We start from the raw sequence: 57,671 nt of genomic DNA, 5'->3' as shown, positions 1-57,671 counted from the left end.
AGCGATTAACCGTAATAAGGCAGCTGGCTTACCAACTGATTATTGGTCATTAAAATTGCCACAAGAAACAATGAACTATGTACCTCGTTTCTTAGCAGTTGCTCAAATTATCAAAAATCCAAGTGCTTATGGCGTGGCTTTACCTCCAATTGCCAATCGTCCTCACTTCCGTGAAGTCAGTTTGTCAGCACCTTTAGATCTGAATCAAATTTCATCTATTACAGGTCTAAGTCGTGCAGAGTTATATGCACTCAACCCTGCATATCGTGGTGAAACGGTTGATCCAACAAGTCCGATGCGTATTTTGATTCCTGCAGATTTGAGCCCATCGATTGATGCAAAACTTCGTTCGGGTAAATCAAGTTCTGGTGGCTTCTGGGCGAGCAATCAGACTCCACCTGCTATGAATAATACATTGAGTACTTCAACGACAACGCGCACAAGTACTGGACAGGCAATTAGTCCTTCGACAAAAACACCTCCGCCATTAACGGCAAGCACTACAACGCGTCCAACATCTACCACAACGACGAAGATGAGTACGCCTAAAGGTGCTGATGCATTGGCATCTTTTGCTGCTGCTGCTGATGTACCAAGTGCACCTCGTATTCCAGTGGCGATTACACCTGCGCCTAATGTCAAACCTGTGAATATTGAACCACCAATTTCACTAAAAGAGCGTGAGCAAATCGTTGCAGCGGTAAAAGACGAAGGTGAGAAGAAAACTGTTGCTCAAGTTTTAGAGCCTCAACCTACGCAGGCTGAAAAAGACCAAGTTGTTGCTGAAATTAAAGCAATTGCACCGAAAGGAACTGAAATTGTTGATCCTTTTGATGGCAAGATTAAGCTCACTGCGATCCAAACTAGCCAATCAGTTGCTGATGAAAAAGGTCAAGAAGTCACAAAAGGATTCGCTTATCCAAAAAACTTGGTTGAAGACGAAACGACTGCGAACAGTGATGATGCTAAACGAAACCAAGGTAAACCTTATATTAAAACGGACACCGATGTTGTTGTTGTAGCACCAAAAGGCAAACGTAGTACTTATGTCGTATTACCTGGCGACACATTGGCTGTGATTGCACAGAAAAATGGAGTGAACTGGCGTGATATCGCGCAGTGGAACCAAATTGATCCAAATGGAACCTTGTTTGTAGGCACTAGCTTGTATCTCTATGATGCAAAACCACAAGCTGAAGTTGTGAAAGCAACAGAGAATAAGCCTGATAGCTATGTCGTTCAATCAGGTGATAGTCTTACCAATCTTGCTGCTCGTTTTGATTTGAGTATCAAACAACTAGCCGATTTTAATAATTTATCAGTTAATGATGGATTATTTGTAGGGCAAAAACTGAGCTTAAAAGAGCCAAAAAATTCAATACGTAGTTCTCAACAAAGTAGTCGTGAGATTGATAAAGTTTCCACTAATAAAAAAGTGGCAACAAAATCATATACTGTGAAACGCGGTGAATATCTCAAATTAATTGCTGATCGTTATGCATTATCAAATCAAGAGTTGGCTGACCTAACTTCAGGTTTAACGGCTACGAGCGATTTGATGGTTGGTCAAAAAATCAATGTACCTCTACATGAGGTATCTAAAGTAGATGAGCCTACTGAATCAAATGCTAAGGTTAACTATAGCAATGTGACAGCTTCAACAAGTTATAAAACTGAAAATTATACGGTTCAACGTGGTGATACCTTATCCAGTATTGCCAGTAAATCGAAAATAACATTGAGTGAACTGGCTGATCTAAATAACTTGAAGTCCAACAGTGGTGTGCGTTTAGGTCAAACCCTGAAAATACCAGCAGGTTCATCTGTTCCAGAACAGTACGTCGTTCAATCAGGCGATAGTTTAAATGCAATCGCTGGCAAATATGATTTAAGTGTTAATTATATTGCTGATTTGAATGGATTAGAGCGTACTGCTGGATTACGTGTAGGACAACGTTTAAAACTTGCTGGAGTTACACCTTCCAAGTCATCAAATGTCACAGCGACAAAAGTCAAAGATAAAGATGAAACGGCACCTGATATTTACACCGTAAAATCAGGAGATACTTTAAGTAATATCGCTAGCCGTTATTATCTACAGCTCGATTATGTAGCTGCATTAAATGGCTTGTCACGTAATAGTACAGTTCGGATTGGTCAGAAACTCAAACTTTCTGGTGATGTACCAAAAGTAGAAACAGCAAAAGTTGAGTCAAGTAAAACGAGCTCAAAATCTGTTTCTAGTAAAAATACGGAAAAATATACCGTAAAAGCAGGTGAGTCCCTCAACAGTATTGCAAATCGTTTTGGTATGTCGAGTCGTGAGTTAGCTGATCTTAATGACTTGAAAGCAAATGCTGGCTTACAGCGAGGTCAAACGATTTCTGTTCCTAAAGTTGTCACTGAATATAAGGTGAAGCGCGGTGATACCTTAATTGGTTTAGCAAGTAAATATGGTATGGAAACTAGTGCTTTGGCTGAGATGAATGATTTAACGCCAAGTACACAATTGCGTATAGGCGATGTAATTAAAGTGCCAAACCTGTAAGTACTGATGCTTTCATTATCTACAACTCAAAAGCTTAGTCTGTTCGGACTAAGCTTTTTTGCTCAAACCACATTTGCAGCCCTTCAAACTACACCATACTTAGGGATGCATGTGCAGCCTAAATATGCCAATTTTTCAGTCATGCCATATGCGGATGTTAAAGCACCTAAAGGTGGTTTATTTAGCCAATCCACATTAGGCACTTTCGATAATTTAAATAGTATGAATGGAAAAGGGAGTGCAACAGAGGGCGTGAACTATCTTTTTGATAGTTTAATGGATCGTTCTTTGGATGAGCCACGAGTGATGTATCCACTGCTGGCTGAAAAAGTAACTTACGATCCTGACAATCTGAAGTCCGTAATTTTTCACCTGAATCCTCAAGCACGATTTAATAACGGGCAGGCATTAACATCGGATGATGTGAAATTTACTTTTGATACATATCAAACCAAAGCAAATTTTGGTTTGCAGATGTATTTATCAGATTTGGAAAAAACCGAAATTCTATCAAAGCACCAAATCAAATTTATATTTAAATCCAACAAAAATGTTGAAATGCCATTAATTGTGGCGAGTCTTCCAATTTATTCAAAAGCAGATTGGAAAAACAGAGATTTTACTCGTATTACGCTGCAACCTATTATTGGCTCAGGGCCTTATATAGTTGATCGTATCGATGCGGGTCGTAGTATTACTTATAAACGCAGTCCAAATTACTGGGCGAAAGACCTCGCTGTTAACCGAGGGCGTTATAATTTTGATAGACTAAAATATGTGTATTATCGAAACTTAGAAGTGAGTTTCGAGGGATTTAAATCTCAACAATTTTATTTCTATGAAGAAAAAAATATCCGTAATTGGGTGATGGGGTATAATTTTCCATCTTACCGATCAGGATGGGTTAAAAAGTATAAGGCTCAATTAAGCACCCCACTGGATATACAAAGTTTAGTTTTTAATACACGACGTTCACCATTTCAAGATATTTATTTCAGACAGGCATTAACTTATGCCTATGATTTTGAATGGCAAAATAAAGCACTTTTTTTTAATCAAAATAGACGACTACAGAGTTTTTTTGATAATACTGACTTAGCCGCAGTTTCTAAACCGAGTTCTGCTGAGCTGAAGATTTTAAAACCTTATCTGGAAAAGCTTCACCCGATCATCCAACAAGGTGTAGTCACAGATTGGCGTTATCCTAAGTCCGATGCCAGTGGATTTAATCGTAATAACTTACTACAAGCACAAACAATCCTTAAACAAGCAGGATATAAGATCGTTAATGGTAAATTGCATGATCCGCAAGGTCGATTGATTCAAATAGAATTATTACTTCAACAAGAGAATCCACAACGTGAGCTGATGCCATTCGTGCGTAATTTAAAGCGACTTGGAATACAGGTCAATTTGCGTCAAGTGGATGTCCCGCAGTATATGGAGCGGATACGTCGTCAAGATTTCGATATGATGGTTTTTAAAATGCCGCAGACTTTGACCCCTGGAAAAGAGCAGGCACAATTTTGGGGAAGTAAGGCTGCAAATGAAGCAAATAATTATAACTATGCAGGAATACAATCTCCTGTAATTGATCAAATTATTGGAAAAATAATTGCAGCTAAAAGTCGAGATGAAGTTGTACTCTATACTCGAATTCTAGATCGCTTACTGCGTGCGGGCTATTACCATATTTTGACATATGGTAAACCAGATCGTTGGTTTGCTTATTGGGATATTTATCAGCAACCAAAAACTAAACCAAAACTTTCTGTCGGGTGGGAATATTGGTGGGTTGATGCAAAGAAAGCCAAGATGCTCAATCAATCTTCGATTAAACATTAAATCAAATAATGAAGGATTAAGTTTATGCTTCACTATATTCTGAAAAGAATGATTTTGATGATTCCGACATTATTTTTAATTCTGTTAATCAATTTTATCATCGTACAAATCGCACCTGGTGGTCCAGTTGAGCAAGCCATACAACAAATACAAAATGCTCAAGGATTGGGTGTAAATGTAAATAATTCAAATACGCTGGGTGAATTGGCTCAGTATGAAGGCGCTCGCGGCTTAAGCCCTGAGATGATCGAAAAAATTAAAGCGCAATATGGGTTTGATCAGCCTGCTTATGAACGGTTTTGGATCATGCTCAAAGGATATTTAACCCTTGATTTTGGAACAAGCTTTTTCAAGGATAAAACCGTTGTACAATTACTGTATGAAAAACTTCCAGTTACCTTGTCCTTAGGTATATGGAGTACTTTCCTGATCTATATGATTGCAATTTCGTTAGGGATCAGCAAAGCCAAACAGAATGGTTTGCTTTTTGACCGTGCGACCTCATTGTTATTGGCAATTAGTTACGCCGTCCCATCATTTGTATTTGCTATTGTACTTGTGGTTTTTTTTGCAGGTGGAAGTTATTGGCAGTGGTTTCCTTTACAAGGATTAGTGTCGGAAAATTTCGAGCATTTAAGCTTTATAGCAAAAGTTAAAGATTATCTTTGGCATATGTGCTTGCCGATTATCAGTATGGTATTGGGAAGTTTTGCTGCTTTGACGTATTTGACGAAATATTCTTTTGTTGAAGAACTTAATAAGCCTTATGTGCTGACAGCAAGATCAAAGGGATTGAATGAAAATCAGGTACTTTTTCGACATGTATTCCGCAATGCGATATTGATTGTTGTTGCTGCTTTACCTGAAACCTTGGTTGGTATTTTCTTTGTTGGTAATTTATTTATCGAAATCATTTTTAATTTGGATGGCGTAGGATTATTGGGTTTTGAAGCGATTACGCAACGTGATTATCCTGTGATTTTTGGTACTTTATTTTTATTTACATTCTTCGGTTTAACTCTTCGCCTTATAGGGGACGTACTTTATCACTGGATAGACCCTCGCATTGATTTTGAATCACGAGGTGGGCGTTGATGTCACCTTTAATGAGAAATCGACTATATCGTTTTAAGCAAAATAAATTGGGATTTTTCAGTTTAATCTTATTTTTGATTATTTTTAGTCTTTCTATCTGCGCTGAGTTTATAGCAAATGATAAACCTCTGCTTGTTAGTTATAAGCAGTCACTCTATTTTCCCATATTCAAAGATTATCCTGAAACAACATTTGGTGGCGTATTTGAAACTTCGACTGATTATCAGGATCCTGCTGTAAAACAATTGATCCAACATCATGGCTGGATGATTTCACCAACTGTAGCTTTTTCATATCAAACTCCAAATTTATCTCTCACTGTTCCTGTACCATCTCAGCCGACATTACAAAACTGGTTAGGGACAGATGATCAAGGTCGTGACGTATTTGCTCGCATCTTGTATGGTCTAAGGGTTTCACTTTTATTTGGAATCGGGCTGACTATAGCTGCAGCTTGCATCGGAATAGTTGTAGGTGCAGTACAAGGATATTATGGTGGTTGGATTGATCTAATTGGACAGCGGCTCTTGGAGGTATGGGGGGGCTTACCCATGCTGTTTATTGTGATGATATTGGTCAGTATGTTTAGCCCAAATGTGTATTGGCTCTTTTTAATTATGCTGTTATTTGGATGGACTGAATTAGTTGGATTAGTAAGAGCTGAGTTTTTGAGAGCACGAAATTTAGATTATGTACGCGCTGCTCAGGCTTTAGGTGTCAAAGACCATAATATTATTTTTAAACATATTTTACCAAATGCAATCAGTTCAAGTTTGTCGCAAATACCATTTATGCTTACAGCAAATATTATTGCTTTAACGGCATTAGATTTTCTTGGTTACGGATTACCTGCGGATGCAGCATCGTTAGGCGAACTGCTGTTGCAAGGGAAAAATAATTTAGATGCACCATGGCTAGTATTGTCTGGCTTTTTTACTTTGGCAATTGTGCTTTCACTTTTGATCTTTATTGGGGAGGCTGCTCGTGAAGCATTTGACCCAAAACAATAATACTGCCTTGTTGAAAGTTCAGAAATTAAGTATTGAAAACCAATTAGGCACTAAGCTTGTTGATAATTTCAACTTTGAACTTCATCATTCACAGACTTTGGCGATCGTTGGTGAAAGTGGTTCAGGAAAATCAATAACTTGCCTTGCAATATTAGGATTGTTATCTGATAGCCTTAAAGTAAAAGGTGAGATCCTATTTGATGGTGTGGATTTGCTTAAAATGAATCAGCATCAATGGCAGCAAATTCGTGGAAAAAAAATCGGGATGATTTTTCAGGAACCGATGACAGCACTTAATCCATTGCATCGTGTCGAAAAAATCGTTGGAGAGAATTTGTTGTTGCAAGGATTCTCTAAATCTAAAGTCAAAGAAAAGACCCTCGACTTATTAAATGAAGTCGGTTTAGAAGATGCAACTCACCTCTTGAAACGATTTCCACACGAGCTTTCTGGTGGTCAACGGCAGAGAGTCATGATTGCTATGGCATTGGCATTGGAACCTGAAATTTTAATCGCTGATGAACCGACTACAGCTTTGGATGTTGTTTTACAAAGACAAATTCTTGATTTGCTCAAACAATTACAACACCATCATAAAATGGCAATTCTCTTAATTAGTCATGATTTAAGTGTTGTTAAACAGTATGCAGATCAAGTGTTAATTGTTAATCAAGGACGAATTGAACAACAGGGTGATATAAATGAAATTTTTCAACATCTCAAAACTGAATATACCAAAAGCCTGTTGCACCATGATTTTGGGATTGCACTAGAACAAAATAGTGGAAAAACATTGCTTGAAATTCAAAATCTGTCAGTACGTTATCCGATTAGAAAAGGATTATTCAATCAAATAAAACAATATAAAACAGCTGTTAGTAATATTAGTTTCTTATTAATGTCAGGTGAGGCGTTAGGTATTGTGGGGCAAAGTGCCTCAGGTAAAACATCGCTAGCACTAGCAATTGCTCGACTTATTCCTAGTGAGGGAGAAATAAATTTTGAGACACAGAATTTAAATCAACTAAATCAAGAACAGTTAAGACCTTTGCGTCAGCAATTTCAAATTGTCTTTCAAGATCCTCTAAGCAGTTTGAATCCTCGATTATCAGTTTTTCAAATTATCGCAGAAGGGCTTGAACTGAGTGCAGTAAAATCAAACCTGATCGAAAATATGATCGATGAGGTGTTAATGAAAGTTGAATTAACTCCTTCTGAAAAATTTAAATACCCACATGAGCTTTCTGGTGGGCAAAGGCAACGAGTTGCTCTAGCGAGAGCCTTAGTTTTGAAACCAAAGTTGTTGATCTTAGATGAACCGACCTCAGCTCTTGACCGTATTACACAACAAGCAATTATTTTGCTTCTGCGACGGTTGCAACACCAAGAGCAGATCAGCTATTTAGTGATCAGTCATGACTTACAAGTCATAAAATCCCTCTGCCAAAATGTTTTGGTGATGCATGAAGGTAAAGCTTTGGAATATCAAGCTTCACAAGATTTATTTCTTGATCCTCAAAATGGATACACAAAATTATTGATTGAGGCGAGTTGTATATAGCATTGTAATTAAACTGACATATGTTATTGTCAATTTATCGGAAGATATCTTGACATCAACAATAATCAGATTAAATTAGAGCAATTACTCTAATTTGTAGCAGAGGATGACCATGAGTCAGATTGCAGACAGTATCCAAATTCGCAACACAACATTCAAAAATCGTATTATCAAAGGTGCTATGAGTGAAGCTTTAGCTAATCACGAAGGTCAGCCGAATGATTTACATATTGGATTGTATGAAGCTTGGGCTAAAGGTGGCTTGGGTTGTGCAATCACAGGAAATGTAATGGTTAACATTGCGGCTAAAAATGAGCCAGGTGTCGTTGCGATCGAAACTGAACGTGATTTGGCGAAGTTGCAACAATGGGCTGCGGTAGGCAAAAAATACGGTATGGTACAATTAATTCAGTTGTCACATCCGGGTCGTCAATGTCCAAAAGGATTAAACAAAGAAACAGTAGCACCGTCTGCTGTACCTTTTAGCCCGATGTTAGCAACGATGTTTGGTACTCCACGTGAGTTACGACATGAAGAAATTCTAGATATCATCCAACGTTTCGCTACAGCTGCAGCAGTCTGTGAGAAGGCTGGATTTGAAGGTGTACAGTTACATGGTGCTCATGGTTATTTGATTAGCCAATTTTTATCACCACTAACCAATAAGCGTACTGATGAATGGGGTGGTTCAATTGAGAACCGTATGCGCTTCTTAATTGAAATTTATAAAACCGTTCGCGCTGCGACTTCGGAAAACTTTATTATTTCGGTAAAACTCAATTCAGCTGATTTCCAACGTGGTGGTATTACTGAAGATGATGTGATTGCAGTATTTAAAGCAATTGATGCTGCAGGAATTGATATCATCGAGATTTCTGGTGGTACTTATGAAGCACCTGCAATGGCTGGTGCAAAAGCAGAATCACGCAAAGCAAGCACTATTGCACGTGAAGCATATTTCTTAGAGTTCGCTGAAAAGATTCGTCAGCATGTCACATGTAAGTTAATGGTGACAGGTGGTTTCCGTACAGTCGCAGGTATGAATGCTGCACTGGAAAGTGGTGCATGTGATTTTATCGGGATTGCACGACCATTAGCGGTTGAAACAGATTTAACAGATAGCCTAATTGCAGGTAATGATGTGCGTTATGCTGTAAACCAAATTAAAACAGGCATTCCTTTTGTTGATAAAATGGCAATTATGGAAATCATTTGGTATGCGGCACAATTCAAAGCAATTGGTCAGGGTAAAAAACCAAATCCTAAATTATCACCATTACTTGTTTTCTTGAATTATGCCAAAGGCAATATTAAAGCGGTTGTTAAAGGTCGAGTGAATTCGCGTAAATCGGCATAACTGAATTACCACGCAATCGTCCAATAGGACTGAAACGTAGAAGCAGACCATTGTCCTTTGATTAAAGATTTTTTAAAGGCGGGTCTGTTTTCTATTTGGGCTAAATAACGCTGTATATGTTTAAATTGATGGTCATTTGCCGAGCAAGCCAATAATGGAAACCACATCAAAATATCTGCAACCGTAAATTGATCCCCAGCAAACCATAAATGATCTTTTAAATGCTTATCAATCATGGTCATTTGTTGCTGTAACGATGGATTTAAATAGCTTTGATCAAATCCATATTTTAAAAACTTTGAAACGAAGCGAACAGGAAATGGTGTACGTTGTACAAGCTGGTGAAAAATTTGTTTGAGTAATAGGTCTGGAATAAATGTGGCTTCACAATAATTTTTCCAATAATAAAAACTTTGAAGTTGCGATCCTAATAATTTACTTTGCCCTAATTGAGGGTATAGATAAGATAAGTAATCAATAATCGCTGAAGTTCGGCTAAGATAAAAATTTGTTCTTGATTTATTATTTCAACGGCAGGAAATTTCGATAATTGATGCGGTGAATTTTTCTTTTCATCTAAGTCTGAATGATGGTTGATGACTAATTCGTAGGGAAGTCCTAATTCTTCTAAAAACCAAACGATGCGTTGAGAACGTGAATTTTGTAAGTGGAATAAACGGATTTGCATATTAGGTTTAAATTTATAGTTTTGATCAGTTTTCAGTATAGGGTAGAAAATATTCTAAGGATAATAAAATAGATTTTTCAAAATAATTATTTTTTAGCAGCTCTACGTATAAAAAACTAATAAAAAAGCCACTGTCTAAATGATGCAGTGGCTTTTTTGAATTTGGCGTCCCTACGGGGATTCGAACCCCGGTTACCGCCGTGAAAGGGCGATGTCCTAGGCCTCTAGACGATAGGGACTTCTTGAGGTGGGTGTATATTAGGGCTCTGTCACCAAACTGTCAAGAAGGTGGGGTGATAGTTTGTTCAAAATATAGCAAAACAGTTCTGCTGTCTTTTGCGTATCGTATAAAGCAGAATGAGCTTCTTTACCATCAAACTCAATTCCAGCTTGAATACATGCTCTTGCCAATACAGTTTGTCCAAACATCACCGCGCTAAGCGTGACCGTGTCAAAAACTGAAAAACTATGAAAAGGATTTTGGTTTTTAGTTCCTGAACGTGCGATAGCAGCTTGTAAAAAACCTAAATCAAAGTGTGCATTGTGTCCAACCAGTACAGCATGTGTGCAATGCTGTGCTTTTCGGACTTCATTCAATGATTTAAAAATACGGCGTAAAGCACCGCGTTCATCTTCAGCCATTGCAACACGCATAGGATTGAAAGGATCAATTCCAATAAAGTCTAAAGAACGACGATCGAGATTAGCACCTTCAAATGGATTAATGTGTGCATGAAAAGCAGGACCAGGTATAAATTGTCCCTGTTGATCATAGACAATTGGGATACATGCTATTTCAAGCAAAGCATCCGTTTGTGAGTTAAAACCTGCTGTCTCAACATCGACTACAACAGGTAAGAATCCACGGAAACGTTGACCAATGACAGGAGCTTGATTTTCTTCGTGTGTCACACTTTTCTCCATTGCAGTGTCTTACCTGCATGAAGTGGGATAATTTTTTGACCATCAAGATAATCAAATGATTCTGCAACGGTATTTTCTTCTTTCACCAACGTAATGGTTGATGTATTTCTTGGCAAGCCATAGAAATCAGCACCGAACATACTTGCAAAACCTTCCAAGCGCTCTAACTTACCAACTTGATCAAATGCTTGTGCGTAAAGCTCAATCGCATTTGGTGCACTATAGCAGCCTGCACAACCACAAGCATTTTCCTTGGCATTTTGAGCGTGTGGCGCACTATCAGTACCTAAGAAGAATTTTGGACTACCGCTTGTTGCCACTTCTAATAAAGTTGTTTGGTGTGTTTGACGTTTTAAAATCGGCAAGCAATAGAAATGAGGCTTCACACCACCAACCAACATATCATTTCGATTAAAGAGTAAATGTTGGGGTGTAATTGTTGCAGCTACATTACGATCTTGTTCAAGAACAAAATTTGCTGCATCACTGGTCGTGATATGTTCAAGTACGACTTTGAGCTTAGGGAATTGTTTCAATAATGGAGAAAGAATTTCATCCAAGAAACGTTTTTCGCGGTCGAAAATATCTACATGGTTATGAGTTACTTCACCGTGAAGTAATAAAGGGACTTGGTGTTCTTCAAGTTGTTCAATGACAGCATAAACTTTGCGAATATCACTAACGCCATTATCAGAGTTTGTCGTTGCACCAGCAGGGTAAAGCTTGATTGCATTTACAAATTCTGATTCTTTGATTTTTCTAACTTCATCAGGCGCTGTAAAGTCAGTAAAATAAAGCACCATGCGAGGATCAAAATTTAAGCCTTCAGGTACATGAGCAAGAATACGTTCACGATACGCTACAGCTTCTTCTACAGTTTTGACGGGTGGAACAAGGTTCGGCATACAAATCGCACGTGCGAATTGTTTAGCCAAATCGGGTACTGTGCGTTTTAATGCTAAGCCATCACGTAAATGAGCATGCCAATCATCGGGTTGTAAAAGCGTAATAGTATTCAAGGTGAACTTCAAACTTAAAAATAATACAAATAATAATGCATAAAGTGTGAAAATGGTAACTACAATTACGGATAAGTGGTTAAGCAAAGTGCATGACAAAATGAGAAATTGTGTTATTTTTATCCAGCACAAAAATACATCACCATAAGAAGAGTAAAAAGGATGGAAAATCAATATGATCTTGATGAATTAAGGAGGTCTAAAGAGGATCTAGAGCAGCTTGTTGCTCGACACTATAAAGGTCAAAAAACACAAAAAACTTTACCAGCAAAACTAGAAGAAGATTTCTGGAAATTTAACATTGATCGCACACGTATTAATGCAATTCAATTTTTTGGGCAAGGTGTCATTACTTACACGATTTTTGTCTTATTAATCTTACCTTCTAACTATTTGGTTATTCGTTCCAGTCCTCATTTTATTGTTGATTTTGTTTATAGCATTTTAAGTTTACTCATCGTTGGTGCAGCATTATTTTTATTTTGGACTTTTTCTAGATTTAGAAAATTGAGCCGACTTTTTTATCCAGTTGCTTGCGTTATTGTCTTTTGCACAATTTTCTTTCCATCTTTATTGATGATGAGTGTGTCTAACGTTGTATTACAGAATCAGGCAATGGTACTGATTGCATTTTTGTATATGTTAGGCTTCATTCTGAGTGGAATAAAACCCAATCATATGCTGTGGATTGGAACACTGGCTGCAGTATGTATTTTATTATCCCTCTATTATTTTAATATACCGTGTGATTTTTTGATGCTTGGGCGCACGTTTATAGGGAGCTTGCTCTTAGGTTTTTCTATCAGCATCATGTTGACCTCAAAAGAAAGAAAACTATTTTTAAAAACTAAAATCTCGGAAATAGATGAGAGAATTCTCCGTTTACAAGCATCAGAACTTTTACATTTAAGCCAGCATGATGAATTAACAAAGGTTTCCAATCGACGAACTTTTGAGGAAATGTTTAGTTATTACTATGACATGGCTTGTAAAGAAAATAAGTCGATGTCAGTTCTGTTTATCGATATTGATTATTTTAAAAATTATAATGACTTTTATGGTCACCAAATGGGAGATCAGGTTATTTCATCTATAGCTAAGACCATTAAAAGTTCAATTCGGCACATGGACTTTATTGCGCGCTATGGGGGGGAGGAATTTGTTGTATTACTTCCTGAAACATCGGCTCAAGGTGCTTATGCCGTCGCAACGAATATTTATAAAGCAATTGATCGGCAAATGATTCCTCATGAAAAATCATTAGTTTCAAATCATGTCACGATCAGCTTAGGAATTACGGTATTTAATGGTAATCCTAAAATTAGCCAAGAATTATTGATTCATACTGCTGATAAAGCACTTTATAGAGCCAAACAATTAGGTCGAAATCAAATCTATTATCAGCCACTACCTGTTGTTGAATAATTATAGAATCAAAAAAAGCCGAATCATAAAATTCGGCTTTTTCAATTATGATGATTGGAATTATTCAAGGAATTTTACAGTAACGCCTGAGCGAACTTTGTTACCCAAATCATTTGCATCCCAGTTCGTTAAACGAATACAGCCATGTGAAGCTGTTTTAGAGATTAATGAAGGGCTTGGAGTACCATGAATACCAAATGATTTTTTACTTAAACCAATCCAAATATTACCCACTGGCGCGTTAGGACCTGGTGGTAAAGAAAGAGGTTTAAGGTTATTACCTTGAACAAAGTTAGACGGTGAATAGCTATACCAAGGATTTTTTGCAACGCCGACTACTTTATACGTACCAGTCGGAGAAGGCGTGTCAGTACTACCAATTGTTGCAGGAAATGAAGCAATCATTTGGTTGCGACTGTTGAAAAGATAAAGCTGACGAGCACCTTTATGTGCAACGATTAAGTGAATATCTTCTGGTAAATCATTACGCACATTGGCAACAATAATTTTTTCACCAGCTTTTTTGAAAGTTGCTGTTGGGTTGATCTTTTTCAAGAAGTTTTCATCCATATGAAACTTCTCACCCAACATTTCTGTTACACGTGTGTAATACAAACCTTTCATTTTTGCTTGTAAAGCATAATCAGAAGGAATTGATTCGGCATATGGACCTTTCAAATCTGCTTCTGTAATTGTGTATTCTACATAAGCTGGTTTAGTTTGTTTCGCAACTAATGCATCCCAAGTTTCCTTGGTAAGTTCACCTGTCGGTGTTAAACCATTCATCTGTTGGAAAGATGCAATTGCTTTTAAAGTGTTTTTACCATTTGAGCCATCAATTGCACCAGGAGAAGCATGTGCATTGTTTAGCATTACATGAGCACGCGCATATACCGGAAATTGACCCTTACCAATATTTTCATACCATTCTGAATTGTTCAGACTATCTAAAGTCCAAGTAACTTTTGGTGCTGGAGTTGTATTGGTTGTATCAGGAGTATTTTCTAGTTTTGAAGAAACTGCTGAAGCAACACCTGTGTTTACTTGAGGATCAGAAACTGCATTATCAGCGACACTAGATGCTGGTTGAGCAACAACGCTTGAAGCAGCTGAACGTTCTACTGCTAAAGGATCAATCGGATCTTGAACAGGTGCCGAGATTTTTTTTGGATTTAAAGGTTGCTCAGTTGTTGGGGCAGCAAAAGCAACATTGGCAATAATACAACTTAAACTCATAGCGAGTAATGAGCGAACGAACATGTAATTCAACCTTAAGAATTATTCATATTGAGATATAAGATGTTGCAAGTATTACAGAAAATCAGTGAGCTTGCAGTAGCAGTTTTGTGTCTAAGTAAAAAAATAATGTAGGAAGTCTGAATTTTTGTATGGATTTGGAATTATAAAAATTGGGTTAACTTTGTTATCATGCGTTTCACATGAAAAAATTTAGAGATTGGTAATGACAACGTTGAAAAATGATCGTTTTTTACGAGCTTTGCTACGTGAGCCTGTAGACACCACACCAGTGTGGATGATGCGTCAAGCAGGGCGTTATTTGCCAGAATATAGAGCAACTCGTTCACAAGCGGGTGATTTCTTATCTCTTTGTAAAAACACTGAATTTGCTTGTGAAGTTACTTTGCAACCGTTGCGCCGCTATGATTTGGATGCTGCGATTTTATTTTCTGATATTTTGACGGTTCCAGATGCGCTTGGATTGGGTTTGTATTTTGAAACAGGTGAAGGTCCAAAGTTTCATAAAACAGTACGGACAGAGCAAGATGTTGCTAACTTGCCGAAATTAAATTCAAAGTCTGATTTAGCCTATGTGATGAATGCTGTGTCCACGATTCGATCTGCATTAGGTGGTCAGGTCCCTTTAATTGGGTTCTCTGGAAGTCCTTGGACTTTAGCAACTTATATGGTTGAAGGAGGCTCAAGTAAAGAGTTTCGTTTCACTAAAAATATGATGTACGCGCAACCAGAAGTGTTACATGCATTACTTGATCATCTTGCAGATTCAGTAATTGATTATTTGAATGCACAGATCGATGCAGGTGCGCAAGCGATTCAAATCTTTGATAGTTGGGGCGGAGCACTTGCACATCGAGAATATGTGGAATTCTCATTGAATTATATGACAAAGATTATTGCAGGGCTTCAACGAGAAAAAGATGGTCGCCGAATTCCGATTATTGTCTTTACCAAAGGTGGTGGGCAATGGTTAGAGACGATGCTAACTACAGGTGCAGATGCATTTGGCTTAGATTGGACCACACCTCTTTATACTGCACGTGAAGTTGTAAATGGTCGTGCAGCATTACAAGGAAATCTAGATCCAGCTGTGCTTTATGGATCAGCAGCATCAATTGAAAAATCTGTAAAAGCGATGCTCGATGACGCTTATAAAAATGGTGAAAAAACAGGATATATTGCAAATCTTGGTCATGGTATTACTCAATGGGTTGATCCAGCTCAGCCGAAGATCTTTGTAGATACTGTCCATGCGTACAGCCAGAAATATTTAGGTTAATCCCTTCGAATTTTTAATGATTAAATTGATTAGGATCATTTCGTGCATTTGATTGGATTAGCTTTAAATTTTGGGACTAAGGCAGCTTCGGCTGCCTTATTTGGGTTGTTACTTTTAATCGCTTTTGCAGTAACAGCACCGATGGGAAGCCAAGAATATTATGGTTTCTTCCGTTATGATTATCTATTTTTTTATGCATTGAGCATTCAAGTCTGCCTAATCTATTTAAAGTTAGAGTCTTGGGCAGAGGCAAAAGTGATTGCTTTGTTTCATATCATGGCAATGGGGATGGAAATTTTCCTAACCCATCCAGCAATTGCCTCTTGGCAATATCCACAACCTGCAGTATTCAAACTATTAACTGTGCCTCTATTTGCGGGTTTTATGTATTCAGCTGTAGGTAGTTTTTTTGCTCGTTCATTGAGATTATATAAAGTTTCTTTTGAGAACTTGCCAAGATTTTCAAATATGCTGTGTTTGGCAGTTTTATCCTATTTAAACTTTATGACTAAGTTTTTTATTCCAGATTATCGGTTGGTTCTATTTGCATGGAGTATCATTATTTTCTGGAAAACAAAATTATATTTTCAGTTAAGCGATTCGCGGTTCAAAGTGCCGATGCTTCCAATATTACTTTTACTTGCATTTTTGATTTGGATTGCTGAAAACATTAGTACATTTTATAAAATTTGGCTGTATCCAAGCCAAGTTGATGCTTGGCATATGGTCGGATGGGGGAAATTGGGGTCTTGGTATTTATTATTACTCTTAAGTTTGGTTTTGGTATTAAAAATCTTAGGAAAACGAGATAAAAAAGGAACTTGGCAGTTAAACTAGCTCAAGAGTTAAGTTTAAAATGAAGTGATTATTAACTTCTATATAAATATTTCAACTTTATTTCAAATTTTATTTGCTAAAAAAAGCTAACCTCGTTATTTTAATTCACGTGCGTATAGATTTAATGCTAAGCACGATAGTGATAACAAATACCAATAAATAATTGATACTGGAGATCTTTCCTATGTTAAAAAAAATTGCATTAGCAGCTTTGTTAGCAGCTGGTTCAAGTGTAGCTATGGCAGACAATGATGTTGGTTGTGGTGCTGGTACACAAATTTGGGCAGGACAAAAAGGTATTGCACCTAAAATCCTTGCTGCAACTACAAATGGTATTTTTACTAACCAGTTATTAGGTATTACTTTCGGTACTTTAGGATGCCGTCAAGGTGGAACTGTTACGGCTCAAGTCGTTACATTTACAAATGAAAATGCTGAATCTTTAGCGCGTGATATGGCTGTAGGTCAAGGTGAAAGCTTAAACGTACTTGCTGAACTTATGCAGATCAAAGCAACAGATAAAGCGCGTTTCTTTGCTGTTTCTAAAGCAAATTTTGCTGAAATTTACTCAAGCAAAAATAAAAATACGCTTCAAGTTTTAGATTCTTTACAAAGTGTAATGGCGAAAGACGCTGTACTCAAAGCTTACGTTTAATACGTTTGAATATAAAACCCTGTCTTAATGGCAGGGTTTTCTTATAGATAAATTATTCTTAATAATCTTAAAATTTGCGACTGAATGAAATTAATAACTTGCACCATTACTACTTTAATGTGCCATTTTGCACATGCTTCAGTTGAAACCGATATACAAAATTATTTGAAGATTGCTGAGCAGAAACAACTGCACCAAGACATCACATGGCAACGCCTAATGTATGCTGATCAATCGCAAAAAAGTGAGGTTTCATATGATGGATATTTTTATGCAAAAGATGGAAAAAATAATTTAAAAAATGAATTACAAGCTGATGTAAAAGCTTTATTTATTAATTCAGCTGAGAATCAATCGATTCGTTGTAAATTTCCTGCTCGTAGTCGTTGGTTGATCAAACAACTCAATATTGATACCGAAAAGCTTCCAATCGTCAAGTGTCCTGAGTTTGATCAATGGATTAATCAAATTAAACCTTATAGAGCCACGTTGATTTATGCAACTGACTTTATGGGGAATCCAAGTTCGATGTTTGGGCATACCTTACTACGTTTAGATCCTAAAGATCAGAAACAGCTGAATTTAGTTTCATACGCAGTAAACTATGCAGCGACAGTCAGTGGTGAAGATAATTGGTCATATGCTTGGAAAGGTCTAACAGGGCAGTATCCTGGTGAATATTCTTTAATGCCTTACTATCGTAAAGTAAAAGAGTATGGTGACTTTGAAAGTCGTGATTTGTGGGAGTACGAGTTAAATTTAACTCCTGAAGAGACTCGTTTCTTAGTCGAACATATTTGGGAAATGCAACATGTGAGTTTTCCTTATTATTTCGTAAGTGATAATTGTGCATATCGTTTGCTTGGATTAATTGATTTAGTTCGTCCGAACTTAGACTTAAAAAAACAATTTAATTATGCTGCAATTCCGATTGAAACGTTAAAAGCAGTTGATCAACAAGACTTAGTCAAAGAGGTGGTCTATCGTCCAGCCTTGGAAACTCAATTATTATCACAAGCAAAACAACATGGTACACCACTGGCTAAAGTTGCCCATCAAATTGCATTTCAAGATGTGGAAAAAGCTCAACCTTTATTAGAGAAATTTAATCAACACGATCAAGCAAAAATCTTAGAAATGGCATATGACGATTTGTATCTGCAATATATCAGTCGTCAGGTTGATGCAGACTTTGCACAGCCGCAGCTAAGACAACTTCTTGCTGAGAGAAGCCAAATTGATGTTGAAAAGCAACGTCAAGAGCCTGAGCGTCCTAAAAAGCAACCTGTTGAAGGACACCATGCGCGAAATCTATCTGTAAATGTCGGTGAACTACAAGGAAAGAAGTTTATCGAGTTAGGACATCGTCAAGCTTACCATGATCTGATTGATCCTCAAGGTGGTTATCGTTTAGGTACTCAATTATTGTTTTTAGACGGCAATATTCAATATCGTGATGATCAACTCAAGCTCGAACATTTAGATTTATTGACTGTAAATTCGTATAACCCTATTCAGCCATTTAAATCACCCATTACTTGGGGATTTAATTTAGGTTGGAAACAAGAAGCTCTAGATCAAGGAAATTTTAGTGATGATCAGCAGCATGGTGTTATGAACCTAAATATGCAGGTCGGCTACAGCTTAGCCGATTATGATCGTCGACATTTGTGTTATGCCCAAATGCAAAGCCATATTCAAGGTGGTCGTTCGCTCGATAAAGGTTGGCGAGTTGGTGTAGGACCAACAGTTGGGTGTATGAATATCTGGACGGATACGATTAATAGTGTTGTGCAAATTGAATTGCCGTATTGGGAAGATCAAAGTCAGTGGAATCTAAGAGTAGGCTCTCAATTCCAATATAGTTTAAATTCAAATAATGCTTTAAGGTTGAATTGGAACTTCGAACAGCAAGATCATAAAGACTGGAGTAAAGTTGGGTTGGGCTATGTTTGGTTCTTCTAATATTAAATTTTAAAGAGTTTGATAGATTAAAAATCTATCAAACTTCAACAATAACAAAGTATTTTTTTACAGTTTCAATCACTTCAAATGTACCCACAAATGCAGGTGGGATAATACCTGCTTGACCCGCAGAAACTTCAATATATGAATCTGTTTTGGCATCATGAATACGAACAACGCCCTCAATGACTTGAAAGAACTCTTGTTTATTATCGGCAAACTGAATGTTCCAAGCACCCACTTCACATTGCCAAATTCCACATCCCATATGTGGGTGTGTATATAAGTCATAGGTAAGACGTTGTGGATTGCCCTTAACCAAACGGTCAGGCCGAGGATAATCAATGCTGGCTTCAGATTGAATTAACTCACCAAAGCCTGCTAATTGGATTGAAGACATGACAATGCTCTGATTAATAACTTTCAGGGACAGCGCTTAAAAACTCACGACGTGCATCTTTGTCCGTTTTAAAATCACCCACAAAAGAAACAGTACGAGTGGTAGATTCTTGCTTACCAACACCGCGCATCATCATACACATATGTGCAGAATCGATCACTACAGCCACACCACGTGCTTGTGTCACCTCGGCAACAGCTTCAGCAATTTGTTGTGTTAAGTTCTCTTGAATTTGCAAACGGCGCGCAAACATTTCTGTAATGCGTGCAAACTTAGATAAACCTAAAACCTGACCTTCAGGTAAATATGCAATGTGGACACGACCGTAAAAAGGGAGCAGATGATGTTCGCAAAGTGAATAAAACTCAATATTTTTAACCAATACCATTTCATGGTTATCGGATGGAAAAACCGCACTATTTGTAACTTCTTCAAGTGTTTTACTATAACCAGAAGTTAAAAAAGAAAAAGCTTTAGCCGCACGCATAGGCGTATCTTTGAGGCCAGGACGATTCAAATCTTCGCCAACGGCAGTTAAGATATTTGCGTACGATTGCTGCATAGACATAACAATGTTCACTTAGGTGGGTTGAACAAAACGGGAATTGTATCAGAAAACGATTCAAAAACTTAATTTTGAGTCAAATGCCGATTATTGTTTGTACTTTGGATTCTTTTCTGCACGTTTTAGTAGCACGAGAACAGCACCCGTACCACCTTGATTTTCAGGTGCACTGACAAAGGCAAGTACATCACGATGTTGTCTAAGCCAGCCATTTACATAGGTTTTTAAAATCGCTTCAGGACCTTTACCATGAACAATTTTGATGACATTTTGATTTTCGCCTTTAGCCATCTGAATGATTTGTAAAACTGCGGCGCGTGCTTGCTCGACAGTACAACCATGTAAATCTACAGCTTCAAACCAACGAATTTTACCTGCTTTTAAGTCTTCAAATACTTTGTGCTGTAAAGTTGCAATTCGATAGCTTAATGCAGCTTGGCTTGCCACAGGATTTAAAATCGCTTGAGTATCTGAAATCTCAGTGAGTTCCTGTTCGGCGCTACCTTCAGCTGCTGCACGTTTTGCAAGAGTTTGCGCATCAATTTTTTTTACGCGTTTTGGTTTGATTTGTGCAATGTTACCATTATCAATTGGCTTTACGCCTGTTAAGGCTTTTTTAAAAAGCTCAGTATCTTCCATTTCTTCTTCAACAGCTTGAGATTTTTTCATCTCTGCTTGTTTAGCAAGATTGCTGGATTGAGGATTTGAGATTTGCTTTTTAAAAGCTTTCAGTAAATTAAACTGATCTTTAGAAAGCGAAGAATCATTTTTACTCATAATTTTAAGAAAATATGTAAGATACGAGAGGGATGGAAAATTATAGTCTGAAACTGTGTTGATTTGAACTGAATCAGATTTACATAATTTTTTTGATCAATGAAAGCTTGGTAGTGGTCTATTCTAAAAACAATGATTGATTATCTAAATCATCTTATTTCATATTGATGGTTTATATAGCCTATATTTTATAAAAAGTTCACCACTAAGCATAATTTCACTTTCCAGCTCAAATCCTAATAAATAAACCCCTTTAAATTTATTTCTTGTAGGGGGTAATAAGATCGTGATTGATTCCATCCCCATTTCATTAAATGCTATTCTTATAATTTCATTAAAGATTTTCTTGCCGAATCCCCAGTATTGAGGGTGTAACACTAGTGCTAAATCAGCATCTCAATCTTCATATTGTAAGCCACCCCAACCTGCAAATTTATTGTCGACTAGAAATGCCCAGGGACCATAACCATGGTCTTGCCATTGTTTTTCTTTTCCTTTAACCCAAGCGAGACATTGTTTTTCATCAAATAGGCTATCTTTAGCCAAAGGCATATGTTTGAGCACTCGGTCGTTAGTTAGTAACGAAATAATGTCAGCGATTTCAATATTACTTAGATGACAAAACTCAATATTCAATGTTTATTCCTAAAAATATGAATGGTTCTTTATTATAAAATTTAAATGATTATTCATAATTATTCTTTTTCAAAATAAGATTGAGATATGAAAAAAGCCCAATCATAAGAATTGGGCTTTGCATTGAGCTATAAATTTAAATTTGCTCAGGCTTTCCAAACAATGCTGCAAATGCTTGATCTGGTTTAGGCTGTTTCATAAAGCTCTCACCAACTAGGAAAGTATGAATATCATTTTCCTGCATCATTTGGACATCAGCAGGAGTGGCGATACCACTTTCAGTGACTAAAACACGAGAAGCAGGCAATAATTTCTTTAAACGCAATGATGTATTTAAATCGACATCAAATGTTTTAAGGTTGCGGTTGTTCACACCCAAAATACATTGCTCAGAAAGTTTTAGCGCACGTTCCAATTCATATTCATCATGTACTTCAACCAAAACATCCAACTGCTGTTCAAATGCTGTTTTAGACATTTCCTCAAGCTGTTGATCCGATAAACATGCCACGATTAATAAAATACAATCGGCATGTAAAGCTCTTGCTTCAACGACATTATAGGGATCAATCAAGAAATCTTTGCGTAATGCAGGCAGGGCACAGTGATTGCGTGCAATCGCAATATTTTCATCTGCACCTTGGAAGAAATCTACATCGGTCAGAACAGATAGACAGGCTGCGCCAGCTTGTTCATATTGTTGAGCAATTTCAGCGGGACTAAAATCTGCACGAATCACGCCTTTTGACGGTGATGCTTTCTTGATTTCAGCAATTACAGCGGGACGTTTGTGTTGTAAAGCATTCGCAAAACCACGAACAGGTGTTGCTTCTTTTGCCCACTGTTCTACATCATGCAAACTACGTTGTTTTAAACGTGCAGTAAGCTCCTCATGTTTGCGGTCAACAATTTTACCTAAAATGGTATTTTGAATATCGATCATGAGAAGTCCTTAGTCAGCCTGATATTGTTTCAATGTTTTAGTAAATTCAGCCAAGATACTCATTTTTTCCAAGGCTTGACCGCCATAAAGAATATCTTGAGCGAGTTCAACTGCTTGTTTATATGTTTTAGTCATGCCAGCCACGTAAATACCAGCACCAGCGTTCAAAGCAATCATATTTGCTGCTTTTTCACCAATTTCAGATTTATCTCGACTCAAGGCATCCTTGATCAACTTTAAGCTTTCTTCTGAGCTATTTACCACTAAACCTGTAAGGGTTTGCGATGGGATACCTACTTCATCAGGTGTAAGTGTCCATTCAGTGATTTCACCATCTTTAAGTTCAGCTACAGTAGTTGGCGCAGCAAGACTGATTTCATCTAAACCATCTTTAGAATGTACAACCATTACATGTACTGCACCGAGTTGTTTTAAAACTTCTGCGATTGGTCGGCAAAGTTCATCTGAGAACACACCTATGACGAAACGATTGACACCAGCTGGATTGGTAAGAGGACCGAGTAAATTAAAAATACTGCGAATACCTAGCTCACGACGTGGAGCAACCGCATAACGCATTGCTTTATGATGATTTGGCGCAAATAGAAAACCTACACCAATTTCACGGATGCAACGTTCAGTTTGCTGCATATCCAAATCAAGTTGGATACCCATCTGTTCAAGTACATCAGAGGAACCAGATTTACTCGATACACCACGATTGCCATGTTTCGCAATGGTTGCACCAGCGGCAGCAATTACAAAACTAGATGCTGTAGAGACGTTAAATAAATTTTGACCATCGCCACCTGTACCAACAATATCAACCAAATGTGGAATATCACTGACATCAATTTTAATCGCAAACTCACGCATGATACGCGCAGCCGCAGTTATTTCATCAATACTTTCACCCTTCATACGCAAGCCCATCATCAATGCGCCAATTTGTGCATCAGTTGCTTCACCTTGCATGATACTGCGCATTACATCTTCCATTTGAGGTTGGGTAAGATGAATATTTTTAGTAATGTGATTCAGTGCCTGTTGGATATTCATAGTCATGAGTTACAGCATTAGGATTGATTAAAATTTGAAAATAACCTGATTTGGTCGCAATTGGTTCGGTATGACGAAAGAGTAATACTTGAGCTAAAAGCTAGAGAGTTATGTTATCAGAAAATAAAGTGGATTTTATATGCTTTGAATAAAAAGCTGATGTGCTCTAAATTTAGACATATTGCTATAATTTTCCACTATTATACTTGGTTAATAAAAATTGAATTAATTAATATTTTGATGAGAATGTCGATATGTACGTCAGTCAACTTTTAAATTATCCAGTGAAATCTTGTAAAGGAAATCAACTATCTGAAATGGAGATTGATAGTTTTGGACCAAAGTGGGATCGTAGGTGGATGCTAGTTGATGGCGATGGTCGTTTTGTGACTCAGCGACAAATTGCTGAAATGGGGCAAATAGGAGTTATTGTTTCATCAGACATCATTCGCTTTGATTATCACGCTGAACATATGGAACTCAGTTTAATTGAGGCTCAGGGGTATAAAGACGAACGCCTTGTAACTGTGTGGCAAGATCAGGTAAAAGGAAATCGTATTGATCATCCTGTGAACGATTGGATCAGTGATAAATTAGGCAAAAAAGTACAGTTGGTTTATATGCCACAGGAAACGATTCGCCAAGTCGATCTTGAATACGCACAATTTGGAGATCGTGTAGGTTTTGCAGATGGTTTTCCCTTTTTGATTTTAAGTGAGGCATCTGTCCAATTTCTTTCCGAAAAAGTTGGATATTCATTGGATGTACGACGTTTTAGACCCAATATTGTCATCTCTGGTTGTGAGGCTTTTGCAGAAGACACATGGCAGCAGATACAGATTGATGAAATTGTATTTGATCTAGTTAAACCATGCTCACGCTGTGTCATTCCAACAATTGATCTTAATACTAGTCAAAAGCAACCTGAAGTCATGCAGGCGATGTTGGCTTATCGAAAACAAGGTAATAAGGTCATGATGGGGCAAAATGCATTACATCGTGGAGTAGGTAGTATCCGAGTAGGAGAAGAGGTTAAAATTCTCTGATAAAAATGATTAAATTAAAAAATAATTTGTAATAAAAAAGCCAATCACAAATAGCATGATTGGCTTTTATGACCTGACAAATCTTAATCCTTAGTCACGGTATCTCTAACACCTAGTAGTTGACTTGTTGCTACACCAGCTGTCATAGATCCATTTACGTTTAGCGCAGTGCGTCCCATATCAATTAATGGTTCAATTGAGATAAGTAAAGCGACTAATGTTACGGGTAAACCCATAGCTGGCAATACGATTAAAGCTGCGAAGGTTGCACCACCACCGACACCTGCAACCCCAATCGAGCTTAAAGTCACAATTACGATAAGTTGAGCAATCCATAAGGGGTCTAAAGGGTTGATACCAACTGTTGGTGCCACCATGACTGCAAGCATTGCAGGATATAGTCCCGCACATCCATTTTGACCAATGGTCGCTCCGAAAGAAGCTGAAAAACTAGCAATACCTTCTGGTACGCCCAGTTGTTTTGTTTGAGCTTCAATATTCAGAGGAATACTTGCAGCACTGGATCGGCTGGTAAAAGCAAACGTTAAAACAGGAAAAACCTTTTTGAAAAACTCGATGGGATTGACACGGACAAATAGCAAAATCAACGCATGGACGATGAACATAATCGCAAGACCCAGATAGGATGCGACAAGAAATTCACCTAGTTTCACGATATCAGCAACATTTGCCGTAGCAACCATTTTTGCCATTAATGCGAATACACCATACGGTGTAAATTGCATGACTAAACGAACTAAGCTAATGATTAATGCTTGTAGAGCTTCAATTCCATTTCTAATTCTCTCACCATTGATTGGATCTTTATCCATCAGCTTAAGTGCTGCAACCCCTAAAAAAGCAGAGAAAATTACAACACTAATAATTGCGGTTGGACGAACTCCAGTCAGATCAGCAAAAGGATTTTGCGGAAGTAGCGAAAGTAATAACTTGGGAATATCAAGGTTGGTGACTTGACCGATATAATCAGTTTGAATTGCAGCAAGTCGGGCTGTTTCTTGAGTGCCTTGAACTAAGCCCTCGGCAGTTAAACCAAATAAATTGGTCACACTAATTCCGACAAAAGCAGCAATCGCCGTGGTAAACAATAAAATACCGATAACGAAACTACTTATTTTACCGAGCGAAGTCGTTTGATGTAGTTTGACAACAGCACTCAAAATCGAGATGAAAATAAGTGGCATGATCACCATTTGTAACAGTTGAACATAACCATTACCAACTAAATTAAACCATGTCACCGACTCTGCAATAATCGGACTGTCTGCATAAACCGCTTTTAATACTAGACCATAAATGATACCGACACCCATACCGATGAGCACTTTTTTTGCAAGGCTCCAATCTGGTCGATAAGTAAAAAACAATCCTGCCATGAGCAAGAAAAATACAATAATATTCAATAAAACCAAGGTATTCACAATAAGGCTATCCTGATTGGTATTTCAGGGGGAGATAAATAAAAAATAATATTCAGATTCTATCATCCAGTTACCCTGAAGCTTAATCATTCCTATGACTATAGTTAATCTAAAAAATTAAAAAGGAGTCTAAATTGTCAGAAACCTATGTTTTAATTTTCTTTTGAAAATGCATGAAAAGTTGATTAATTATTGAAAAAGAATGAGTTGTTCTAAATAAATGTTTCTTGTTTGATTTTAATGCTGAAAATTTAACCAGTGTGTATAAGTTATATATTGATTTTATATGTGCAAAATAAAAACAGCCTATTCATAAAATAGGCTGTTTAAAGAATGAGAATTTGTTAATTCTTGCGATTATGCATAAATATCCAAGAAGTTTTTAAAAATCTGATGCCCATGTTCGCTTAAAATTGACTCAGGATGGAATTGGACGCCTTCAACAGGTAAGGTTTTATGCTTCACACCCATAATTTCTTCAATCGTGCCATCTGGTTGATTAGTCCAGCAGGTAACTTCTAAGCAATCAGGCAGTGTTTCTTGTTCAATCACTAGAGAGTGGTAGCGAGTAGCAGCAAAAGGAGAGGGTAAATTACTAAAAATACCTTTATCACTATGGTGCATATCAGATAAACGACCATGCATGACTGTTTTAGCACGGATAATATTGCCACCAAAAGCTTGTCCAATCGCTTGATGCCCTAAACAAACGCCTAGTAATGGAATTTTTCCAGCAAAATGATTGATCGCAGGTATCGAAATCCCAGCTTCAGTCGGTGAACAAGGACCAGGGCCAATCACTAGGTATTTAGGCTGCCATCGTTCGATGTCCTCTAATGTCACTTGATCATTACGAACAACTTTTACTTCTTGATTCAACTCGCCAAAGTATTGAACGATGTTGTAAGTAAAACTGTCATAATTGTCAATCATTAGAAGCATGATTATAACCTTTTGAAAATATGCACTTTATTGTGCTTTTTGGATTCAATTGACCGACCAAAACAATTCAATATCCGTTACTAAGAATATATAAAAATATGTTCAAGATCGTTAGGGTAAATAATCATAGCAAAAACAGAAGCTCAATGTTCAATATTTCTAATTTGGTCGAGTAAGTCGTCAGTTCAAAATGAGCTTATGACACACAAATAATTATCAATATTATTTTAAAATTTAAAGGTTTGATAAAAAAACATGTCGGTGAATCGAAAGTCCAGTGGAATTGATTGGAATGTACTCCAAAAGAATGATATAAAAAGCCAATTTATGCTAATAAATGATGGCGTAATTTAGCACTACAATAGTTCTTTGTTTCATATACTGCACTATTTTGGTTCATTATGTCTTTTTTGGGGACGGGCTGGAATGGAAATGTGTGAATATGGTGCATTTGCGATTGCAAACATTATAGAAGACATAGGACATGGAGCTTAAAGCATTTTTTCTGCAAAGAATTTCAATGTTTTAGGTATGCTTTAAAATTGTTGGTATGATAATTGCTAATTGTACACCAACAACTAACACGCACTTAACAAGTGCATATAAATTTCATTGGAGCAAATGAGCATGGCGAACAAGGTCCTTCAACTCATCAAAGAAAGTGGCGCAAAATGGGTCGATTTTCGCTTTACTGATACTAAGGGTAAAGAGCAACACGTAACTTACCCAGCTGACACGATTGATGAAGATACATTTGAAGATGGTAAAATGTTCGATGGTTCTTCAATCGCTGGTTGGAAAGGCATTGAAGCTTCTGACATGATCTTACGTCCAGATGCTGAAACAGGTTTTCTTGACCCGTTCTTTGCTGAGCCAACTGTTGTTGTGACTTGTGACGTTATTGAGCCATCTACTGGTCAAGGTTATGAGCGTGACCCACGTTCGATTGCTCGTCGTGCTGAAGAATATTTAAAATCTACAGGTATCGGTGATACAGCATTCTTTGGTCCAGAACCAGAATTCTTCGTTTTCGACGAAGTTAAATGGGATATCGATATGTCTGGCGCTCGCCATACACTAATCGCTGAAGAAGCTGCATGGTCTACTGGTAAAGATTACGAAGCTGGTAATTCAGGTCACCGTCCACGTGTGAAAGGTGGTTATTTCCCAGTTCCTCCAGTTGACTCTCACCAAGATATGCGCGCTGAAATGTGTGCACGTATTGAAGACATCATGGGTCCAGGTCGTGTAGAAGTACATCACCACGAAGTTGCTTCTTGCCAATTAGAAATTGGTGTGAGCTTCAATACATTAGTTCGTAAAGCGGACGAAGTTCAACAGTTCAAATATGCAGTTTGGAACGTTGCTCACCAATATGGCAAAACTGCAACTTTCATGCCTAAGCCTATGGTAGGTGATAACGGTTCTGGTATGCACGTTCACATGTCTATCTCTAAAGATGGCAAGAACTTATTTGCTGGTGATGAATATGCTGGTCTATCAGAAATGGCATTGTTCTTCATCGGTGGTGTAATCAAACACGCTCGTGCATTGAACGCAATTACTAACCCTGGTACAAACTCGTACAAGCGTTTAGTTCCACACTACGAAGCTCCGATTATGCTTGCTTACTCAGCACGTAACCGTTCTGCTTCTATCCGTATTCCTTACGTTTCTAGTCCTAAAGGCAAGCGTATCGAAGCACGTTTCCCAGATCCATTAATGAACCCATACTTAGGTTTTGCGGCATTGTTAATGGCTGGTCTTGATGGTATCCAAAACAAGATTCATCCAGGTGAAGCTGCTGACAAGAACTTGTATGACCTTCCTCCTGAAGAAGAAGCAAAAATCCCTACAGTTGCTCACAACTTAGAAATGGCGATTGATGCTCTTAAAGCGGACCACGAGTTCTTATTAAAAGGCGGTGTATTCACTAAAGAAATGTTAGATGCTTACATCGAACTTAAAACTGAAGATGTACGTCGTCTTAACACGACTACTCACCCAGTTGAATTTGATATGTACTACAGCTTGTAATACATCCCAAATAAAAAAAGCTCGCTTCGGCGAGCTTTTTTTATGCTTTTGATTCAATTGAAAGTCATACGCTTTTTATTAAAAAATTCATGTAAACTAGATGCGATGTTTTTAGTGAGCCAAGCATGCGAAATTTACGACCAAACACAATAAATTCAAAGCAGATTCCTAAAGAATTAAAAAAATGGTTGTACGCATCAGGTTCATTAACTCAACAACTTACTGATCTTGCTAGTGGTGATTTTCATGTTGAACGGATTAAAGAGCATTATCAACGTTTAACATTTGCTGACAGTAAATGGATGTTAATGCCTTACCATCATGTTGCTTGGGTACGTGAAACTCATTTATACGGTAGCGAGCGAGAGCCTTGGGTGAAGGCAAAAAGTATTTTCCCGATTCTTAGTCTACAAAAAAAAGCAAGAATATTTAAATATATACGCAATAAGCCAATCGGTTGGTTCTTATTTCAAAGAACTGATCCTCAGTGTGAGCGACGTGTTATTCAACTTGATGACGGCTGGACTAGGCAAAGTTGTTATACATGGCATGGGTGTAAATTTATTGTGCAGGAAACTTTTTTGCCTGCTTTTGAACAGTTTATTCGACAGCATTGACTCTCAGGATTACTCATGGAAACAGTGCAACATATAACATGGCGACAACGTTTAGAAGCCTATTATTATCTATGTAGATTTGATAAACCGATTGGTACGGAATTGGTTTTTTGGCCAACCATGTGGGCGTTATGGATTGCATCTAAGGGCATACCTGATCTTAAGATATTACTAATCATGGCTTTGGGATGCTTATTTATGCGTGCTGCAGGTTGTGCAATTAATGATTTTGCTGATCGTAAAGTAGATGCACATGTAGAACGAACGAAAAATCGTCCTTTAGCCACAGGTGTGATCAAAGCAAAGGAAGCAGTGTTTGTTTTTTTAGCCTTGGTAGTGCTTAGTGCAAGTTTGTTGTTGTTCTTGCCTATAGAAGCATTTTATTGGTCATTTGGAGCGTTATTGTTAGCGTTCATATATCCATTTATGAAACGTTATACGCATCTACCACAAGTTTTTCTCGGTGCTGCATTTTCTTGGTCAATTCCAATAGCATATGCCGCTGTTGGGCAGACCCCAGATTTGACTTGTTGGTTGCTTTATTTTGGCAATTTGGCATGGACTGTAGCATATGACACCCAGTACGCGATCACAGATCGTGAATATGATTTAAAAATTGGGGTCAAATCGACGGCTATTCTATTTGGTCGCTACGATATACAAATTATTGGTGTGTTGCAGCTTGTGAGTTTGGTATTGATCGGCATTGCATTGTATATCGAAAGTCTGCTTGTACCTTTTGGAATAGCTGGATTGATTGTCGTTGCTGGAGATTTTATTTATCAAACAATTAAGACCCTAGATAAGGATCCGCAACTTTGTTTTTGGGCATTTCGTCACAATAGATGGGTTGGAATGATAATTTTTCTAGGAATCTTTTTACAATTAGTGGTTTAAAATGACCAATTAGTTGAAAAGTGTTCTATGCAGAGCACTTTTTTTATGCCTTAATAAAGTCGCATGTAGTTTCGTGCACACAAAAACAAGACTAAAAGGAAATTTTATGAAACGGTCTAAAATTGGATTAGCAATTAGCTTTTCAATCTCTGCTTTATTTCTATCTGCGTGTAATGACAGTAATGATGGTTATTCAAGCAGCAATAAAGATAAAACATATATTTCAGAAAGTAGCTATTCAAAAGATAATTTGACTTTTGCAGCATCGATCAAAGTTATGACCTATAACATGACTAATGTTCAGGGTAAAACAGCAAAAGCGACTGCGATGGTTATGTTTCCTAAAGTTGCTGCACCAAGCGATGGTTATCGTGTAGTGGTATGGGAACATGGAACAGTGGGAGTCGCAGATAGCTGTGCTCCTAGTAATAATGTGCTTAATCCGCGTTTTAGAATTTTAGCTGAGACCCTACTTGCTGCTGGTTATGTGGTGGTTGCACCTGATTACGAGGGTTTGGGTACGGCTGGTATCCATCCTTATCTTAATTTAGCAAGTGAAGCAAAATCTGCTATCTCAGCGATGCAAGCGGTTAAAGATCGTTATGGCACCCAATTAAATGGTGCATGGATGTCAGTAGGGCAATCACAAGGTGGGCAAGCTTCTATTGGTACGGCTGAATATGCAAATGCTGATGTATCTTATAAAGGGGCAGTTGCTGGAGCACCAGCTTCAAGTTTAGGTAAGATTATTCTTGAAGTCGCTCCAGCTGCATTGGCAAACATCGAGCAGGCAGAAGTAGCCAATAATGTTCCGTTAGTAAATCGTGTATCTGTAGATTCTTACGCAACGCTACTGGCATACGCTGCTTTAACGGGTGTTGGTATCAAAGCATATGAACCAAGATTTGATTATCGAGATATTTTCCAAGATCGTGCTAAATCATTAGCAGAGTTTGCTGAAGGTACAACTGGTGAAAATGGTTTATGTCTTGATAATGAAAGTGACCCAAGTGTAAGTCTCATCGAGAAGTTTAAAGCAGATATCATCAAATTTATGACAGATAATCCAGATAAAAAAGTGATGGATTACCCTGGATTAGATACAAACAATTTTAAAACCAATCCAACCGTTCAGAAGTTTTTGGTAGATAACCAGCCTGGAACTAAGCGAATTGATAAGCCTGTCTTAGTTGTACAAGGTACAGCTGACACTAACGTTCCTTTCCCAGTGACTCAGGCATTGGTAGCTAATTTACAGGCATTAGGTTCTGATGAGGTGGAATTAAAACCTGTGCTTAATGCAACACATACCCAAGCGATTGTATGTAAAAACTTAGATATTTATAACTTTATTCAAGCGAAAATGCCTGCTAAGACAAATGTGGTAATTGATCCTGCGAAAATTGATGCAAGCAAAGACCCGCAGTGTACAGGCGTGAGTTCTTAATTATTCAACGATATTGTGATTAGATTTTAGAACTTGTAAATCAAAAAAGAGTCTCATCAGTGAGGCTCTTTTTTGTTATATTGTTGCATCGATTTTGATAGCGCATTTTGAATACTATGAGTCAGAATTCAGTTGAAAAAAAGCAAATCCCATGGGGTTTAATGGCTTTAGGTTTATTGATACCAATATTTATTGTTGGTATGGCTTTTATTGCAGCAAGAAGTGATGCAGAAACAAAACGTAAATATGATCAACAACGTGCTGAGATTGCAAAGAAGTTTGAAGATCAAAAAAATGCTGAACAAGCTAAGAATGCTGAATAAATGCTTATACTATTGTTTTTAAAAACGAATATCCATCTGTAATTGTTTTATGGATGGAATTTCAGTATAGCGAATGACATCATAGCCTGCCTCTTGTAACATTTGATCTCTTTGTTTGTCTTCCTGCTCTTTTCCGAGATGACTCGGATCATCTAATTCAATAATCACAACAACTTTCATATCTTTATTGAGTAGCACGAAGTCGGTAACTTTACGATTAAATTTGCTTCGAATTTTATAATGATCACTAGTAATTAATGCACTAAAAGCCACTTGAGTCAGAACGTGGTAGTGGGGGAAGGCTTGTTTTAATCGAAGGAACATTTGAGTTTCAAATGAACTAATGACTGATCGAGGAAAGAATTTTTGTTTAGTTAGAAAAAAAGGAACAAAGCTAACAAGAAGAATAATACTACTTATGCATCCAATAACTAGGAAAATAGTTTGAAGTAAGTCCAGCATATTCAAATCAATTAGTTAATAAAAAACCCACTCAAAGTGAGCGGGTTTTTAGAATTTGGCTCTCCCACCTGGGCTCGAACCAGGGACCTGCGGATTAACAGTCCGTCGCTCTACCGACTGAGCTATGGGAGAATCTAGGTAGGCATTCTATGCATGAAGCAGATGTAGGTCAAGTGAGTTTAAGCTAAAAAATTTAAATATTGATTTAATTGTATTTTTTATCATCATTTTCTAGATTTTAGCGATAAGGAAATGAAAACTGATTTTATTTGACAGAATTGGGGGGAATAAAAAAGCCTATATCAATGATATAGGCTTTTTTGAATCTTGGCTCTCCCACCTGGGCTCGAACCAGGGACCTGCGGATTAACAGTCCGTCGCTCTACCGACTGAGCTATGGGAGATTAGTAGATGGCTCTCCAACCTGGGCTCGAACCAGGGACCTGCGGATTAACAGTCCGTCGCTCTACCGACTGAGCTATTGGAGAATCTGATGCGCATTTTAGGGATGAATTTCAGATGCGTCAACAAGAATAGTAAATAAAATGAATTGTTTGCTTGATAATTATTCTTTTATGATTGGATAAATAAAAAAACTGCCCGAGATGGGCAGTTTTTACGCAAGAAATAAAAAATTATTTCTCTACACCAGCTGGCTGACCAGCTAATTTAGCGTTAGCGTAGTCCCAGTTCACTAAGCTTTCTAAGAAAGTAGCAATGTATTTTGGACGTAAGTTACGGAAATCGATGTAGTAAGCATGTTCCCATACGTCAATTGTTAATACTGCAACTTGACCGTGTGCAAGTGGAGTATCTGCGTTTGAAGTTTTAGTAATTGATAATTTACCGTTAACTTCATCAGCAACTAACCAAGCCCAACCTGAACCGAATTGAGTTGTTGCAGCAGCAGTGAATTCTTCTGCAAATTTTTCATAGCTACCAAAAGCTTCTTCGATTTTCGCAGCGATCGCGCCAGTTGGTTTACCACCACCGTTTGGCTTCATGCTGTTCCAGTAGAATGTATGGTTCCATACTTGAGCAGCATTGTTGAAGATACCTGCTTTAGAAGCATCACCAGCAGATGCTTTGATGATCTCTTCTAAAGATTTACCTTCAAGGTCTGTGCCTTTGATCAAGTTGTTTAAGTTAACAACATAAGTATTGTGATGTTTATCGTGATGGTATTCTAAAGTTTCGCGAGTAATATGCGGAGCTAAATCATCATAGCCATATGGAAGTGCAGGTAAAGTAATGGTTGTCATGTTCCAATCCTTGCAATTGCTTGGTTTTACGTTAAGTGGCTCTATTGTAAATGATTCCAAACACAATAGGGCAGTCTTTTAAAGAACGATATACAATAAAGGTTCAATTAAAAACGATAAATGAAATCGGATTATTCAATTTAATTAAATCGGGTTGTTTAACTCAAAATAATGTGTTTCTACTGAAAATTGTGTTGCGATTGCCTTAGCTAAACGTTGAACGCCATAACGTTCTGTTGCATGGTGACCGCATGCAAAATAATGGACGTTTTGCTCTTTTGCTTCGTAGAAAGTACGTTCGCTGACTTCACCAGATATGTATGCATCACAATTGGCTTCAGCTGCTTTTGCAATGAAGTCTTGAGCGCCTCCAGTACAAAAACCTACCTTGTGAATAGTGTTCTTGCTGCAAGGTAAATGGAGAATATTAAAATCAAAAATATTTTTTAACTTTTCTTGGAACTGTTCAGTGCTTAATGGACTTTCTAGGTAGCCAATATTGCCAATTGGATGCTTTTCAAATGGATCCAAAGCTTCCAAATGGTTTAAACCAATTAAATCTGCAATTGCGGCATTATTACCAAGCGTGGGATGTGAATCCAAAGGTAAATGGTAAGCCACTAAAGAGATATTATTTTGGATTAATTTTTTAATTCGATTTCCACGCATTCCTGTGATTGGATATGGTTCGCCCTTCCAAAAGTAACCATGATGTACGAGCAAAACATCTGCATTTTGCTCAATTGCTGCATCAATTGCGTCTTCAGATGCTGTGACAGCGCAAAGAATTTTATTAACTTCAGTTCGACCTTCAATTTGTAAGCCGTTAGGAGCATAGTCTTTAAATTCGTTGGTTTTTAAAGTTTGATTACACCATTGCACAATTTCATGCAAATTAGCCATGCTTATCCTCAGATTGTTAACACGCTCATTGTGAATAATAAAAACATATTTTTAAATGTAACTAAAGCTAGACAAAACTTTTTTAACTTTTGCATTGATTTTAAGGTATTTACTTTACAATGATAGAAATTTCTAGTTCATCAATATTTTACTTACTCATAAACTAATTTCGCCTAGAGGATAATAGACGTGCGCCGTGCATTTACATGGTTACCTTGGGTATTACTCATTCTTGTTATATTTAGTTTTCTGGCTTGGCAGAGATTTCATCAACCTAAACCAACAGTTGCAGCTGATGGTGTAAAAATGCCTGCTGAAAAAGTTGAACCTCTGATTGATACGACACGAGCTGGTGGCGTTGTTTCATATAGTGCTGCAGTTAAAGTTGCTGCACCTGCTGTAGTCAATATTTTTACTACACAAAAAGTGAAACAGTTGAATCACCCATTGCTCAATGATCCTGTATTTCGTGAGTTTTTTGGTAATCAGGTGCCACAACAACCACAGAATGAAAATAGTTTAGGTTCTGGAGTAATCGTTCGTGCAGACGGTTATATTCTGACGAATAATCATGTGATCGCTCAGGCTGAACATATTGTGGTTGCTTTGCACGATGGTCGTCGTGCAGAAGCGAAAGTGATCGGCACTGACCCTGATACAGATCTAGCTGTGATCAAGATTGAGTTGGATAAGCTTCCTGTATTGCCATTCAAATTGAGTGGTAATGAAGTCGGTGATGTCGTTCTCGCAATTGGCAATCCATTTGGTGTAGGGCAAACCGTGACTCAAGGGATTATCTCTGCAACTGGTCGTTCTGATCTTGGTATTAATACCTACGAAGACTTTATTCAAACAGATGCTGCAATTAACCCAGGTAACTCAGGCGGTGCATTAATTGATGTTGCTGGTAATTTAATCGGTGTAAATACCGCTATTTTCTCGCAATCAGGTGGATCACTTGGAATTGGTTTTGCGATTCCTGCAAATGTCTGCCAACAAGTTCTAAATTCAATTTTGAAAGATGGGCGTGTTGTGCGTGGTTGGTTAGGTATTAGCTTAATTCCGAACACTGTCGAGCAAGATGTATTAGCAGCCAAATCTGTAGGTGTTGTTGTTGCAGATGTTTTACGTGGTGGACCAGCGGATGAAGCAGGGGTGAAGCGTAATGATAAAATTATTCAAGTGAATAATGAGCAGATTACATCCGCATCTCACTTAATTAATTATGTTGCATTACAAGCACCTGAAAGCATCATTAATGTGATCGTTGAGCGTGATGGAAAACAACAAACGCTGCAAGTGAAAGTTGGTGAGCGAAAAGTTCAACAAAATGCTCAGTCACAGTACATACCATTACCAAAACGTTAATCAAAGAAAAAAGCTTGCTGAAGGTCAATCAGCAAGCTTTTTAGTTTTTTTAAGCTTTTTTATTTTTTATTTAACCAGTCAATTCTTATATTTTGATGACAGTTTTTTGATGCTTTGATGACATTTCATCGCAACTTAACCTTTTCAATTTCTGCACCTTGGTTAATAAAGTGAGTCAAATGAAATGATTAAGTGCATTCAATTTCACGGGATTAAAGTGAATGGTTGTTGATCAATATTTATAATCGACCTGTAACCATAATTTTTGTGTATCAACACCAAAATCATTTGCTTGATAGTCTGAATATTTTGCTAGAGCAGATAAACCTTTGATTGGTAGGGTATGGCTATAAGAAATTGAATATTCTTGACCGTAATCAATATTCTTTTCCTCGCTTCGATATTGATGCAATTCCGTACCCAGTTTCCCTTTGCTGAAAATATTAAAGTTAGATGTGATGTACAAGTCTTTCAAACCATTGGCAGGCGTCGTTAAGAACATATCCGTCCAACCATTAAATTTATGTTTGGTTGCTAATGGTGTTTGGAATGCAATTTTTCCATCATCACTACCAAGAACTTCATAACCAATCGAAATGTCCCCAATAGTTGTTGATTGACTCGATATATTGTAACCCAGCTCAAGAGCATAATAGTCAGCATCATAATCTGTTGGTTGGTCTGCATATTCTGTTTGATTTGCATATTCTGCTGAATATTTGAAGTCATTTTTCTTACCTGTCACTCTCAAACCATAGGTTTGATTTGACCATGCAGCAAGATCTTCAAAGTCCATCAAATAACCATAAACCACGGCATTTAAAAGAGGGGTGTAATTCATTTTGGCTTGAATCAAATGAATTTTACTTTCTTGTTTGCTCGCTTGGGCTTGAATGAACTTAGGTTCAGGTTCTTCACTACCAAAAATTGTATTAACTTGATCAATATATGAATAAAATAATCCAAATTCTTTGCAAGGTTTATAGTTCACACTTACAGCGTCAAAGGTTTGGTCATTCTGTCTCCAAGCAACTGCACCTACAAAACGTTGGTTATCTAAATTAATTGTTTGACGACCTACGGTTAAATCAAAATTAGGGTTGTAAACATATTTAAAATACGCTTGATTGAGTTGCAAGTTTTCAGCATCAGGAACAGTGCTGTATTGAGTTTGACTATTTCGAGTACTATTAAATTCATCATTAATCTCGACTGTACCTTCACCTTGAACGAATGCACTTAGACCGTACCATGAGCCAGTTTGGATTGTAGGACGAATACGTAATGTCCATGCATCTGCATTTTTGAGCGTATTATCTTGATCAACAAGCTCGTAACGTAAGCGAGTATCTAAGCTAAGTTTTGTTTGAGAGAAAAAATCATCTGATGCTGAAGTAAGGGTAGATAAACATGCAAGCGTGATTAATGAATACGAAAATTTATTCATCGCAGTATCCTTTATAAAGTATTTGAATTTGGAGAGAGGGAGGATGAGAAAGCCTCATCCTCTAAAAGTATGCATTTAGGTTGTTAAATTACGCTCAAGCAAAGCTTGTTCATATAATTCTTTTTCTTTGTCTTTGTGTTCAACTGAGAAGCGAATGAGAACGACAGTGAATGCAGCTACAGTCACAAGGCATCCCAAAATCATCAAACAAGTTTGAACATCAAGTAAGCCTTTTAATAAGAAACCTGCTGCGACTGCACCCACATTTCCGCCTGCACCAATAATACCTGCTACGCCACCAAGAGCATTACGATCAATAAATGGTACTAAGGCATATGTCGCACCGCATGACATGTGTGTAAATAATGCAAACACAGTCATCGTGATGATTGCCAAACCAATTGTATTCATTTGAGAGAATAAAATGAGGAACAAGCCTTCAAGTAAAATCAGGATGAATAAAACTTTTGTACGACCATCTAATCCTTTAGTAAGTGCCACTTTATCCGATACGATACCACCAAGTGCACGAGCGAATAGTGCGAGAAGACCAAAGATACCCGCAGTTAAACCTGCTTCTTTTAAACCCATGTTGAAGTGGTCGACGTAGTACATTGCTGCAATGTTATGAATGAAGATTTCGATACCGAAACATGCTGCATAAGAGACAAATAGGATCCAAACGCGGTAGTTACGTGCTGCCTGCATTAAAATCGCCATTCCACCTTTTTTACCGCTACCAACTTCGACACCGTTCGCACGTAATTCTTTGAAATCACCTTGTGGACAGTCTTGAGTAAGTTTCCAATACAGTACACCAACAATCACCATCATAATGCCAGGTACAAGCAGTGCAATTCTCCAGCCCATTGCTTGTTCTACACCAAACATCACAATTGCACCGAGAATTAACGGCATGATTGCTTGTGTTGCACCGCCACCTGCATTTCCCCAACCCGCAGATGCTGCATTTGCTGTACCGACAACGTTAGGCGCAAACATAACGCTGGTATGGTATTGAGTGATAACGAAGCTCGCACCAATTGCACCAATTAAAAGGCGGAAGAAGAGGAACGATTCATAGGTATTTGCTGCTGCAACACCAAATACTGGGATACTGCCCAAGATTAATAATGCAGTGTATGTTTTACGAGGTCCGTACTTATCGCAAAGTGGACCAACGATTAGGCGAATCAGAATAGTGATGGCAACAGCCGCAATATTGATATTTGCAATCTGATCTTTGGTTAAATTAAATTCCCCTTTAATGACTGGCATTAATGGCGCACATGCAAACCATGCGAAGAAACACACGAAAAATGCAAGCCATGTCATATGGAAGGCGCGCATCGCAGGAGTGGAAAAGCTGAATAATTTTATTTCAGTCGCTTTTTTTGCATCTAAATTCATATTTGAAGACATAGCCTTCTCCTGAACTGAACGTTATTAATTTTTTGCTTCGCAATATTTGCGAGAGCACATCGAACAGAACGGACATCGTTGGCCGTCAACAAAAAATTTTGTGAATCTACGTTGATTCATCATGAAGGATATATAGCAAGTGTCATGCCAGAAATTATTTTCAACCAAATGAATAATTTAAAGTTATAATTAATAAAATTTTTATAATTAAAATCTATTGTGTTTTTTGTTTAGGTAAAAAATAGCGCAATCTTATGTATGAGTTATGTTTAATTCTATTATCAGAAATTGCACTGAAATGGCTTTTTTTGTGTGCGCAATTATTCTTCATAATGTTTTAAAACATGGCGAAAATAAAAAAGCAGCCGAAGCTGCTCTTATACGTAACTCATCTTAGAATCGATAACCGACTCCGACATAAGTGATAAGTGGATCAATATCAATTTTGGTATTAGCTCGAATAAGCTCTTTACCTGTATTTTTATCAGTTACGTAAATTCTGGCTTCATTATTCATTTTTGAATATGAAACAGAACCAACAGCAAACCAATTTGGATTAAAGTCATACGTTGCTCCTAAAGTTACGATAGGGGCAAAAGTATCTGTTGCTTCGAGTTTAACAATAGGATCAGCTGAGGATGTTTTTCCATCCAATGCTGCACCTGCTTGTCCATCGTGAATATTTTGAATCATGTGACCTGCTTTGATGAGATCAGACTCAATACCAGAATTCATTTTTAAGTCATTAAAATAGGCATACATCACGCCTGCACCGACATAAGGACGAAATTTATTTACTCCAGATTTTCCAAACTGATAGTGTAGTTCAACGGCAGGTAACCACGCCCGTGCTGTTGCTGCTTTACCACCTTGTGTCAGATCAGTGATATGAATGTCTTGTTTTAAAGGGATATCACCGCCAACTTGAGCGATAGCATTACCTATGATTCCTCCGATAATTGAACCATCTTTTAATGGTGTAGCTTTCCCTGAAAGGGGAGCGTAAATATCACCTTTACCTTGAATATTTACTTTAGGCGGAATACCTGCTTTTATCTCTAAAGAAAGGTTATCGGAAAAATGATAATTCATCATTATACCAACGGTATCGACATTATCTGCTTCTAGTCCAGTACTTTGACTCTGCCAATGAGATAAACCATTAATTTCCGCTGTGCCAGCTAATGATGGAGGAAGGGTATCTGTAGATTTATCGATTATACTTATAATATTATGCCAAAATTTACCAGCAGATTTGCTTTGATCAATTGCTTCTAATACTGTACTAGTAGACACCTCTCCAACCTTAGATGATGTTCCTTCAGCTACGCTGGTATTGATATTGACTGGATTGGCACTTCCTTGAGGCATAGCATGTAACCAACCTGCGGAAATGGAAAAGCGTTTAAAACCATCACCATCTTTTAGACTAAAATAAGATGATTCAGCAAAACTAACAGTAGGTAATAGGCTAGCAACTCCTAAACTTAGGGAAAGGTAAAGCTTGTGTTTTTTCATCAGAAGGACTCCATGTCCGATTTATTGAAACTTTTTATTCTCAAAAGATAGCGTTTTTTACTAAATAGTTTGTTTAGTTAAAATTTATAATTGTTATTCTTATGAATGTTTTTTGTTTAATTCAATTAACTAATTACTTTTTTAAAAGCATAAAAAAAGCTACCGAAGTAGCTTAAATGAAACAAAGAAATCGCTTACATGAAGCGAGATAAATCTTCTTCTGGACGAGCGGTAAGGACTTCAATACCAGTTTGAGTTACTAAAATAGTATGTTCATATTGTGCGGACAACTTATGATCTTTTGTGACAACAGTCCATTTATCACCTAATAATTTTGTTTGCCAAACACCAGCGTTCACCATTGGTTCAATGGTGAAGGTCATACCAGCCTCTAAACGCATTCCTGTACCTTTTTGGCCGTAGTGTAGAACTTGTGGTTCATCATGGAACACATTTCCAATACCATGACCACAATATTCTCGAACTACGCTAAAACGCTCAGACTCAACATATTGTTGAATTGCATGTCCGATATCACCTAAATAAGAACCATCACGTACAGTCGCCATACCACGATACATAGCTTCTTGTGCAACCTGACACAAACGGTTTGCCAAAATAGACGTCTCACCACCTACGATATACATCATATTGGTATCGCCGTGATAACCGTCTTTGATTACTGTGACATCAATATTTAGAATATCGCCGTTTTTTAAAATTTTATTTTCAGATGGAATACCATGACAAACGACATGGTTAACAGATGTGCAAATTGAATGTTGAAATGCAGGTCGACCTGGAGCTGCACCATAACCTACACAAGCAGGAATAGCATCTTGTACATTTTCAATATGATTGCGACAGATTGTATCGAGTTCTAAAGTACTCACTCCCGCTTTAATATGCGGTTTAATCATGTCTAAAACTTCAGCCGCCAATTTCCCCGCGATGCGCATTTTTTCAATTTCATCGGGAGTTTTGATTAATCGACGAGGAGCTGTATAAGTCGTGTTCATGATCTCTAAAAACTTTTGGTAATTCGCAAGCGTCTATGGTATAAATAGCCGCCTATTTTATCAAATGCTTTTCGTGACTATTTTCTAAATAAGAAGTGGTTCGAAAAATTGATAAGTAGTTATACAAAATCCGCACATATATCGTCACATTACTCTGGGTGCCTAGCAATAGGTGGAGAATGCGGATATATGGAGGCCTAACCCAAACTTTAAGGTAAAGAAAATGGCAGATTACAACGTAAGCATGCGCGACCTTCTTCAAGCAGGCGCACACTTTGGTCACCAAACTCGTTTCTGGAACCCAAAAATGCGTCAATACATTTTTGGCGCGCGTAACAAAATTCACATCATCAACCTTGAGCACACTGTTCCTGCGTTAAATGATGCATTGAACTTCGTTAACAACTTGGCGAGCAAAAAGAACAAAGTATTATTCGTTGGTACGAAACGTGCTGCTTCTAACATCATCCGTGAACAAGCTCAACGTGCTGGTCAACCATATGTAGATCACCGTTGGTTAGGTGGTATGTTGACGAACTGGAAAACTCTTCGCCAATCTATCAACCGTTTAAAAGATCTTCAAACTCAATCTCAAGATGGTACTTTTGCTAAGCTTACTAAACGTGAAGCTTTAGAGCGTACTCGTGAGATGGACAAGCTTGAACGTGCTTTAGGCGGCGTTAAGAACATGGGTGGTTTACCTGACGCATTATTTGTAATCGATGTTGACCACGAAGCGATTGCAATCAAAGAAGCTAAAAACTTAGGTATTCCTGTAATCGGTATCGTTGATACAAACTCAAACCCAGATAACGTAGATTACGTTATTCCTGGTAACGATGATGCGATCCGTGCAGTAACGTTATACGCTTCAGCTATGGCTGACGCTATCATTGCTGGTAAAGAATACGCTCAATCACAAGCGAACGCTCAAGCAAAAGGCGATGACGCTGCGAAAGACGCTTCTGAGGCTTAATGCGTTTTGACGCAAGCTTGTCATTTTTGCGACATGTAATGGTGGCAAATTAAAGCGTCGAGATTGCAAACGGTCCAGAGTTTCTTTGGGCCGTTTTTGTTGAACAGATTTATTTTCTACCGATTTAGGAGATCAACATGACTGCAATTACTGCAAGCATGGTAAAAGAATTACGTGACCGTACTGGTCTTGCAATGATGGAATGCAAAAAAGCATTAACAGAAGCAAACGGCGACATCGAACTTGCAATTGATAACCTTCGTAAATCAGGTCAAGCAAAAGCAGCTAAAAAAGCTGGTAACATTGCTGCTGATGGTGCGATCACGATCATTCAAAACGGTAACAAAGCGATTCTTGTTGAAGTTAACTGTCAAACTGACTTCGTTGCTAAAGACGACAACTTCAAAAACTTCTCTGACAAAGTTGCTACAGCTGCACTTGCTGCTGGTGAAACTGATGCAGCAAAAATTGCTGAACTTAAGCTTGAAGACGGTGCTACTGTAGAAGAAGCTCGTGTTGCGCTTGTTCAAAAAATCGGTGAAAACATCCAAGTTCGTCGTGCACAAATCGTTGAAGGCGAAAACTTAGCTGTTTACAAGCACGGTTTAAAAATCGGTGTTGTTGTTTCTTATACAGGTGATGCAGACACTGGTAAAGGTATTGCAATGCACGTTGCTGCGTTCAACCCAGTTGCAGTGAATGCTGAAGCTGTTCCAGCTGACTTAATCGCTAAAGAGAAAGAAATTGCTGAAGCGAAAGCGTTAGAATCTGGCAAGCCAGCAAACATCGTTGAGAAAATGGTAACTGGTTCAGTAGAAAAATACTTGAACGAAGTTGCTCTTGATCGTCAAATGTATGTTATCGACAACGACAAGAAAGTTGCTGATGTATTAAAAGCAACTGGTACAGTTGTAGCTCAATTCGTTCGTTTCGAAGTAGGCGAAGGTATTGAGAAGAAAGCTGAAATGAGCTTTGCTGATGAAGTTGCTGCTGCTCAAGCTGCTGCTGCTCAATAATTTTTATTGAATCAGTAAAATAAAAAAACCCAGTCACTTTTGACTGGGTTTTTTTATGCAAAATTATGATGCAGATGATGGCTCATCATGCTGTTCTTTAAATTTAGCCAAAGCATCAATGCGATATTGAATCAACATTTCACCTATTTCAACACCTTGAATATCTGGCGGTAAATCTTGAGCACGTATTTTTCTCACAATTTCCATCGCATCTAAGATGTATTGGGCTTGTGGATAGGGGCGATTCTCTAAACCTAAACGACCTTTGGCATCACATTCACATGCCTGTACAAATGCCTGAACTTTCTCAGGTTTGCGTAATACATCTAAACGTTGTAATAAGCGCCATAGCGTGCCAGGTTTAAGGTTTTTGGCTTGGTGACATTTTAAATGTTCTTTACAAACGATAAGTGCCAAATTCTTGAGCTGTGTAGGGACTTTTAAGCGATCAGAAATATCACCAACAGGTTTTAAACCTCTTTCTTCATGCATAATATGCTTTGGTAATTCCTCAGCAGGTGTGAGCGCCTTTCCTAAATCATGTACCAGTACTGCATAACGAACGTCTAGGGCGTAATTTGCTAAACAAGCTTGTCTTAATGACATTAATGTATGAATACCACAGTCAATTTCTGGGTGGAATTCGGGGCGTTGTGGGACACCAAATAATGCATCTATCTCAGGAAACAAAACTTTGAGAGCATTACAGTCTTTGAGCGTTTGAAAGTACACATCGGCATGATCTTCCATCAATGCACGAGAGGTTTCTTTCCAAACCCGTTCAGGTGTTAGTGCATCTAATTCACCAGAATTTGTGATTTCACTCATTAGGTTTAATGTTTCTTCAGCAATCTTAAATCCGTAAGCTGTATAACGTGCAGCAAATCTTGCAACGCGTAAAACACGGAGTGGATCTTCAATAAAAGCATCTGAGACATGACGAAGAATTTTTTGGTTAAGGTCATCTTGACCACCATATGGGTCATAAATGTTTCCATTTTCATCCATTGCCATTGCATTAATGGTGAGATCACGACGTATTAAATCTTCTTCTAATTTGACTGTTTTATCGGTGTGAAATTGAAATCCATGATATCCCACGCCAGACTTACGTTCTGTACGCGCGAGGGCATATTCTTCTTTTGTTTTTGGATGAAGAAATACAGGAAAGTCTTTACCTACAGGTTGAAATCCATCTGCGAGTAATTGTTCGGGTGTTGCTCCGACCACCACGTAATCTTTTTCGTGATAGGGGTGCCCAAGTAAATGATCTCTGACAGCACCGCCTACTAAATAAACTTGCATAAAAAACCTCTATTCTTCACACAATCATGCAACAGAATAGAGGTTTTCTCAAGTATTAAGCGAAGCTTTTCTCGAAAAGCTTCGCTTAAGATAATCAGTTTTGACTTTGTTGAATTTCTGCAACCGTCAATGCTGTCATATTAACTAAACGACGTGTTGTTGCCGTTGGGGTTAAAATATGAACAGGCTTAGCAGCACCTAATAAAATAGGACCAATAGTAACGTTGTTACCAGAAGTTGCTTTTAAGAGGTTAAATGAAATATTCGCTGCATCAAGATTAGGCATGATCAAAAGATTTGCTGAACCTTTAAAACGTGAGTTCGGGAATGCAAAATGACGAATATTGTCATCTAATGCTGCATCACCATGCATTTCGCCTTCAACTTCAAGCTCAGGAGCTTGTTCTGAAAGCAAGCGGAATACTTCACGCATCTTTTGAGCGCTTGGATCAAACTGATCACTACCAAAACTAGAGTGAGAAAGTAGAGCAACACGAGGTGTCATACCAAAGCGACGAACTTCTTCAGCAGCTAAAATTGTCATTTCAGCAAGCTGTTCAGCAGTAGGGTTAGTATTTACATAGGTATCAGCAATAAATAAGTTGCGATCTTCAAGCATAAGCGCATTTAAAGTAAAGAATGTACTACGACCTTCTTTTAGTCCAATGACATTTTTAACGAAGTCTAAATGGATATCGTAGCTTGAATATGTACCACATAACATACCATCTGCTTTGCCAAACTTCACCATCAACGCTGCGATTAGTGTTGAGCGACGACGTGCTTCACGCTGAGCATACTCAACTGTTACACCTTTGCGCTGCATCGTTTGATAATAGTCTTTCCAGAACTCTTCATATAAAGGGTTTTGTTCTTGATCTGCGATTTCAATGTTTACGCCATGTTGTAAGCGTAAGCCTAATTTCTTGATATTCGCTTCGATCACAGTTGTACGACCAATCAAAATTGGTTTAGCAAGACCTTCATCAACAACGATTTGTACTGCACGTAATACGCGTTCGTCTTCACCTTCAGCATAAGCAATGCGTTTAGGATCAGATTTAGCTTGAGAGAAAATAGGCTTCATCAAGAATGCTGAGTTGTATACAAACTCAGAAAGACGTTGTCGGTAAGCTGAGAAATCTTCGATAGGACGAGTCGCTACACCTGAATCCATCGCTGCTTTAGCTACCGCTGGCGCAATTTCAAGAATCAAGCGTTGATCAAGTGGGCGAGGAATTAAATAATTACGACCAAAAGATGCTGATTTCTCACCATACGTTGCAGCATCCGCTTCAACATGAGCCATGCGAGCGATTGCATGTACACATGCGATCTTCATTTCCTCATTAATTGTAGTTGCACCGACGTCTAGTGCACCACGGAAGATATATGGGAAACAAAGCGCGTTGTTTACTTGGTTAGGATAGTCTGAACGACCAGTTGCCATAATGACATCAGGACGAACTTCATGTGCGTGCTCAGGTAAAATTTCCGGATCTGGGTTAGCTAAAGCAAAGATAATTGGGTTTTCAGCCATTTCTTTAACCATTTCTTTGGTTAAAATACCAGCTGCTGAAAGACCTAAGAACATATCAGCGCCAGCCATTACTTCATGTAATTGCGTTGCTTGAATGTCTTGTACATAACGTTTCTTTGATTCATCTAGACCATCACGTGAAGTTGTAAGCAAACCACGAGAGTCAGCTACGATGATATTTTGTTTATTTACACCGAGTGCACACAATAAATCTAAACAAGAGAGGGCAGCTGCACCCGCACCTGAAGCGACAATTTTAATATCTTCGATTTTTTTATTTACGATTTGCAATGCATTTAGAAGTGCAGAACCAACAATAATACTTGTACCGTGTTGGTCATCATGGAACACAGGAATTTTCATGCGTTCGCGTAATTTTTTCTCGATATAGAAACATTCAGGTGCTTTGATATCTTCTAGATTGATACCACCAAATGTTGGTTCAAGAGATGCCACGATATCGACGATTTTATCTGGATCATTTTCAGCGATTTCGATGTCGAAAACATCAACGCCAGCAAACTTCTTGAATAAAACGCCTTTACCTTCCATTACAGGTTTAGAGGCAAGAGGACCAATATTACCTAAACCAAGCACGGCCGTACCATTACTCACGACTGCGACTAGGTTTCCGCGAGCTGTGTATTTCGCAGCAGCAGAAGGGTCACGTTCGATTTCCAAACATGGAGCAGCAACACCAGGAGAATATGCAAGCGCTAAATCTCGTTGGTTAACGAGCTGCTTGCTAGGTGTCACACTGATTTTTCCTGGAGTTGGAAATTCATGGTAATACAAAGCGGCTTGTTTTAAAGATTGATCGTCCATCTGAGTCTCGATTGTTCCGATAATAATCAGGATATATGTCTGATTATTATATTAAGATAAGTGCACAAGAATATAGCACTAGTTCACGCATTCGCCCAGTCAAAATAGCTTATTTTCACTGAACGTATATGCTTATTGACAATTTATTTTTTGATCAAAATAAACATTCAAAAAGCTCGAATTGTAACGTTATATGGAATATCTCGCGGTTGACATTCTCATGTGTTGTTGCAAGTAGTCTGTAGCATGCGAAGCAGTTAAAGGTTTTGCAAATAAGTAACCCTGTAATATGTCACAATTTTGTCGCTTCAAGTAGTCACGTTGCTGTTCAGTTTCTACACCTTCAGCAACAACTTTTAAGCCAATGGTTTTACCCATGGCAATCATGGCATTAACTATCGCATCTTGCTTTGGATCACCAATTTTTGAAATGAATGCACGGTCAATTTTTAAAATGTCAATTGGATATTCGGTTAGGTAGGCGAGTGAAGAATAACCAGTCCCGAAGTCATCTAATGCAATTGAAATATTGCGTTCTTTGAGTGCACAAAGCACCATTTTTACGTTTTCAGTATTTTCTAAAAACGCAGATTCAGTGATTTCTAATTCAAGATTTTCCCCACCAATTGAGTATTGATCTAACACAGCATCAATATCTTGAAGCAATTGTCCCCGCAAGATTTGTTGAGCAACAATGTTTACAGCAACGTGTATGTGGACAAAGCCAAGTTTTTGCCAAACTTGAAGTTGACGTGCCGCTTCATAAAGTACAAAACGACCAATATCAGAAATTAGACTTGTACTTTCAGCAAGTGGAATAAAGATATCAGGCATGATTAAGCCTTTTGTTGGATGCTTCCAACGAATCAGAGCTTCAAAACCTGTAATATTGGAATTTTGAGTATTTATTTTTGGTTGGTAATACACCACAAGTTCTTTATTTTGAATTGCTTTTCTTAGATCAAGTTCCAAATCCGTATGTTTAGCCACAAAGTTTGTGCGTTCGCTTGAGTAATAACGGATGGTATTTCCACCTAAACGTTTGGCTTCTGTGAGTGCTTGTTCTGCATGAGTATTTAAATTATCTACTTGGCGTCCATGTTCAGGGTAAATTGCAACACCAATCGAAATACTAACCACATGTTCTTGATCGGCAATGTAGAAAGGTTTGCTAAAGGCTTCCACGATATTATTGCAAATTTGATGAATTGGAGGGTGCAAAGGGGACATTTCATAGATGATTGCAAAATCATCAGCACTTAAATGAGCGACCAATAATGCATCTATATTGCTGATTCGTAGGCGTTGTGCAACTTGTTTTAAAAGCTCATTACCAGCTTGATTACTTAATAATTCATTTAATGCACGGAATCGATCTATATTTAAGCGAATGACGGCTAGATGCTGAATCGATGCTTCATTTACTAAGTATTGATGGAGTTGTTGATGGTAATAAAAGCGATTTGGTAGATCAGTTAAAGTGTCATAATTGGTTAAATATGATAAGCGTTGTTCTTGGTGTTTACGTTCACTTTGATCTGAAACGATACCGATATAATTTAATACTCGATCAGACTCATCTTTAACTGCATTGATGTGTATCCAAAGAAAACAAGATTTTTCAGATAGATAAGTTTCTTGGAACTCTCCTTCATATTCAAATTCTTCATGTAAAGTATCGAGAATAGAGAGATGAAAATTTAAGTGATGTTGTTTCGTCTGTTTGGTGATTTCGAATAAATGTTTATTCAAAATATATTGTTTGTCTAAACCAGTAAGTTGTTCATATTTTGGATTGACTTCAAGATAGTTAAAGTTTTCATCTAGAATAAAAATACCTTCAGATGCTTGTTCAAAAACACTTGCGGCTAATTTTAGTCGTTCTTGATCTTTCTTTTCTTGATTAATGTCTCGATGAATACCAACCATTCTTAGTGGAGTACCGTCTTTTGGATTTCGCTGAATCACCTGACCAACATCATGAATCCAACTCCAATCACCATTCGAACGTTTTATTCTGAAGGTTTCTTCATAACGTTTGGTTTGACCACACAAATGACTATATATCGTATTTTTTACACGTTCAGCATCATCAGGATGAACGATTTTACTCAATAGTTCGTAATGATTCTCTGAATTGCGTGTCACTTCTTTTTGGTGAGAATTTGTTACACCAACCGTATTCTTTTCAAGATTCCATTCCCATGGACGGATTCCAGCAGTTTCATGCGCAAATGCTAAATTTTGACGATGCTCTTCGAGTCGCTCATTCATCTTAGTAAGATCGTATGTCCGTTCACGTACTTTCTGTTCCAATAAATGGTTGTTGAATTGCAGTTGTGCCTCGATATCTTTAGATTTATTTACTTCTCGCTGCAATTGTTGGCATAGCTCTTCAGTCCATTGGTTATGTTGTTCTGCAACATCTATCAGTTGCTTATTTTTTTCAAGGACTTGAAAGAAACGTTTATGAATTTTGAACGTTGCATGTGCACATAATAAAGTTGCAACAAAAGAAAAATAATAGGCTACATAAAACAAAGTATGTTCTTGGTCTCTGTTTATAATCTGAGAAAGAACAAGAGGGAAAACACTAGGAATAAAAAACAAGAAAAAATAACGAATATGCTGAGTTAAAAAGGTCAGCGAAATAATGTGTGATGAAGTGAGGAGTAGTGCAGTTAATGTGAGAATGTGAGAATGTGAGAGATGGGGAACATCTTTAATAAGCAGTTGGCTAATAACCACACTGCCTACACCCAGTAAGCTACCTATAGAAAGACAAATCAGTTGAAAAGTCAGATTGGTTTTTTTAGCATGACGAACAGATGTGTAATGTTTAAGCGAGAAGTTGCAGATAATTAAAAAAATACTTAATACAATTAGTGAACTTATCGTCCAAATAGAGAAGATGTTTAAATCAAATGAATAGAAAAAACCGAATAAAAAATAATCGATTAAAATAATGAAGATTACGCTTACAACAAATAGACGTATATGGTTAGGATAATTAATCTGATCCGTATATATAAATTGTGGCAAATTTTTTTCCAGAACCCCTGACATATAAAGAATAATCCTTTTCGTTTTTTATCAGTGTTCACAGTCTTTATTTTTTTGTAAACACTATAGAGTTTTGTTTTAAATTAACGCTAAAGACAACTGAAAGCAAATGAAATGAATCAATTGCTAGCAAAGTGATAATTTAAAATTGATAAAGCCACGACCGGAGCTGTTTCTGTCCTTAGAACACGATCTCCGATACACCAATTTACAAAGCCATGTTGATTCGATAGCCCAATTTCTGATTCACTCAGACCACCTTCTGGGCCGATCAATAAAGCGAGTTCTGGTTGTGCATCTAGTAATACATTTTTCTGATCTTTGTTCGGCGCCATTACAAAACGCGATATTGGCAGATCTGTTTGAATCCATTCCTCGATTGAAATTGGAGCTAAAACTTTAGGCACAATATTCATTCCACATTGTTCACAGGCTGCGACTGCAACTGATTGCCAATGGTCTAATTTCTTTTGATCACGGTCATATTTAAGACGCATTTCACAACGATCACTGGTTAATAATTGAATCGTTGTCACACCAAGTTCAGTTGCTTTTTGAATCGCATAATCCATGCGATCACCTTTGCTCATCACTTGACCCAAAATCACCTTGAATGGTGCAGTTCGATCGATTTCTTCAAAATGATCAACAGATACGAAAGCATTTTTCTTGTTAATTTCAGTTAGCGTTACACGATATTCACCACCATTTCCATTAAAAAAGATGGCTTGTTCTTGCACTTTCGCACGAAGTACACGAACCCAATGATGAAATACTGACTCAGTTAATTCAATCGTGTTGCCAGTATTTAGTTCAGTTTCGATATAAAAACGATTCATGCTTGGGTCGTGCTCGTAGAAATTAGTTTAAACCTAAATCAACAACAAGTTGTCGGGTTGGTTCAGTTTGGTTCATTGAGTAAAAATGTAGCGTAGGTGCTCCACCAGCAATTAAACGTTCACAAAGGTTAACGATGACCTCGTGACCAAATGCTTTAATGCTTGCGCTGTCATCACCATAAGCTGCAAGTTGCTTGCGAATCCAACGTGGGATTTCTGCACCTGTACCATCCGCAAAACGAATCAAGTTGCTTGCATTTGTGATCGGCATAATACCCGGTGCGATAGGAATATTAATTCCTAATTTCGCTAAGCGTTCGATGAAATAGAAATATGCATCAGGATTAAAGAAGAATTGGGTAATACCTGCATTTGCACCTGCTTGTACTTTTTCGACGAAACGTTGGATGTCTGCATCAAAACTTTCAGCTTGTGGATGCATTTCAGGATACGCAGCAACTTCGATATGAAAGTGATCACCTGAATGTTCACGTATGAATCGAACTAAGTCTTGAGCATACGGAAGTTCACCTAAGCCAACCTGACCAGAAGGCAAGTCACCTCTTAGTGCAACGATGCGGTCAATTCCTTGTGATTTGTAAAGATCAAGAAGTTCAGCAATACGTGCTTTGTCGTCACCAATACAAGAAAGGTGAGGTGCAACTGGTGTGCCCTTACCATTAAAATCATTAATCGCTGCTAAAGTACGTTCACGGGTTGAGCCACCAGCACCATAAGTAATAGAAAAAAACTCAGGGTTGAGAAGTTGTAACTCTTGATGAACAACACGTAATTTTTCTGCACCAGCATCAGTTTTCGGTGGGAAAAACTCGAAAGAAATAGGCACTCGTTTCGTCATTTCAAATCCTTTTATAAATTACTGAGAAGATTTTATAAAAAAGGGCAGTCCGTGAAACGTCTGCCCTAATTCTCTTAGTATTTATAAGCGTCAGATTTGAATGGACCTTCAACAGGTACACCAAGATAATCAGCTTGAACTTGAGTTAATTGAGTTACTATACCACCAAAGCCTGCAACCATTGCCGCTGCGACTTCTTCATCTAATTTCTTAGGAAGAACTTCAACACGAATCGCCGCTTGCTTTTGATCAGCTGGTAAATCTGCAAATTTCTCAGCGAAAAGATGCATTTGTGCGAGCACTTGGTTTGCAAAAGAACCATCCATAACGCGTGATGGGTGACCTGTTGCATTTCCAAGGTTCACTAAACGACCTTCAGATAAAAGGATGAGATAGTTATTTTCATCTTCTGAGCGGTACACTTGGTGAACTTGAGGCTTCACTTCAACCCATTTATAACCACGTAAGTATGCCGTGTCGATTTCAGTATCAAAGTGACCAATGTTACATACCACAGCGCCAGCTTTTAAGCTGTCTAACATTGCTGAATCACACACGTGGTAATTACCAGTAGTTGTGACAACAAGGTCGGTATTTGATAACAAGTCTTGGTTAATGTCTTCTTTCTTGCCAGTTTGAACGCCATTTTTATATGGAGAAACAACCTCGTAACCATCCATACATGCTTGCATTGCACAGATAGGATCTACTTCTGTCACACGAACAATCATGCCTTCTTGACGTAAAGACTGAGCTGAACCTTTACCTACATCGCCATAACCAATCACTAAAGCGCGGCGACCAGAAAGTAACATATCAGTTGCACGTTTGATTGCATCATTTAATGAGTGACGGCAACCATATTTGTTGTCGTTTTTAGACTTAGTAATCGAGTCATTAACGTTGATTGCAGGAACTTTAAGAGAACCATCTTTCCACATTTCCAACAAACGTTGTACACCTGTTGTGGTCTCTTCAGTAATACCGTGGATGCGCTCTAAAAGAGCAGGGTATTTGTCATGAACAAGTGCAGTCAAGTCACCGCCATCGTCCAAAATCATGTTGGCATCCCAAGGCTTGCCGTTCACATTGATTTGTTGTTCTAAGCACCACACATATTCTTCTTCAGTTTCGCCTTTCCAAGCAAAAACAGGAATACCACGAGCAGCAATTGCAGCAGCAGCATGGTCTTGTGTTGAGAAGATGTTACATGAAGTCCAACGAACTTCCGCACCGAGTTCAATCAAAGTTTCAATAAGAACTGCTGTCTGGATTGTCATATGAATACAACCCAAAATTTTAGCGCCAGCAAGTGGTTTAGCAGCTGCATAACGCTTACGTAAGCCGATCAAAGCTGGCATTTCTGCTTCAGCAAGTTTGATCTCTTTACGACCGTAGTCAGCAAGGGAAATATCAGCAACTTTATAATCTGTAAATGAAGCATTCACCGCGTTCATCAGGATCTCCTAGAAAAAATAGTATTGATCATTCAGTTCGCGGATGCCGTTGTTGGTTAAAACGAATGTTTAACCGATCGTCGAGCCTGGCATGTGATTTATAGTCATAAATCAAATGTCGCAGCATCCCTCGACTAGGACATTATAATACTTGGAAAACTGTTTTGTTCCAATGTTATTTTTTCGAGAGATGGTTATAAAGTGAGAGATTGAAATTAAAAAAGCAAAGTTTGATTAGGTCTCTTTTATGCTTTAGGGTTTCATGTCCGTTTGAAACCCTAAATAATTAGTATGAACATTATGCTTTTAAATGGTCTTCAAATTCTTCACCGAGTTGCATTGCTAAAGCATTTCCTGATAAGTCACCTGTAACCAAGCCGTATTCTTTTTTAAAACTGAAAGTGAACCCGCGATTGTCTGCTAAATTTTTCACCGAATAACCTAATTTTTCTAACCAAATACGGAAAGCCAATAAATTTTTTGCTTTAACAACTCTGTTTTTCATAACCAGTACTCCTTGTGAATCATTATTCATTAATAGGGGTTGATGAATTTTTTTTAAAGGGGGATTGCATATATTTATTTTTCTAGATGTAAATAATGTAAAACTAGAGTAAATTTTTAATACTAATTTTTGAGAATTTAAAAATAAATAATTGTATTATATTGAAAAAATAAATTATTGAAGTGATATTTGATAAGCTGAAAAGCAATAAATCTGTGAAAATATATGTAAAAAATAATTTCATTTTCCACAATGTGGCTAGGTAGGAAAATGAAATTATTGATTAACCTAAAATTTTAAAATTGATCTTTAAGACTGCGAATGCGGGCAAACTCTTCAGCATTTTCTGTGCGTAAAAATGGATTAGTTTCTAGCTCAAGTTCTATTGTAGAGGGTAGAGTGATTTGATCTGATTCTCTTAGCATTTTGACTTGCTCGAAACGTTCTTGAAGAGCAACATTGTGAGGTTCTATGGTTAACGCAAATTCAGCATTCGAAAGTGTATATTCATGAGTACAATATACTTTTGTCTGAATAGGCAAAGCTGCCAATCTATTTAATGAATGATACATTTGCTCAGCAGTACCTTCAAATAAGCGACCGCATCCCATTGCAAACAAAGTATCTCCACAAAACAAAGAATCTATTTCTTCAATAAAATAAGTGATATGACCTAAAGTATGCCCAGGAGTTGCAATCACTTCAATTTTTAAATCATTAAAGAAAAAATGATAATCATGCTGTAAAGGGTTTGAAATATAGGGAATTTTACTGAGCTCATCGCGCGGACCATAAACCAAGATGTTTTGCTCAGCCAACAAGCCTTCTACGCCATTTGTATGGTCTGGATGCCAATGCGTCAGCCAAATTTGTTTAAGGTGTAATTGATGTGTTTCACAAAAATCCGTGACTAGTTTCGCTTCTGTTGGATCTACAACAATCACTTCATTTGTACGTGTATCTTCTAACAACCAAATGTAATTTTTTAGGTTGTTTTTAACATCGATAACGTGGATTTTGTATTGCATAAACCATCCCTAAACAGTTATTAAAATAACTTTTGTAGATCAATCAGAAAATCATTACTTAACAGTGTAAGTCCAAATTGTGACAAGTGCAAAAGCATGAACAGCTTATCAAGTGACTTATTGACCTTTCACGTCATTATATGACCTATCTAATCTAGGGTTGTATTTAAGGTTGACAAGTGTAGTAAATTGCATGAATATGAGATCAGAAGTCTTTATAAGATCATGATTTTTATGGGGCTTTGACAAAGAGCGGAAACTCGATATTTGAATAATAAACTCGAGCTAATATATCTAAATAAATAATTATGAATATATGAAAGGGATGAAGTGGTGCTTGTGGGATATAAGAAGAATGAGGGGGTACTATGTCTGAATTAGTTGATCATGAAGTTGTCACTATTTTTAAAAAATATTTGCATCCCTTATCAGCAAAACTCACTGAAATGTTGAATGAACATTTCAGCCATCAAACTGAAAGACGGGGATGTGGTTATACACAAGCCACACGGGTAATAGCGGAGTTTGTTTCACAACCACGTGATTTAATTGGCTTTCAAGACTTACGCATTTTTGATGACTACGATACCAAAGCACTAAGAAATATTTTAAATCAATCTTCGTCATATGGTTTGGAGTTATCTACATGGCGCAATTTGGATCAAAATCCACAAGTGATTGAGAGTTTAACTCGTTTGAATCCCCAAGAAACATTTACCCAAAACCTACAACAAGAATATGATTTTCAATCGAAATTAAGAACACTACATCAATATGCAGAGTTAGAAGAAAGTATACTGATATGTCAGTTACTTGCAGATATTATTCTTCCACAAGATTCAACAGTCTTAGATATGATCGAATGTCTTGCGCTGACCGAGAAGCCTAAAGTAGGTTCCTGTCCTATGGCGGAGAAGTTCTTTTTAAGAATTGCACATCATCGACTTCTTAGACAAGGCGAGATAAATATTTTTGTAGATGCACATGATCAACCGATAATGATGGAAAAAATGAATATGGGTGATAATCATTCCTGTATCAGTTTAGTTCCTTTGATCATGAATGGTGTACGGTTACCAGCAGGGAGTTTGTTTTCTGCGCAATATGAGATAGAGAACTTAGAAAAATCAAAGAATAAGCAATATAAAGGCTATGTGATTCCGATTTCTCAGATGAATGGTTTTTGGTTTTTAAGACTGACGACATTAGCTGTATCTCCTCAAAATCGAGCGCGCGCCTTTGGTTATCATTTCAAGCAACAAGTCGATAATGGGCTATTTAGACCTGATTCAACTGAATTGAGTCAATTGATGGAAATTGCTCGAGATCAGTTATGCGTAGAGCATCCATGCTAAAAGCTTGTTATTCACCTCGATATTACGCAAAGACACATACTAACAGTATGGAGAAGCTTTCAGCTGTGGCGGAGGTCTTGCACCAGCAACAAATGGTAGAATTTGTTGATCCTGGAATAATAGATGTTGAGATTTTAAAAAAGTTACACAACCCTCAGTTTGTTGACGCCTTTGTAACAGGTGAAAGTTCTTTCGCAACTATCCAAGGATTTAAACCGTGGAATGAACAATTGCGTGATGCAATTTTGTCAGTGCAAGCAGGACAGTTGGTTGCTGCTGAGATCGCTTTTAAAGAGGGTGTGGCAGCCAATATCGCCCAAGGTTTTCATCATGCTAGTTATGAGTCGGGTGCTGCATATTGTACTTTTAATGGTCTAGCATTGGTGGCAAAACAATATCCAGAAAAGCGCATTTTTATTTTGGATTGTGACCAACACGGTGGTGATGGTACTGCCATTTTTACTAACCGCATGAGTAATCTTGTGAATTTTGGAATTTTTGGGATTCGATTTGGTTGTAAAGCTGGTGAGCGTAGTCTGACGCGCTATATACATCCTAAACAAGGGAATTTTGATTTATATCGTGAAGCTGTATATGAGGCATTTCAATACGCTTCACGTTGGGAAGCAGACTTAATTATTTATCAAGCAGGGATGGATTGCCATCAGCATGATAAGTATGGGTCTAAATGGTTTACGACAGAATTGTTATATGCTCGAGACTATTTGGTTTTTGATATGGCAAAAAAAATGAAAATCCCAATTTTGTTTGTTTTGGCTGGTGGATATCAACAATTAGAGGATTTGGTACCATTACATGTAAATACCTTCAAGGCTGCAAATGAGATTTACTATCCTATGTAAATAAAAAACTCTCAAAATAAACTAAGATCATTTTGAGAGTTTT

The 57,671-nt window shown here is 37.6% G+C and carries 47 protein-coding genes, 4 tRNA genes and 2 pseudogenes (1 of these 53 running past the window's edge); 22 read left to right on the top strand and 31 right to left on the bottom strand.

Annotated features, from left to right (window positions below):
• From H2677_RS10610 to H2677_RS10585, 6 genes are all read left to right on the top strand, one after another.
• Nucleotides 1-2,548: the 3' portion of a lytic transglycosylase gene (locus H2677_RS10610; RefSeq protein ID WP_212638510.1), read on the top strand. It extends 698 nt beyond the left edge of the window; only the last 2,548 of its 3,246 coding nucleotides appear in the window; its start codon lies off the left edge, out of view; the stop codon is at nucleotides 2,546-2,548.
• Nucleotides 2,549-2,554: 6 nt separating this feature from the next.
• On the top strand, nucleotides 2,555-4,393 hold the full coding sequence (locus tag H2677_RS10605) for an extracellular solute-binding protein (protein WP_212638509.1): 1,839 nt from the start codon (nucleotides 2,555-2,557) through the stop codon (nucleotides 4,391-4,393).
• Nucleotides 4,394-4,417: 24 nt separating this feature from the next.
• A complete protein-coding gene (gene yejB / locus H2677_RS10600) occupies nucleotides 4,418-5,488 on the top strand; it encodes a microcin C ABC transporter permease YejB (protein ID WP_212638508.1) in 1,071 nt (356 codons plus the stop codon).
• On the top strand, nucleotides 5,488-6,498 hold the full coding sequence (locus H2677_RS10595; protein WP_212638507.1) for an ABC transporter permease: 1,011 nt from the start codon (nucleotides 5,488-5,490) through the stop codon (nucleotides 6,496-6,498). The genes yejB and H2677_RS10595 overlap by 1 nt, the downstream gene beginning before the upstream one ends.
• Nucleotides 6,473-8,059 (top strand): dipeptide ABC transporter ATP-binding protein, encoded by a 1,587-nt coding sequence (locus H2677_RS10590; protein WP_212638506.1) that lies wholly within the window; start codon nucleotides 6,473-6,475, stop codon nucleotides 8,057-8,059. The genes H2677_RS10595 and H2677_RS10590 overlap by 26 nt, the downstream gene beginning before the upstream one ends.
• Nucleotides 8,060-8,171: 112 nt before the next feature.
• Nucleotides 8,172-9,416 (top strand): NADH:flavin oxidoreductase/NADH oxidase family protein, encoded by a 1,245-nt coding sequence (locus H2677_RS10585; RefSeq protein ID WP_212638505.1) that lies wholly within the window; start codon nucleotides 8,172-8,174, stop codon nucleotides 9,414-9,416.
• 5 nt (nucleotides 9,417-9,421) lie between these two features.
• Here the strand turns inward: H2677_RS10585 and H2677_RS10580 are convergent.
• The 4 genes and pseudogenes from H2677_RS10580 to pyrC form a co-directional block, all read right to left on the bottom strand.
• A pseudogene (locus tag H2677_RS10580) lies at nucleotides 9,422-10,104 on the bottom strand (glutathione binding-like protein).
• A 163-nt stretch (nucleotides 10,105-10,267) separates the two neighbouring features.
• Nucleotides 10,268-10,343, bottom strand: a tRNA-Glu gene (locus H2677_RS10575).
• Between the two features lie 19 nt (nucleotides 10,344-10,362).
• Nucleotides 10,363-11,028 carry a ribonuclease T gene (gene rnt, locus H2677_RS10570; RefSeq protein ID WP_004912370.1) on the bottom strand — a complete coding sequence of 222 codons (666 nt, stop codon included), beginning with the start codon at nucleotides 11,026-11,028 and terminating at the stop codon, nucleotides 10,363-10,365.
• Nucleotides 11,013-12,047 (bottom strand): dihydroorotase, encoded by a 1,035-nt coding sequence (pyrC, locus tag H2677_RS10565; RefSeq protein ID WP_212638504.1) that lies wholly within the window; start codon nucleotides 12,045-12,047, stop codon nucleotides 11,013-11,015. The genes rnt and pyrC overlap by 16 nt, the downstream gene beginning before the upstream one ends.
• A 162-nt stretch (nucleotides 12,048-12,209) precedes the next feature.
• Between pyrC and H2677_RS10560 the strand changes: the two genes are divergently transcribed.
• Entirely contained in the window at nucleotides 12,210-13,472 is a 1,263-nt protein-coding gene (locus H2677_RS10560; protein WP_099948917.1) for a GGDEF domain-containing protein, read from the top strand.
• Nucleotides 13,473-13,532: 60 nt separating this feature from the next.
• On the opposite strand, the gene H2677_RS10555 is transcribed toward H2677_RS10560, so the two are convergent.
• Nucleotides 13,533-14,732, bottom strand: coding sequence for a L,D-transpeptidase family protein (locus H2677_RS10555; RefSeq protein WP_004912365.1), 1,200 nt, complete (start codon nucleotides 14,730-14,732; stop codon nucleotides 13,533-13,535).
• A 202-nt stretch (nucleotides 14,733-14,934) separates the two neighbouring features.
• Between H2677_RS10555 and hemE the strand changes: the two genes are divergently transcribed.
• From hemE to H2677_RS10535, 4 genes are all read left to right on the top strand, one after another.
• Entirely contained in the window at nucleotides 14,935-16,008 is a 1,074-nt protein-coding gene (gene hemE, locus H2677_RS10550; RefSeq protein WP_204378876.1) for a uroporphyrinogen decarboxylase, read from the top strand.
• Nucleotides 16,009-16,050: 42 nt separating this feature from the next.
• Nucleotides 16,051-16,845: a DUF817 family protein gene (locus tag H2677_RS10545; protein ID WP_212638503.1), complete on the top strand. Its 795-nt coding sequence runs from the start codon at nucleotides 16,051-16,053 to the stop codon at nucleotides 16,843-16,845.
• 184 nt (nucleotides 16,846-17,029) lie between these two features.
• Nucleotides 17,030-17,500, top strand: a complete 471-nt coding sequence (locus H2677_RS10540) for a DUF3015 family protein (RefSeq protein ID WP_004912357.1) — start codon at nucleotides 17,030-17,032, stop codon at nucleotides 17,498-17,500.
• A gap of 84 nt (nucleotides 17,501-17,584) precedes the next feature.
• Complete coding sequence (locus tag H2677_RS10535; protein ID WP_212638502.1) at nucleotides 17,585-19,465, top strand: Lnb N-terminal periplasmic domain-containing protein; 1,881 nt, start codon at nucleotides 17,585-17,587, stop codon at nucleotides 19,463-19,465.
• 37 nt (nucleotides 19,466-19,502) lie between these two features.
• Here the strand turns inward: H2677_RS10535 and H2677_RS10530 are convergent, their stop codons facing one another.
• The 6 genes and pseudogenes from H2677_RS10530 to trpD all read right to left on the bottom strand — a co-directional run bounded on the left by H2677_RS10530 (nucleotide 19,503) and on the right by trpD (nucleotide 23,845).
• On the bottom strand, nucleotides 19,503-19,865 hold the full coding sequence (locus H2677_RS10530; protein ID WP_004955226.1) for a cupin domain-containing protein: 363 nt from the start codon (nucleotides 19,863-19,865) through the stop codon (nucleotides 19,503-19,505).
• A gap of 13 nt (nucleotides 19,866-19,878) precedes the next feature.
• Nucleotides 19,879-20,427 carry a GTP cyclohydrolase I FolE gene (gene folE, locus H2677_RS10525; RefSeq protein WP_017397502.1) on the bottom strand — a complete coding sequence of 183 codons (549 nt, stop codon included), beginning with the start codon at nucleotides 20,425-20,427 and terminating at the stop codon, nucleotides 19,879-19,881.
• Nucleotides 20,428-20,517: 90 nt separating this feature from the next.
• Nucleotides 20,518-21,207: a Smr/MutS family protein gene (locus H2677_RS10520; RefSeq protein WP_212638501.1), complete on the bottom strand. Its 690-nt coding sequence runs from the start codon at nucleotides 21,205-21,207 to the stop codon at nucleotides 20,518-20,520.
• Between the two features lie 159 nt (nucleotides 21,208-21,366).
• Nucleotides 21,367-21,843, bottom strand: a pseudogene (locus H2677_RS16155) (GNAT family N-acetyltransferase).
• 136 nt (nucleotides 21,844-21,979) lie between these two features.
• Entirely contained in the window at nucleotides 21,980-22,786 is an 807-nt protein-coding gene (trpC, locus tag H2677_RS10510) for an indole-3-glycerol phosphate synthase TrpC (RefSeq protein WP_212638500.1), read from the bottom strand.
• Nucleotides 22,787-22,795: 9 nt separating this feature from the next.
• Entirely contained in the window at nucleotides 22,796-23,845 is a 1,050-nt protein-coding gene (gene trpD, locus H2677_RS10505) for an anthranilate phosphoribosyltransferase (RefSeq protein ID WP_035338689.1), read from the bottom strand.
• A gap of 254 nt (nucleotides 23,846-24,099) precedes the next feature.
• Here trpD and H2677_RS10500 point away from each other — a divergent pair, with 254 nt between their 5' ends.
• Nucleotides 24,100-24,891: an MOSC domain-containing protein gene (locus H2677_RS10500; protein WP_212638499.1), complete on the top strand. Its 792-nt coding sequence runs from the start codon at nucleotides 24,100-24,102 to the stop codon at nucleotides 24,889-24,891.
• A gap of 83 nt (nucleotides 24,892-24,974) precedes the next feature.
• Here the strand turns inward: H2677_RS10500 and H2677_RS10495 are convergent, their stop codons facing one another.
• Both H2677_RS10495 and H2677_RS10490 read right to left on the bottom strand, forming a co-directional pair.
• On the bottom strand, nucleotides 24,975-26,333 hold the full coding sequence (locus H2677_RS10495; protein ID WP_212638498.1) for an L-cystine transporter: 1,359 nt from the start codon (nucleotides 26,331-26,333) through the stop codon (nucleotides 24,975-24,977).
• 357 nt (nucleotides 26,334-26,690) lie between these two features.
• Nucleotides 26,691-27,275, bottom strand: coding sequence for an anthranilate synthase component II (locus H2677_RS10490; RefSeq protein ID WP_004912335.1), 585 nt, complete (start codon nucleotides 27,273-27,275; stop codon nucleotides 26,691-26,693).
• A gap of 621 nt (nucleotides 27,276-27,896) precedes the next feature.
• Between H2677_RS10490 and glnA the strand changes: the two genes are divergently transcribed.
• The 5 genes from glnA to H2677_RS10465 all read left to right on the top strand — a co-directional run bounded on the left by glnA (nucleotide 27,897) and on the right by H2677_RS10465 (nucleotide 32,596).
• Nucleotides 27,897-29,312: a type I glutamate--ammonia ligase gene (gene glnA / locus H2677_RS10485; protein ID WP_005402324.1), complete on the top strand. Its 1,416-nt coding sequence runs from the start codon at nucleotides 27,897-27,899 to the stop codon at nucleotides 29,310-29,312.
• Between the two features lie 125 nt (nucleotides 29,313-29,437).
• Nucleotides 29,438-29,929 (top strand): chorismate--pyruvate lyase family protein, encoded by a 492-nt coding sequence (locus tag H2677_RS10480; RefSeq protein WP_004955202.1) that lies wholly within the window; start codon nucleotides 29,438-29,440, stop codon nucleotides 29,927-29,929.
• Nucleotides 29,930-29,944: 15 nt separating this feature from the next.
• Nucleotides 29,945-30,826: a 4-hydroxybenzoate octaprenyltransferase gene (gene ubiA, locus H2677_RS10475; protein ID WP_212638497.1), complete on the top strand. Its 882-nt coding sequence runs from the start codon at nucleotides 29,945-29,947 to the stop codon at nucleotides 30,824-30,826.
• 106 nt (nucleotides 30,827-30,932) lie between these two features.
• Nucleotides 30,933-32,273, top strand: a complete 1,341-nt coding sequence (locus H2677_RS10470; RefSeq protein WP_136695078.1) for a prolyl oligopeptidase family serine peptidase — start codon at nucleotides 30,933-30,935, stop codon at nucleotides 32,271-32,273.
• Between the two features lie 116 nt (nucleotides 32,274-32,389).
• On the top strand, nucleotides 32,390-32,596 hold the full coding sequence (locus H2677_RS10465; protein WP_004912325.1) for a hypothetical protein: 207 nt from the start codon (nucleotides 32,390-32,392) through the stop codon (nucleotides 32,594-32,596).
• Between the two features lie 18 nt (nucleotides 32,597-32,614).
• On the opposite strand, the gene H2677_RS10460 is transcribed toward H2677_RS10465, so the two are convergent.
• The 6 genes from H2677_RS10460 to H2677_RS10435 all read right to left on the bottom strand — a co-directional run bounded on the left by H2677_RS10460 (nucleotide 32,615) and on the right by H2677_RS10435 (nucleotide 35,223).
• Nucleotides 32,615-33,058: a DUF2726 domain-containing protein gene (locus tag H2677_RS10460; protein WP_212638496.1), complete on the bottom strand. Its 444-nt coding sequence runs from the start codon at nucleotides 33,056-33,058 to the stop codon at nucleotides 32,615-32,617.
• Between the two features lie 56 nt (nucleotides 33,059-33,114).
• Nucleotides 33,115-33,190: transfer RNA gene (locus tag H2677_RS10455), tRNA-Asn, on the bottom strand.
• Nucleotides 33,191-33,386: 196 nt separating this feature from the next.
• Nucleotides 33,387-33,462: transfer RNA gene (locus H2677_RS10450), tRNA-Asn, on the bottom strand.
• 8 nt (nucleotides 33,463-33,470) lie between these two features.
• Nucleotides 33,471-33,546: transfer RNA gene (locus H2677_RS10445), tRNA-Asn, on the bottom strand.
• Nucleotides 33,547-33,693: 147 nt separating this feature from the next.
• Entirely contained in the window at nucleotides 33,694-34,320 is a 627-nt protein-coding gene (locus tag H2677_RS10440; protein WP_004963006.1) for a superoxide dismutase, read from the bottom strand.
• A gap of 144 nt (nucleotides 34,321-34,464) precedes the next feature.
• The gene (locus H2677_RS10435; protein WP_212638495.1) at nucleotides 34,465-35,223 is read right to left on the bottom strand and encodes a Nif3-like dinuclear metal center hexameric protein; all 759 of its coding nucleotides are present in this window, start codon (nucleotides 35,221-35,223) and stop codon (nucleotides 34,465-34,467) included.
• Between the two features lie 189 nt (nucleotides 35,224-35,412).
• Here H2677_RS10435 and H2677_RS10430 point away from each other — a divergent pair, with 189 nt between their 5' ends.
• Complete coding sequence (locus H2677_RS10430) at nucleotides 35,413-36,591, top strand: trypsin-like peptidase domain-containing protein (RefSeq protein ID WP_039047493.1); 1,179 nt, start codon at nucleotides 35,413-35,415, stop codon at nucleotides 36,589-36,591.
• Nucleotides 36,592-36,823: 232 nt separating this feature from the next.
• Here the strand turns inward: H2677_RS10430 and H2677_RS10425 are convergent, their stop codons facing one another.
• From H2677_RS10425 to map, 4 genes are all read right to left on the bottom strand, one after another.
• A complete protein-coding gene (locus H2677_RS10425) occupies nucleotides 36,824-38,038 on the bottom strand; it encodes an alginate export family protein (RefSeq protein WP_212638494.1) in 1,215 nt (404 codons plus the stop codon).
• Between the two features lie 75 nt (nucleotides 38,039-38,113).
• The gene (locus H2677_RS10420; protein ID WP_004682636.1) at nucleotides 38,114-39,460 is read right to left on the bottom strand and encodes an MFS transporter; all 1,347 of its coding nucleotides are present in this window, start codon (nucleotides 39,458-39,460) and stop codon (nucleotides 38,114-38,116) included.
• 393 nt (nucleotides 39,461-39,853) lie between these two features.
• Nucleotides 39,854-40,978, bottom strand: coding sequence for an OmpW/AlkL family protein (locus H2677_RS10415; protein WP_212638493.1), 1,125 nt, complete (start codon nucleotides 40,976-40,978; stop codon nucleotides 39,854-39,856).
• A gap of 194 nt (nucleotides 40,979-41,172) precedes the next feature.
• Nucleotides 41,173-41,997 carry a type I methionyl aminopeptidase gene (gene map / locus H2677_RS10410; protein WP_004912307.1) on the bottom strand — a complete coding sequence of 275 codons (825 nt, stop codon included), beginning with the start codon at nucleotides 41,995-41,997 and terminating at the stop codon, nucleotides 41,173-41,175.
• A 223-nt stretch (nucleotides 41,998-42,220) separates the two neighbouring features.
• Here map and rpsB point away from each other — a divergent pair, with 223 nt between their 5' ends.
• Nucleotides 42,221-42,973 carry a 30S ribosomal protein S2 gene (gene rpsB / locus H2677_RS10405; RefSeq protein WP_004912304.1) on the top strand — a complete coding sequence of 251 codons (753 nt, stop codon included), beginning with the start codon at nucleotides 42,221-42,223 and terminating at the stop codon, nucleotides 42,971-42,973.
• A gap of 137 nt (nucleotides 42,974-43,110) precedes the next feature.
• Complete coding sequence (gene tsf, locus H2677_RS10400) at nucleotides 43,111-43,989, top strand: translation elongation factor Ts (RefSeq protein ID WP_004955180.1); 879 nt, start codon at nucleotides 43,111-43,113, stop codon at nucleotides 43,987-43,989.
• A gap of 63 nt (nucleotides 43,990-44,052) precedes the next feature.
• Here tsf and H2677_RS10395 read toward each other — a convergent pair whose 3' ends face one another.
• The 8 genes from H2677_RS10395 to gloB form a co-directional block, all read right to left on the bottom strand.
• Nucleotides 44,053-45,294: a multifunctional CCA addition/repair protein gene (locus H2677_RS10395; RefSeq protein ID WP_212638492.1), complete on the bottom strand. Its 1,242-nt coding sequence runs from the start codon at nucleotides 45,292-45,294 to the stop codon at nucleotides 44,053-44,055.
• Between the two features lie 94 nt (nucleotides 45,295-45,388).
• Entirely contained in the window at nucleotides 45,389-47,659 is a 2,271-nt protein-coding gene (locus H2677_RS10390) for an NADP-dependent malic enzyme (protein ID WP_004912297.1), read from the bottom strand.
• A 189-nt stretch (nucleotides 47,660-47,848) separates the two neighbouring features.
• Entirely contained in the window at nucleotides 47,849-50,725 is a 2,877-nt protein-coding gene (locus tag H2677_RS10385; protein ID WP_212638491.1) for a bifunctional diguanylate cyclase/phosphodiesterase, read from the bottom strand.
• A gap of 116 nt (nucleotides 50,726-50,841) precedes the next feature.
• Entirely contained in the window at nucleotides 50,842-51,561 is a 720-nt protein-coding gene (locus tag H2677_RS10380; RefSeq protein WP_212638490.1) for a 16S rRNA (uracil(1498)-N(3))-methyltransferase, read from the bottom strand.
• A 22-nt stretch (nucleotides 51,562-51,583) separates the two neighbouring features.
• A complete protein-coding gene (gene metF / locus H2677_RS10375) occupies nucleotides 51,584-52,420 on the bottom strand; it encodes a methylenetetrahydrofolate reductase [NAD(P)H] (RefSeq protein WP_129263326.1) in 837 nt (278 codons plus the stop codon).
• A gap of 74 nt (nucleotides 52,421-52,494) precedes the next feature.
• Nucleotides 52,495-53,877, bottom strand: coding sequence for an adenosylhomocysteinase (ahcY, locus tag H2677_RS10370; protein ID WP_212638489.1), 1,383 nt, complete (start codon nucleotides 53,875-53,877; stop codon nucleotides 52,495-52,497).
• Nucleotides 53,878-54,175: 298 nt separating this feature from the next.
• On the bottom strand, nucleotides 54,176-54,382 hold the full coding sequence (locus tag H2677_RS10365; RefSeq protein ID WP_004676939.1) for a hypothetical protein: 207 nt from the start codon (nucleotides 54,380-54,382) through the stop codon (nucleotides 54,176-54,178).
• A gap of 296 nt (nucleotides 54,383-54,678) precedes the next feature.
• The gene (gene gloB / locus H2677_RS10360) at nucleotides 54,679-55,410 is read right to left on the bottom strand and encodes a hydroxyacylglutathione hydrolase (protein WP_212638488.1); all 732 of its coding nucleotides are present in this window, start codon (nucleotides 55,408-55,410) and stop codon (nucleotides 54,679-54,681) included.
• A 368-nt stretch (nucleotides 55,411-55,778) separates the two neighbouring features.
• On the opposite strand from gloB, the gene H2677_RS10355 reads away from it, so the two are divergent.
• Nucleotides 55,779-56,765: a hypothetical protein gene (locus H2677_RS10355; protein WP_212638487.1), complete on the top strand. Its 987-nt coding sequence runs from the start codon at nucleotides 55,779-55,781 to the stop codon at nucleotides 56,763-56,765.
• A complete protein-coding gene (locus H2677_RS10350; RefSeq protein WP_212639606.1) occupies nucleotides 56,759-57,628 on the top strand; it encodes an arginase family protein in 870 nt (289 codons plus the stop codon). The genes H2677_RS10355 and H2677_RS10350 overlap by 7 nt, the downstream gene beginning before the upstream one ends.
• The last annotated feature ends 43 nt before the right edge of the window (nucleotides 57,629-57,671 follow it).

It is taken from the genome of Acinetobacter junii (assembly GCF_018336855.1).
GTDB lineage: Bacteria > Pseudomonadota > Gammaproteobacteria > Pseudomonadales > Moraxellaceae > Acinetobacter > Acinetobacter junii.
This window is presented reverse-complemented; position numbering and strand designations above follow the sequence as displayed.

What these genes read in the sequence shown, in the direction of transcription:
- H2677_RS10605 (WP_212638509.1), top strand. Translation starts at nt 2,555, where the DNA reads ATGCTTTCATTATCTACAACTCAAAAGCTTAGTCTGTTCGGACTAAGC.
- ubiA (WP_212638497.1), top strand. Translation starts at nt 29,945, where the DNA reads ATGGAAACAGTGCAACATATAACATGGCGACAACGTTTAGAAGCCTAT.
- H2677_RS10390 (WP_004912297.1), bottom strand. Translation starts at nt 47,659, where the DNA reads ATGGACGATCAATCTTTAAAACAAGCCGCTTTGTATTACCATGAATTT.
- H2677_RS10385 (WP_212638491.1), bottom strand. Translation starts at nt 50,725, where the DNA reads ATGTCAGGGGTTCTGGAAAAAAATTTGCCACAATTTATATATACGGAT.
- H2677_RS10355 (WP_212638487.1), top strand. Translation starts at nt 55,779, where the DNA reads ATGTCTGAATTAGTTGATCATGAAGTTGTCACTATTTTTAAAAAATAT.
- map (WP_004912307.1), bottom strand. Translation starts at nt 41,997, where the DNA reads ATGAACACGACTTATACAGCTCCTCGTCGATTAATCAAAACTCCCGAT.
- H2677_RS10395 (WP_212638492.1), bottom strand. Translation starts at nt 45,294, where the DNA reads ATGCAAGTTTATTTAGTAGGCGGTGCTGTCAGAGATCATTTACTTGGG.
- H2677_RS10380 (WP_212638490.1), bottom strand. Translation starts at nt 51,561, where the DNA reads ATGAATCGTTTTTATATCGAAACTGAACTAAATACTGGCAACACGATT.
- H2677_RS10480 (WP_004955202.1), top strand. Translation starts at nt 29,438, where the DNA reads ATGCGAAATTTACGACCAAACACAATAAATTCAAAGCAGATTCCTAAA.
- H2677_RS10585 (WP_212638505.1), top strand. Translation starts at nt 8,172, where the DNA reads ATGAGTCAGATTGCAGACAGTATCCAAATTCGCAACACAACATTCAAA.
- H2677_RS10520 (WP_212638501.1), bottom strand. Translation starts at nt 21,207, where the DNA reads ATGAGTAAAAATGATTCTTCGCTTTCTAAAGATCAGTTTAATTTACTG.
- trpD (WP_035338689.1), bottom strand. Translation starts at nt 23,845, where the DNA reads ATGAATATCCAACAGGCACTGAATCACATTACTAAAAATATTCATCTT.
- folE (WP_017397502.1), bottom strand. Translation starts at nt 20,427, where the DNA reads ATGCAGCAATCGTACGCAAATATCTTAACTGCCGTTGGCGAAGATTTG.
- rpsB (WP_004912304.1), top strand. Translation starts at nt 42,221, where the DNA reads ATGGCAGATTACAACGTAAGCATGCGCGACCTTCTTCAAGCAGGCGCA.
- rnt (WP_004912370.1), bottom strand. Translation starts at nt 11,028, where the DNA reads ATGGAGAAAAGTGTGACACACGAAGAAAATCAAGCTCCTGTCATTGGT.
- H2677_RS10470 (WP_136695078.1), top strand. Translation starts at nt 30,933, where the DNA reads ATGAAACGGTCTAAAATTGGATTAGCAATTAGCTTTTCAATCTCTGCT.
- tsf (WP_004955180.1), top strand. Translation starts at nt 43,111, where the DNA reads ATGACTGCAATTACTGCAAGCATGGTAAAAGAATTACGTGACCGTACT.
- H2677_RS10530 (WP_004955226.1), bottom strand. Translation starts at nt 19,865, where the DNA reads ATGTCTTCAATCCAATTAGCAGGCTTTGGTGAGTTAATTCAATCTGAA.
- H2677_RS10595 (WP_212638507.1), top strand. Translation starts at nt 5,488, where the DNA reads ATGTCACCTTTAATGAGAAATCGACTATATCGTTTTAAGCAAAATAAA.
- trpC (WP_212638500.1), bottom strand. Translation starts at nt 22,786, where the DNA reads ATGATCGATATTCAAAATACCATTTTAGGTAAAATTGTTGACCGCAAA.
- H2677_RS10425 (WP_212638494.1), bottom strand. Translation starts at nt 38,038, where the DNA reads ATGAATAAATTTTCGTATTCATTAATCACGCTTGCATGTTTATCTACC.
- yejB (WP_212638508.1), top strand. Translation starts at nt 4,418, where the DNA reads ATGCTTCACTATATTCTGAAAAGAATGATTTTGATGATTCCGACATTA.
- H2677_RS10535 (WP_212638502.1), top strand. Translation starts at nt 17,585, where the DNA reads ATGAAATTAATAACTTGCACCATTACTACTTTAATGTGCCATTTTGCA.
- H2677_RS10420 (WP_004682636.1), bottom strand. Translation starts at nt 39,460, where the DNA reads ATGTCTTCAAATATGAATTTAGATGCAAAAAAAGCGACTGAAATAAAA.
- H2677_RS10415 (WP_212638493.1), bottom strand. Translation starts at nt 40,978, where the DNA reads ATGAAAAAACACAAGCTTTACCTTTCCCTAAGTTTAGGAGTTGCTAGC.
- gloB (WP_212638488.1), bottom strand. Translation starts at nt 55,410, where the DNA reads ATGCAATACAAAATCCACGTTATCGATGTTAAAAACAACCTAAAAAAT.
- H2677_RS10365 (WP_004676939.1), bottom strand. Translation starts at nt 54,382, where the DNA reads ATGAAAAACAGAGTTGTTAAAGCAAAAAATTTATTGGCTTTCCGTATT.
- H2677_RS10540 (WP_004912357.1), top strand. Translation starts at nt 17,030, where the DNA reads ATGTTAAAAAAAATTGCATTAGCAGCTTTGTTAGCAGCTGGTTCAAGT.
- H2677_RS10500 (WP_212638499.1), top strand. Translation starts at nt 24,100, where the DNA reads ATGTACGTCAGTCAACTTTTAAATTATCCAGTGAAATCTTGTAAAGGA.
- metF (WP_129263326.1), bottom strand. Translation starts at nt 52,420, where the DNA reads ATGACGAAACGAGTGCCTATTTCTTTCGAGTTTTTCCCACCGAAAACT.
- ahcY (WP_212638489.1), bottom strand. Translation starts at nt 53,877, where the DNA reads ATGAACGCGGTGAATGCTTCATTTACAGATTATAAAGTTGCTGATATT.
- glnA (WP_005402324.1), top strand. Translation starts at nt 27,897, where the DNA reads ATGAGCATGGCGAACAAGGTCCTTCAACTCATCAAAGAAAGTGGCGCA.
- H2677_RS10560 (WP_099948917.1), top strand. Translation starts at nt 12,210, where the DNA reads ATGGAAAATCAATATGATCTTGATGAATTAAGGAGGTCTAAAGAGGAT.
- H2677_RS10490 (WP_004912335.1), bottom strand. Translation starts at nt 27,275, where the DNA reads ATGCTTCTAATGATTGACAATTATGACAGTTTTACTTACAACATCGTT.
- H2677_RS10460 (WP_212638496.1), bottom strand. Translation starts at nt 33,058, where the DNA reads ATGCTGGACTTACTTCAAACTATTTTCCTAGTTATTGGATGCATAAGT.
- H2677_RS10440 (WP_004963006.1), bottom strand. Translation starts at nt 34,320, where the DNA reads ATGACAACCATTACTTTACCTGCACTTCCATATGGCTATGATGATTTA.
- hemE (WP_204378876.1), top strand. Translation starts at nt 14,935, where the DNA reads ATGACAACGTTGAAAAATGATCGTTTTTTACGAGCTTTGCTACGTGAG.
- H2677_RS10350 (WP_212639606.1), top strand. Translation starts at nt 56,759, where the DNA reads ATGCTAAAAGCTTGTTATTCACCTCGATATTACGCAAAGACACATACT.
- H2677_RS10435 (WP_212638495.1), bottom strand. Translation starts at nt 35,223, where the DNA reads ATGGCTAATTTGCATGAAATTGTGCAATGGTGTAATCAAACTTTAAAA.
- H2677_RS10555 (WP_004912365.1), bottom strand. Translation starts at nt 14,732, where the DNA reads ATGTTCGTTCGCTCATTACTCGCTATGAGTTTAAGTTGTATTATTGCC.
- H2677_RS10465 (WP_004912325.1), top strand. Translation starts at nt 32,390, where the DNA reads ATGAGTCAGAATTCAGTTGAAAAAAAGCAAATCCCATGGGGTTTAATG.